This window comes from Streptomyces griseomycini, from assembly GCF_014203535.1.
Lineage (GTDB): Bacteria > Actinomycetota > Actinomycetes > Streptomycetales > Streptomycetaceae > Streptomyces > Streptomyces griseomycini.
Genome location: NZ_JACHJI010000004.1, coordinates 460,297 through 516,064 on the forward strand (window position 1 = coordinate 460,297; position 55,768 = coordinate 516,064).

Below are 55,768 nucleotides of genomic sequence, written 5' to 3' on the forward strand. Positions count from 1 at the left end.
GCCGCGCGTTCCTGCCGCACGCCGAACTCGCCGTCCGCAGCGCCGCACAGGCCCGCCGCGCGGCGCGTGCCGCCGCCGGGGCCGAGGGCGGCGAACTGCACGTCGCGGCCGTGCACTCGATCGCGGTCGGCGTCCTCCCCGACGTCTTCGCCCGCTGGCGCGCCGCGCACCCCGGAGTTCTGCTGCACCTCCACGAGTACGCGACGACCGAGGCCCTGGAGGAGGAGGTCCAGCGCGGCACCGCCGACCTCGCCGTGGGCCCGGCGCCCGCCGACTGGCCCGGCACCGTCGTCGAGGTCGGCCAGGAGGAGATCGTGCTCGTGGTCCCCTTCGACGACCGCTTCGCCGGCCGCCGGACGGTGACGCTGCCCGAGCTCGCGGACCGCCCCTGGGTCCGCTGCGCCATGGAACCCGTCATCGACGGCGAGCGCTTCCTCGACTGGGCCTGCGGACACGCCGGCTTCCGCCCGCGCACCGCCGTGTTCACCGAGCACACCTCCACCGCCGTGCGGATGGCCGCGGCCGGCGTCGGCGTCTGCACGGCGCCCTCGCACATCGTGGGCGGCGCGGTCGGTGAGGACTGCGTGGTCCTCTCGCCCGACCCGCCCTGGGTCCGGGCCCTGACCGTCTTCGCGCGCGTGCCGCCCACCGGCGCCGCCGAGGCCTTCGTCGACCTGCTCAGGGAGACCTGGCCGCTCCCGGGAGCGCCTGCCGCGCCCACCGGTCCGCACGAGGTCTGCGGGGCGCCCGCACCGGTGTCCCGCTGAGAGCGGCCGCGGCCGGCGTGCGCGGGCGGTCAGCCGTCCTGCCCGGCACCGGCCCGCTCCAGCAGCGCCACCGGCCACCGCTCGAACAGCTCCGCCACGCGCGCGTGCCCGGTGAACTCCCGCCCCGGCTCCAGCACGTCGGCCCACCGCCCCGGCGGCAGCGCCAGGCGCGTGTCCCGCCAGCCGCCCGCCTCCGCCAGCCGCAGCGACAGCCGGGTGACGGCGGTGAGCACCTGCCCCGAGCGGACGAACGCCACACAGTGCGCCGCCGCGGGCCCCTCGGCGGTCAGCGGCTCGTACGACGCCGTGTCCCCGAAGGCGTCCGGCCGCCGCGCCCGCAGCCGCAGCGCGGCCCGCGTCACGGCCTCCTTGCCGCCGCCGGAGCCGCCGGAGCCGCCGGAGCCGCCGGAGCCGCCGGAGCCGCCGGACGGCTCGGGCAGTTCGGACGGCTCGGGCGGGAAGGCCACCACCCGCCGGTTGTCCGGGTCCACCAGCGCCCGGTACTCGCCCTCCGTGCCCTGGTAGACGTCGGGCACGCCGGGCATCGTCAGATGGACCAGGGCCGTGCCCAGCACGTTGGCCCGGACGTGCGGCTCCAGCGAGGCGCGCAGCGCCGCCACCTTCCCGCCCGGCGCCCCGCACGGCCCCGCCGCCACGAACCGCGCCACGGCCTCCTCGTACGGCGGTTCCTGCTCGGTCCAGCTCGTGTACAGCCCCGCCTCGCGCACGTGCTTCAGCAGCGCCCCCCGCACCCGCTCCCCGTCGGCCGGCCCCAGCCCGAACACCGTCTGCCAGGCCGCCCACGCCAGCTGGGCGTCCGGCACGCCCTCGCCGGTGCGGGTCACCTCCGCCAGGACGTCCGCCCAGCGCCGCGGGCACTCCGTGAGGACGTGCAGCGCCGCCCGCACGTCGGCGCTGCGCTTGGTGTCGTGCGTCGAGACGACCGTCCCGGTGGCCGGCCAGTCGCGCTGCACGCGCGCGCAGTACGCGTGGAACCGCTCCGGGGACACCGCCGGGGCGCCGGGGTTCCCCCCCACCTCGTTCGCCGACAGCAGCGGGACGTAGCGGTAGTACGCCGTGTCCTCGACGGCCTTGGCCCGCAGCGCCGACGCGGTCTGCGCGAACCGCGTACGGAACTCCACCTGCGCCGGCCCGTCGCCGTACCGCCCGAGCACCAGGTCCCGCACGACGTCCACCGCACCGGCCTCCTCCGGGACGACGAAGGCGAGCCGGGCCTCGGCCGCGGCCTCCTCGGTGACCACGGCGGACGCGTCCACCGAGGCGTACGGGCGGTACACCTCCAGCCGGACCAGCAGCTCCTGCAGCGCCGTCCGCAGCGCCCAGGGGGCGCGGTCGCGCAGCGCGGGCTCCGGGGAGGTCGCGCACAGCCGGCTCACCACCCGGGTCAGCCGGTCGACCTCGGTGGCCAGCTCGTGCGTGAGCACCTTGTACGCGGCCCGCCGCACGGTGGCGTCCCAGTCGCCGCCCCGGTCCGTCTGCGGGGCCGCGAACCGCCGGTACTGGCCGAGCAGCTCCCCGAACCCCGCCGGGTCCGTGAACAGGCCGTCCACGTGCCGCAGGGCGTCGTAGCCGGTGGTGCCCGCGACCGGCCAGGAGGCGGGCAGCGGCTCGCCGTCGGAGAGGATCTTCTCCACCACGGTCCACCGGCCGCCCGTCGCCTCGTGCAGCCGCCGCAGGTAGGCGTCGGGATCGGCGAGCCCGTCGGGGTGGTCGACGCGCAGCCCGTCGATCACGCCCTCCCGGAGCAGCTCCAGGATCGTGGCGTGCGTGGCCTCGAAGACCTCCGGGTCCTCCACCCGTACCCCGATCAGCTCGGAGATGCTGAAGAACCGCCGGTAGTTGAGCTCGGTGCGGGCCAGGCGCCACCACACGGGGCGGTACCACTGCGCGTCCAGCAGCTCCGGCAGCGGCAGACGGGCCGTGCCCTCCCGCAGCGGGAACGCGTGCTCGTGGTAGCGCAGCACGTCGCCGTCGACCTTCAGCCGGTCGATCTCCGCGCCGAGCGGCCCGCCGAGCACCGGCAGCAGCACCTGGCCGCCCTGGGCCTCCCAGTCGATGTCGAACCACCGCGCGTAGCCCGAGGCGGGCCCCTCGCGCAGCACCTCCCACAGGGCGTGGTTGTGGCGCGGGGACATCGCCATGTGGTTCGGGACGATGTCCACGATCAGGCCGAGCCCGTGCTCCCGCGCGGTGCGCGCCAGGGACCGCAGGCCCTCCTCGCCGCCGAGTTCCCCGCGCACGCGCGCGTGGTCCACCACGTCGTAGCCGTGCGTCGAGCCGGGCACGGCCTCGAGGACGGGGGACAGGTGCAGATGGGACACACCGAGCGAGGCCACGTACGGCACGGCCGCCGCCGCGGCCGCGAACGGGAAGCCGGGCTGCAGCTGCAGCCGGTACGTGGCCGTGGGCACCGCCGGGTCAGATTGCTCGAGGGTCATGGGAACCTACGTACCCGCCCCGCCGCCTTTCGTGTCATCGCTCGCCCCACCGAGCCACCCGTCGCCCGGACGGGTGGCCCCCGGGTGCGGTCACACCGGCCGCTGCAGCACCGTCAGGCTCCGGTCGGTCAGCGTCAGCCGGGCACCGGCCTGCACCTTGGGGCCGGTGCCCGGCGGGACGCCGTCCGCGCGGGCCGTGTCCACGACCACCTGCCACTGGTGTCCGTGGTCGACCGGCACCACGAAGTCCAGCGGCCTGGGCGAGGCGTTGAACATCAGCAGGAACGAGTCGTCGGTGATGCGCTCCCCGCGCTGCCCCGGCTCGGAGATCGCGTTGCCGTTGAGGAACACCGTCAGCGCCGACGCCCGCGCCGAGTCCCAGTCCCGCTGGGTCATCTCCGCGCCCTCCGGGGTGAACCAGGCGATGTCGGACAGGTCGTCGTGGGTGCCCTCCACCGGCCGCCCGTGGAAGAAGCGGCGCCGGCGGAAGACCGGGTGGTCCTTGCGCAGCCACACCATCGCACGGGTGAACTCCAGCAGCTGCCGGCGGACGTCCTCCTCGCCGTCCCCTGCCGGTTCCGGCCAGTCGAGCCAGGCCAGCTCGTTGTCCTGGCAGTAGGCGTTGTTGTTGCCGCGCTGGGTGCGGGCCACCTCGTCGCCGTGGCTGAGCATCGGCACGCCCTGGGAGAGCATCAGCGTCGCGATGAAGTTCCGCATCTGCCGGGCCCGCAGCCGCAGCACCTCCGGGTCGTCGGTCTCGCCCTCGACGCCGCAGTTCCAGGACCGGTTGTGGCTCTCGCCGTCCCGGTTGTCCTCGCCGTTGGCCTCGTTGTGCTTGTCGTTGTAGGACACGAGGTCGTGCAGGGTGAAGCCGTCGTGGCAGGTCACGAAGTTGATCGAGGCCAGCGGGCGCCGCCCGTCGTTCTGGTACAGGTCGGAGGAGCCGGTCAGCCGGGAGGCGAACTCCGCGAGCGCGCGCGGCTCGCCCCGCCACAGGTCCCGCACGGTGTCCCGGTACTTCCCGTTCCACTCGGTCCACAGGGGCGGGAAGTTGCCCACCTGGTAGCCGCCCTCGCCCACGTCCCACGGCTCGGCGATCAGCTTCACCTGGGAGACCACCGGGTCCTGCTGCACCAGGTCGAAGAACGACGACAGCCGGTCCACCTCGTGGAACTGCCGGGCCAGGGTCGCGGCGAGGTCGAAGCGGAAGCCGTCGACGTGCATCTCGGTGACCCAGTAGCGCAGCGAATCCATGATCATCTGCAGGACGTGCGGCGACCGCATGAGCAGGGAGTTCCCGGTGCCCGTCGTGTCCATGTAGTAGCGGCGGTCGTCGGTCAGCCGGTAGTACGAGGGGTTGTCGAGGCCCTTGAAGGACAGTGTCGGGCCCAGGTGGTTGCCCTCGGCGGTGTGGTTGTAGACCACGTCGAGGATCACCTCGATCCCGGCCTCGTGCAGCGCCTTCACCGCCGACTTGAACTCCAGCACCTGCTGGCCGCGGTCGCCCCAGGACGCGTAGGCGTTGTGCGGGGCGAAGAAGCCGATGGTGTTGTATCCCCAGTAGTTGTTCAGGCCCATGTCCACCAGGCGGTGGTCGTTCACGAACTGGTGCACCGGCATCAGCTCCAGCGCGGTCACCCCGAGCCCGGTCAGGTGCTCGATCACCGCCGGGTGCGCGAGGCCCGCGTAGGTGCCGCGCAGCTCCTCCGGCAGCCCCGGATGGCGCATGGTGAGGCCCTTGACGTGCGCCTCGTAGATCACCGTGTGGTGGTACTCCGTACGGGGGCGCCGGTCGTCCCCCCAGTCGAAGTACGGGTTGACCACGACCGACGTCATCGTGTGCGGCGCCGAGTCGAGGTCGTTGCGCCTCTCGGGTGCGTCGAAGTGGTAGCCGTACACCTCCTCGCCCCAGCGGATCGACCCGCTGATCGCACGTGCGTACGGGTCGAGCAGCAGCTTCGCCGAGTTGCAGAGCAGCCCGCGCTCGGGTGCGTACGGCCCGTGCACGCGGAAGCCGTAGCGCTGCCCGGGCATGATCCCGGGCACGTACGCGTGCCGCACGAACGCGTCGCTCTCGCGCAGCTCGATCGCCGTCTCGGAGCCGTCGTCGTGCAGCAGACACAGCTCTACTCGGTCGGCGGCCTCCGTGAAGACCGCGAAATTCGTGCCGGCGCCGTCGTACGTGGCACCGAGTGGATACGCCTCGCCAGGCCAGACCTGCATGGATACGACTCTTTCAGGTGTGCGGCGCCGGTGGGGCGCCTTGGCTCCGAGTGTCCCCGAGTGTCCCCGAAAGGGCGGGAACCACCTCGTACCCTGCCCCTCCGTCCGGCATCCTGCGCATCCGGTGCGCGGCGGCCCGCGCCGCGGGGGAGTCAGGGGGGCGCAGGGAAGGCAGGGAAGGAGGAGGAAGAGGGGGAAGCGGGGGAAGCGGGGGAAGCGGGGGAAGCGGGGCAAGCACAGAGAGCCGGGGGAACAGAGAGGGCAGAGGGAACGGGGAAAGCGGAGAGAGCTGGGGAAACAGGAGGGGCAGGGGCGCCCGGGGCGAGAGGCCGAGCGTGGCCCGTCACCGGCGGGTGAGGCGCCGGCGACGGCCGATTCCCCTCCTTCCGTGGGGTGTTGTCCTCGCCCGGCCCGGCGTCATCGCTATGAATCCGCTCACTCCCGGGGAGCACACGGGGGCGAACGGTCGGGTGGAAGAAGGAAGTTGAGAAACGACCCTGTCCATCGGGCTGCACCGCGCGCCGCATGCGGAGTACTCTCCTTGATCGTCGGGACGGGAGTGCTCGGGGGAGCGGAAGGCGGTGCGCGGGTGGGCTCGGGAGGGCTGGAGCTGCCCCCTGGTGACGAGGGTCACGAGGGGAACTCCACGGACGTCCCGCCCGGTGCGGTGTCCCTGGCACGGCCGATGGACGCGGGCTCGATCGGGCCGGAACTGGACTGGGGCGCCGACGCCTGGAGCGAGGTGCGCACCCGGGCCCAGCGGGCCGGCCGGGCGTACATCTGGCTGAACCTCGTCGAGCAGCGGCTGCGCGCGGTCGTCGCCGCCGTGCTGCGTCCCGTGTACGAGCCCGTGCACGGCGACGACTGGGTGATCGCCGCCGCCGGGCCCGCCGGGCAGGAGTGGGTGCAGCGCGCGGTCGCGGTGCGCGAGGTCAGCCGCCGCAAGGGCTATCTGCTCGACCCGGCCGACGACAACGTCCTGTCCTTCCTCACCCTGCCGCAGCTGCGCGAGCTGATGGTGCAGCACTGGCCCTGCTTCGAGCCCTACTTCGACGACCGCCGGGACGTCGAGCTCGCCCTGGACGAGCTGGAGGTCACGCGGAACGTCGTCTCCCGCAACCGTGCGCTGTCCGAGGCGGTCCTGAGCCAGGCCGAGCGGGCCTCCGCGCGGCTGCTGGAGATGCTCGGCGCCGGCGGCGACGTCCCGTCGGCGCGCCGGCTGCCCGTCGACGCGGTCGAGGACCTGGTGGGCGACCGGTACGCCGACGTCGTCGCCGTGCACCCCGACCGGGTGCGGCTGCTGCGCCAGTTCCCGGCGGAGGACATCTTCGGCGGCGCCCGCCGGCTCGACGCCCTCGGCATCGGCCTCAACCTGCTGGTGCAGAACTTCTCCGGCCGCCGCCTGGTGCGGCTGGCCGAGTCGGGCAGCCGGGTGCGGCTGCTGTTCCTGAACCCGGCCTCGAGCGCGGTCAAGCGCCGCGAGCGCGAACTCGGCATGAAACGCGGCGAGCTCGGCCGCGCCGTCGAGATGAACATCCTGCACATGCGCCGCGTCCGCGCCCGGCTGCGCGACCCCGGCGCCTTCGAGATCCAGGTCTACGACGAGACGCCCCGCTGCACGGCCTACCTCGTCGACGGGGACGGGGCGGACGGGATCGCCGTCGTGCAGAACTACCTGCGCCGCGCCCGGGGGATGGAGGCGCCGGTGCTGGTCCTGCGCAACGGGAACAAGGTGGTCAAACCGGGCGAGGTCGAGGAGGGCGGACTGTTCCCCGCCTACCGCGAGGAGTTCGAACAGATGTGGGCGGATTCGCGGCCGGTCTCGTGAGAACCCCGCACCGGCCCCTCTTGTGGGGGACTGTCCGGGCGGTGGGCGGAACGCGATCCTCTGATTGTCAGTGGTGCGTGCGAGGGTGGAGACCACTGGGGGAACGCACCACACAGAAGGGGGGCAGCCCATGGGCTGGCACCGGGAGCTGCTGATCGGCTTCGACCTGGAGACGACGGGGACCGACCCGCGCGAGGCGCGGATCGTCACGGGGGCCGTGATCGAGGTCAGGGACGGGGAGCCGGTGGGGCGCCGGGAGTGGCTGGCCGACCCGGGCGTGCCGATCCCCGCGGACGCGGTGGCGGTGCACGGCATCAGCAACGAGCGGGCGGCCGCCGAGGGCCGGCCCGCCGACCAGGTGGCCGACGCGATCGCCGGCGTCCTCACCGGCCACTGGAGGGCGGGCGTCCCGGTCGTCGCCTACAACGCCGCCTTCGACCTGACCCTGCTCTCCGCCGAGCTGCGTCGGCACGGCCTGCCGTCCCTGCGCGACCGCCTGGGCGGCACCGACCCCGCCCCGGTCGTCGACCCGTACACGATCGACCGCTCCGTCGACCGCTACCGGCGCGGCAAGCGCACCCTCGAAGCGGTCTGCGCGGAGTACGGCATCGTCCTCGACGCCGCGCACGACGCCGCCGCCGACGCCCTCGCCGCGGCCCGCCTGGCCTGCGCGATAGCCGGCCGGTACCCCAAGGTCGCGGCCCTCGGCCCGGGGGAGCTGCACCGCCGCCAGATCGAGTGGCACGCCGCGTGGGCGGCGGACTTCCAGGACTTCCTGCGCCGCAAGGGCGACGCCACCGCGATGGTCGACGGCACCTGGCCGCTGCGGGAGCCGGCGGGCGAACCGGTCTGACCGTCCCCGCCGGACCCGTCTCAGAACGGATACCAGCGGACCGTCTCGTCCCCGTCCCGCAGGGACGCCACCCGGCGTTCGAACTCGGCCAGCGCCTTGGGGTTGCCCGGCGCGTGCTGGGCGACCCAGGCGCAGCTGGCGGTCTCCCGCGCGCCGCGCAGCACCGAGCAGCCCTCCCAGGCGCGCACGTCCCAGCCGTAGGTCCCGGTGAAGGACGCGTACGCCTCCTCGGGCAGCCCGTAGCGGTCGTGGGAGAGGGCCATGACGACCAGGTCGTGCTCGCGCAGGTCGGCCGAGAAGGTCTCCAGGTCCACCAGGACCGGTCCGTCCGCCCCGACGTGCACGTTCCGGAGCAGCGCGTCCCCGTGGATCGGGCCCGGCGGCAGGTGAGGCGTCAGCGCGGCGGCGGCCGACGCGAAACCGTCGCGCCGCTCGCGCAGGTACGCCGCGTCCGCGGGGTCGATCACGTCGCCCGCGAGCCGCAGCCAGCGCTCCACCCCGCCCAGCAGATCGCGGGGCGGAAGCGCGAAGGGGGGAGCGGGCAGCGCGTGGACGAGCCGCAGCAATCCGGCCAGATCCCGGGGTTCGGCGGGCCGCACCGGTTCGGGCAGCCGGTGCCACACGGTCACCGGGTGCCCCTCGACCAGCAGCGCCTCCGGTTCGGCCGGCCGCACCGCCGGCACGCCCGCCTCGGCGAGCCACAGCGCGATGCCCAGCTCCCGGCGGGCCCGGTCCAGGAGTTCGGCGTCGCGGCCCACCTTGACGGCCAGGTCACCGGCGGCGAACACCGCGTTCTCGCCGAGCGCGAGCAGCCGCGCGTCCCGTGCCGCACCGGGCAGCACGCCCGCCGCGGCCAGTACGTCCCGCGCCCGTGCCTCGTCCATCCGTCCGCCTCCGTGTCCGTCCTCGTCGCACCGTTCGTGTCCGTGCGACCGGCCCCGCGGTCCGTGCGCGTGCGCACCACCGGGATCCGGCCATCCGCCGGCCAGTGTCGCATTCGCACAGGTCCGGCGGTGTGCGCGGTGCCTTGACGAGGCAGATCGCCTTCACGACCATGACGTGGCCCACCCGAGCCGCGCAAAGGGGGCTGATCAGGTGACATCGGTGACCGAGGTGAGGAGACCGGCGGGCCGGCCCGGTCCGGGCCGCGGGACACGGCGTGCCGTCGACCACGGACCCTGGTTCCTGGTGCTGCCCGCGCTGATCCCGATCCTCGTCCTCAGCGTCGGACCGCTGCTCCACGGCGTCCTGCTGGCCTTCACCGACGCCCAGTCCGGCCGCACCGAGCCCACCCGGTGGATCGGCACCCTCAACTTCCGGGACCTGCTGCACGACACGCTGTTCTGGGAGTCGTTCCGGATCGGGCTGGTGTGGGCGGTCGGGGTGACGGTGCCGCAGTTCCTGCTCGCGCTCGGCCTCGCCCTGCTGCTCGACCAGGACCTCAGGCTGCGCTGGCTGGCCCGCGCCCTGGCGATCGTCCCGTGGGCGATGCCCGAGGTCGTCGTCGGCATCATGTGGCGACTGGTCTACAACCCGGACGCCGGCGTCCTCAACGAGACCCTGCGCGACCTCGGCCTCGGCGGCGACCGGGACTGGCTCAGCGGCCTGGCGACCGCCCTGCCCGCCGTGATCGTCGTGGGGGTGTGGGCGGGCATGCCCCAGACGACGGTCGCGCTGCTGGCCGGACTGCAGAACACCCCGCGCGAGCTCCACGAGGCGGCGGCCGTGGACGGCGCCGGCGCCTGGCGCCGCTTCCGCACGGTCACCTGGCCCGCGATCCGCCCCGTCGCCCTCGCCATCACCGCGCTCAACCTGATCTGGAACTTCAACTCCTTCGCCCTGGTCTACGTGCTGACCAGCGGCGGCCCCGGCGGACGCACCCGGCTGCCCATGCTCTTCGCCTACGAAGAGGCCTTCCGCTACGGGCAGTTCGGGTACGCGGCGGCGATGGGCTGTGTCATGGTCGCCGCGATCTCCGTCCTGCTGGCCGTCTTCCTCGTCGGCCGCCTGAAAGGAGGTGACCGCGCATGAGGACCGGCAGGGGCGCCCGCGCCGGCCAGTACGCCGCGCTGCTCGCGTATCTCGTCTTCCTCGCCTTCCCGTTCCTCTGGCTGGTCTCGACGGCGTTCAAATCGCCGCGCGAGCTGGGCAGCCTCCACCCCGCCTGGATCCCGGACGACCCCACGCTCGCCAACTTCCGCCAGGCCTTCGACGAACAGCCGCTGCTGCACGCCGCCCTCAACTCGCTGCTCGCCGCGCTCTCGGCGGCGCTGATCGCCGTCGTCGTCGCCACCCCGACGGCGTACGTCATGGCCCGCCGGCGCTCCGCGCTCGCCCGGGCCGCGACCGGCTGGGTGGTGGTCAGCCAGGCGTTCCCGTTCGTGCTGCTGATCATCCCGCTGTTCCTGGTGCTGAAGAACCTGCGGCTGATCGACTCCGTGCCCGGACTGGTGATGGTGTACGTGGTGTGGGCGCTGCCCTTCGCCCTGTGGATGCTCACCGGGTACGTCCGTGCCGTACCGGCCGAGCTGGAGGAGGCGGCGGCGGTCGACGGGGCCGGGCGGCTGCGGACCCTGGTGTCGGTGACCGCGCCGCTGCTCGCGCCGGGCATCGTGGCGACCGCGCTGTTCGCGTTCGTCACCGCCTGGAACGAGTTCTTCTTCGCCCTGGTCCTGCTCAAGACCCCGGAGAAACAGACCCTGCCGGTCGTCCTCACCCACTTCATCGGTGCCGAGGGAGTCGCCGACCTCGGCCCGCTGGCGGCCGCCGCGTTCCTCGCGACGCTGCCCTCCCTGGTCGTCTTCGCGATCATCCAGCGGCGGATCACGGGCGGCATGCTCGCCGGGGCGGTGAAGAGCTGATGCGGACCAGGATCCTCGGGGCGGCCCTCGCCCTCGCCCTGCTCCTGGCGGGCTGCTCCTCCGGCGGCACCCGCGACGACGGCCGGATCGTCCTGCGCTTCCAGTCCCTGGCCTGGCAGCAGGAGTCGGTCGAGGCCAACAGGGAACTGGTGGCGGAGTGGAACGCCACCCACCCGGACGTCCGGGTCGAGTACGTCCAGGGCAGCTGGGACAGCGTCCACGACCAGCTGCTCACCGCCTTCGAGGGCGGCGAGGCACCCGACATCATCCACGACGCCTCCGACGACCTCGCCGACTTCGCCTACGGCGGCCACCTCGCCGATCTCACCGGCCTGCTGCCCGAGCGGCTCACCTCCGGCATCCCGCGGCGCAGCTGGGAGACGACCACCTTCGGCGACGGCGTCTACGGCGTGCCCTTCCTCCAGGAACCGCGGGTGCTGATCGCCAACACCGCCCTCCTGGAGGAGTCCGGCGTCCGCGTCCCCACCCCCGAGCACCCCTGGAGCTGGGACGAGTTCCGGCAGGCGACCGAGCGGCTCAGCGGCGACGGACGGTACGGGGTGGCCTGGCCGCTCAAGGAGCCCGTGTCCGCCACGCTCAACCTCTCCCTGTCCACGGGCGGCCGGCTCTTCCACCGGGGCGCGGACGGCAAGGTGACCGTGCGGTTCGAGGAGGGCGACGAGGTGGTGCCGCGCACCGTCCACGCGCAGGTGAACACCGACCGCAGCGCCTCGCCCACCACGCTCGGCAGCGGCGGCTCCGACACGCTCCCCGGCTTCTTCGCCGGCAAGTACGCGATGGTGCCGCTCGGCTTCTCCTACCGCCAGCAGATCGTCCAGCAGGCGCCCGAGGGCTTCGCCTGGCGGGTGCTGCCCGCCCCGGCCGGTGCCGGCGGACTCGCCCAGGGCGTCAGCCCGCAGACGCTCTCCATCGCCGAGGACTGCCCGCACAAGGAGGAGGCCGCCGCCTTCCTCGACTTCCTGCTCCGGCCGGAGAACATGGTCCGCCTCGCCCTCGGCGACTGGATGCTGCCCACCGGCACCGAGGCCCTCGCCGATCCCGCCCTGCACACCGCCGAGCACGGCTGGGCCACCGGCACCGCGCTCGCCGCCCACCTGCGCCCGGCACCCGCGCAGACGGTGCGGGGCTATCCCGAGTGGAAGGACAAGGTGGCGACGCCGGCCCTCCAGGAGTACTACAGCGGGGCGATCGGACTCGGCGAGCTGCGCGAGCGGCTGGAGGAGGACGGCAACCTCGTGCTGGCCCGCTACCAGCGCTGAGCGCCGGCCCGCCGAAAACCCGTTGCGCGCGGTCACGGGGGACGCCTAGCGTCCCCCTCGTGGCAGCGTTCGACGCGATCTTCGACTCCGGTCCCGGCCGGGGCTGCACGCACTCCGTCCGGATGCGTCGTGGCCCCGGAGCCCTGACCGGCCCGGGGAGCTCCGCCCGCTGATCCGGCGCGGCGGTCGTCGCACGCCTCCCTCCTCCCTCCTCCGTCTTCCGGTCAGGGCCTTCGTCCGCCCTTTTCCGTCCCGGAAGACAAGGACCGCAGGCCATGGCCCGCCCCACCGCCACCTCGCGCGCGCTCTCGCAGAACTTCCTCGCCGACCGCGCGACCGCCGAACGATTCGCCCGCCTCGCCGTCCCGCACGGCGGCCCCGTCCCGCTGCTGCTCGAAGTCGGCGCGGGCAGGGGCGCCCTGACCGGCCCGCTCGCCCGGCGCTGCCGGGAACTGCGGGCCTACGAGATCGACCCCCGCCTCGTCCCCGTTCTGCGCGACCGCTTCTCCGGCGCCCCGCACGTGCGTGTCGTCGGCGCGGACTTCCTCGCCGCGCGCCCGCCGCGCACGCCGTTCTCCGTCGCCGGGAACGTGCCGTTCTCCCGCACCGCGGCCGTCGTCGACTGGTGTCTGCGCGCACCCCGGCTCACCGACGCCACCCTCCTCACCCAGCTCGAGTACGCCCGCAAGCGCACCGGGGACTACGGCAGCTGGACCCTCCTCACGGTGCTGACCTGGCCCCGCTACGAGTGGCGGCTGCTCGCCCGGGTCGGGCGGCGCTCCTTCCGCCCCGTGCCACGGGTCGACGCCGGTGTCGTCCGCATCGAGCGCCGCCGTGCCCCGCTGCTCGACGCCGCCGCGTCCGGCGGCTGGCGGCGCCTGGTCGAGCTGGGCTTCTCCGGGGTCGGCGGCTCGTTGCACGCGTCCCTGTGCCGGGGGTATCCCCGGCGGCGGGTGGACGCCGCGTTCCGGGCGGCACGGCTGGATCCGGGGGTCCTGGTGGGCGAGGTGGCGCCGGAGCGGTGGCTGCGGCTGCACGAGGTGCTGGACCGGTGACCGCAATCCTGTTGCACGAGACGTCTCGTCTCGCCTATGGTCGGGGCATGACCAGTCCCGCTCACATCGCCATGTTCTCCATCGCCGCCCACGGCCACGTGAACCCCAGCCTGGAGGTGATCCGCGAGCTCGTCGCGCGGGGGCACCGGGTGACGTACGCGATCCCGCCGCTCTTCGCGGAGAAGGTCGCCGAGACCGGCGCCGAACCCCGCCTGTGGAACTCCACGCTGCCCGGCCCCGACGCCGATCCGGAGGCCTGGGGCACCACGCTGCTGGACAACGTCGAGCCGTTCCTCGACGACGCGATCCAGGCGCTCCCGCAGCTGATCGAGGCGTACGAGGGGGACACCCCCGACCTCGTCCTGCACGACATCGCCGCCTACCCGGCGCGCGTGCTGGCCCACCGCTGGGGCGTGCCCGCGATCTCCCTCTCGCCGTGCATGGTCGCTTGGGACGGCTACGAGCAGGAGGTCGCCGAGCCGATGTGGGAGGAGCCGAGGAAGACCGAGCGGGGGCGGGCCTACTACGCCCGCTTCCAGGCCTGGCTGGAGGAGAACGGGATCACCCAGCACCCCGACCCGTTCACGGGCCGCCCCGCCCGCTCGATCGTCCTGATCCCCAGGGCGCTGCAGCCGAACGCCGACCGGGTCGACGAGAGCGTGTACTCCTTCGTCGGGGCCTGCCAGGGCGACCGCGGCGCCGAGGGGGAGTGGCAGCGCCCGTCCGGCGCCGAGAAGGTCGTGCTGGTGTCGCTCGGGTCGGCGTTCACCAAGCAGCCCGCCTTCTACCGGGAGTGCGTCGAGGCCTTCGGCGACCTGCCCGGCTGGCACCTGGTGCTCCAGATCGGCAGGCACGTCGACCCCGCCGAGCTGGGCGACGTACCGGCGAACGTCGAGGTGCGCTCCTGGGTGCCGCAGCTCGCGGTCCTGAAGCAGGCCGACCTGTTCGTCACCCACGCCGGGGCGGGCGGCAGCCAGGAGGGGCTGGCCACCGCCACGCCGATGATCGCCGTCCCGCAGGCCGCGGACCAGTTCGGCAACGCCGACGTGCTCCAGGCGCTCGGCGTCGCCCGGCACGTCCCCGCCGACGAGGCGAGTGCCGAGACCCTGCGGAGCGCGGCCCTCGCCCTCGTCGACGACCCGGAGGTCGCCCGCCGGCTGAAGGAGATCCAGGCCGGCATGGCCGAGGAGGGCGGCACCCGCCGGGCGGCCGACCTGATCGAGGCGGAGCTGCCCCGGCAGCGTTGACGCGGCCGCGGGCAGTCGTGCCGCTGGGGCGCCTCCCCGGAGGGGGTCCCCCGCTCGAGCGAAGCCGGGAGCGGGGGAGGGCGGGCGCCGGGGGTGCCCCCTTCGGGGAGGCGCCCCCGAGAGCGCCGGGCAGCGCACCCCGCCCCCGGCCCGCGACGGGTCCCCCGCCCGCGGAGCGGGCCCGGCGGAGAACCGCCGGGCCCGCTCCGCGCCTACCGGATCACACCGGCACCCGCTTGTCCTCGTCGTCCCGCGCCACCGGCGGCGCCACCGCCTCCGGCGACTCGTCGTGGGTCAGGTCGGGCATCCGGTGCAGCCACTTCGGCAGGTACCAGTTGCGCTCGCCGAGCAGCGCCATCACCGCCGGCAGCAGCACGCCCCGGATGATCGTCGCGTCGATGAGCACCGCCGCCGCGAGGCCCACGCCCATCTGCTTCATGGACTGCATGGACAGCGTCCCGAAGATCGCGAACACGGCGACCATGATGACCGCGGCGCTGGTGACCACACCGGCCGTGGTGACCACGCCGTGCCGGATCGCGTCCCGCGTCGTACGGCCCCGCATCCGGGCCTCGCGGATCCGGGAGACCACGAACACGTGGTAGTCCATCGACAGGCCGAACAGGATCACGAACAGGAACAGCGGCAGCCAGGTGATGATCGCGCCGACGCCCTCCGCGCCCACCAGGGACGCGCCCCAGCCGTGCTGGAAGACGGCCACCAGGATGCCGTACGCGGCGCCCACCGACAGCAGGTTCAGCACGATCGAGGTGATCGCGATCGTCAGCGAGCGGAAGGACAGCAGCATCAGCAGGAAGGCGAAGACCACGACGAAGGCGAAGACCGGGACGACGGAGCCGACCAGCTGGTCGTTGAAGTCCTTCGAACCGGCGACCTGACCGGTGATCGGCGCCTCGACGCCGTCCACCTTCCCGAGCGTGGCGGGCCGCACCTCGTCGCGCAGCGTGTCCAGGCTCTCGCCCGCCTCGTCCTGGTCGGAACCGCCGACCAGCGGGACGTAGACGAAGGCGACGTTCTGCCGGTCGTGCAGCTTGATCTCGACCGGGCCGCGCGAGGCGCCCGAACTGATCGCCCGCTCACGGAAGTCGGCCAGCGCGGACTTCACCTCGGGAGCGTTGATGTCGTCGGCCCTGACGACCACCTCGGCCGGCTCGGAGCCGCCCGGGAACGCCTCGTTGACCCGGTTGTACGTCTGCACGATCGGCAGCGAGTCGCCGAACTCCTGGTCCAGGGTCAGGTTCTGGGTCTTCATGCCGACCGCGGGAGCCGCGACCGCGAGCAGCGCACCGGTCGCCACGACGGCGGCGAGGACCGGCCTGGCGAGCACGCGGTCGAGCACGGCCCCCCAGAACCGGCTGTCGTTGCCGCCGCCGGTGCGCCGCTTGCGCAGGAACGGCACGCGGCCCTTCTCGACCCGCTCGCCCAGCAGCGACAGCAGCGCCGGCAGCACGGTCACGGAACCGACCATGGCGACCGCCACGACCATCAGCGAGGCCAGGCCCATCGCCTCGAACTCGGCGAGCCCGGTGAACAGCATGCCCGCCATGGCCACGCACACCGTGACGCCGGAGACCACGATCGCCCGGCCGCTGGTCGCGGCGGCGATCCGCAGCGCCGTCTGCGCGTCCCGGCCGGCCGCCCGCTCCTCACGCTCACGGCGCAGGTAGAACAGGCAGTAGTCGACACCGACGGCCAGGCCGACCAGCAGCATCACCGAGTTCGCGGTCTCGCTCATCGGCTGCAGGTGGCTGACCAGGCCCATCAGACCCATCGTCGCCATGATCGCGGTGATCGCCAGCGCCACCGGCAGCAGCGCCGCCACCAGCGCGCCGAACGCGATCAGCAGGATGCCGAGGGCCACCGGCACCGCCGAGTACTCGGCCTTCTTGAAGTCGTCGCCGAACGCGTCGTCGAACGTCTTCATCATGCTCGCGCCGCCGATCTCCTCGATCCGCAGCGACCCGTGGTCCTCCTGGACCTCCTCCACGGCGTCCAGCACCGGCTCGACCCGCTCGCCCGCGGTGTCGGAGTCGCCGCGCACGTCGAACTGGACCAGCGCGCTGCGCCCGTCCTTCGAGATCGTCCCGCTCTCGTACGGCGACGTCACGTCCGTGACCTCACCGGTCTTCTCCACGGCCGCGACGACCGCGGTGACGGCGGCCCGGAACTCGGCGTCCGTGGCCGTGACGCCCTCGTCCTCGGCCTGGACGAGCACGGTCTCGCTGGCCGGCTCCTCGATCCCGGCATCCTCGATGATGCGGGCGGCGGTGCTGGTCTCCCCCTTGAGCTGGTCGCTGTCGCCGACGTCGACCCGGCCGGCGGCCGACCCGAGCCCCATCGCCAGCACCACGAACAGCACCCAGATGCCGACGGCCGCCCAGCGGTGCCGGGCGCTCCAGCCGCCGGCCCGGGCGGCGAGGCCCCGTACCCGCGAATCTCCGTTCCCCATGACGGATTCGCTCCCTCGTGTACGGCAGCGACCTCCTGCCGCCACCTTCCGACTTCTCGAAGGTATGGGCCGGACAAGGCCATCTCGTCGTACTGCCCGGTGAAGCCCGCGGGACCGGAGTCATCCCCTCGGCGCCGGTCACCTCCCCACTGGGGAGGACATCGGCCCCTTACATCTAAATGGGGCCGTCGGGGACGTTGATCGGGATTTGTCTTTTCACAGGTTTGTTGAATAAGTCACAGGTGCGTGCAGAGACGCGTGTACCGGTTGCCCGCGCCCCGCCGTTCCGCCAGAGTTTCGGCCATCCGCCCGCGCGGACCCGGCCGTCGTGCCCACCCCCACGGGGCACGACGGCCGCCCTATGGTGTGTTCATGGCGACGACATACGCGGCGCTGCTGCGCGGCATCAACGTGGGCGGCAGCAGGAAAGTCCCGATGGCCGGCCTGCGCGCCCTGGTGGAGGGCCTCGGACACGACGGGGTGCGCACCTATCTCCAGAGCGGTCAGGTGGCGTTCACCTCCGGGCACGGGGACGAGGAGTCGCTGGCCGCCGAGCTCGCCGCGGCGATCGAGCGGCACTTCGGCTTCGGCGTCGACGTGATCGTGCGCGACCACGCGTACCTGAAGGCGGTCGCCGACGCCTGCCCGTTCCCGGCGGCCGGACTGGAGGCCAGGCAGCTTCACGTCACCTACTTCTCCGCGCCCGTCGACCCCGAGCGCTTCGCCGGGATCGACCGCGCGGCCTTCCTCCCCGAGGAGTTCCGCCTCGGCGACCGCGCGCTCTACCTGCACGCGCCGAACGGCCTGGGCCGCTCCCCGCTCGCCGAGCAGCTGGGCAGGCCCCGCGTCACCAAAGGCGTGATCGCCACCACCCGCAACTGGAACACCGTGCTGAAACTCGTGGAGATGACCCGTGGCTGAGGAGACGGCCGCTCCGGAGGCCGCCGTCGAGGGCGAACCGCGCCTGCCGGACCCCGAGGTCCGCCGTTCACCCGACCGCGTGGCGGACCTGCTGCGCCCCGCTTCCGCTCCCCTCCGGCGCGGGGTGACCCGCCGCAGGCCGCCGTGGGCGGGGTACGAGAGGGGTCCTGCTCCGGGTGTCCCCGTCGTCGCGCCCTCGTCCGTGCCGCAACGCTGAACCCCGCCCCGGGGACTGGACCAGCGACAGCGCGCCGAAGTGGGCCAGGGCGGCGTACCGCGTCCCGCATACGGTCGACGCCATGACGAACGCCGACGCCGTACCCACCCGTGTCGACTGCTGCTTCGACCCCGCCTGTCCCTTCGCGTGGATCACCTCCCGCTGGCTGCTGGAGGTCGAGCGGGAACGCCCCCTCGACCTCCGCTTCCGCGTGATGAGCCTCTTCCTGCACAACCTCGGCAACGACCTGCCCGACTGGTACCGGGACCTGGTCGACCGGTCGGTCGGACCGGTCCGGGTGGCGGTGGCCGCCGCCGAGCGGCACGGCGAGAAGGTGCTGCGCGACCTGTACACCGCCTTCGGCACCCGCATCCACGAACGCGGCGCCGAGGACTTCGCCACCGTGGTCGCCGAGTCCCTCGCCGCGCTCGGCCTGCCCGGCGACCTGGCCGCCGCCGCGCACGACCCGGCGTACGACGACGCCGTGCGCCGCAGCCACGAGGCGGGCGCCGAACCGGACTCGGGCGCCTACGTGGGGACGCCCACGATCCACGTCGACGGGGCGGTGTGGTTCGGCCCCGTGCTGCGCGCCGTCCCCCGGGGCGAGCGGGCGGCCGAACTCTTCGACGGCTTCCGGGCCCTGGCCGCCCACCCCGACTTCTTCGAGCTGAAGCGGACCCGGACGGGCGGCCTGTCCTTCGACTGAGGACGCCGGCGTCCGGCCGGTCAGGCGCCGATCGCCGCCGGCGCCGGCAGCCCGGCCACCCGGGCCCCGTCGTACCGCTCCAGCAGCACCCGCGCCACCTCCGGTGCCGGGCCCAGGACGTCGGCGAGCACGTCCGCCTGGGCCGCGCCCCGCGCGATGCGGTCCGGCAGGAAGCCGGGGGCCAGGACGTACGGGGCGACGGCGACGCGCGCGCAGCCGAGGTCGCGCAGGTCCTGCACCGCCTGCTCGGTGCGGGGAAGGGATGCGGAGGCGAACGCAGGCCGCACGGCGCACCAACCGGTGTGCCGCCACTCCCGCGCGATTTCTGCGATCACTGCGATCGCCTCCGGGTCGGTGGACCCCGCCGAGGCCAGCACGACCCCGGTCGAGGGCTTGTCGGCGGGCGCCAGGCCCGCCTCGTGCAGGCGCCGTTCCAGCGCCGCGAGGAGCAGCGGGGACGGGCCCAGCACCTCGGCCTGGCGGATCCGCAGCCGCGGCGGGGCCTGGGCCAGCACCGCCGGGATGTCCGCCTTGGCGTGGAAGGCGCGGGTCAGCAGCAGCGGGAGGGCGACCACGTCACGCACTCCCTCCGCCGCCAGGGACTCCAGCACCCGCTCCACCGAGGGGACGTTGAAGTCCAGGAAACCGGTCTCCACCCGCAGCTCCGGCCGCAGCGACCGCACCCGCCGCACCAGGGCGTGCACGGTCGCGGCGTGCCGCGGATCGCGGCTGCCGTGGGCGATGACGAGAAGTACCGGACGGTGCATGGTGCGCCTCAGTCCTTCACCAGCAGACCGCGGCTGCGCAGCACCCACCGCTCCAGCGGACTGAAGATCAGCAGGTCGATGGCGATGCCGACGGTCAGGATCAGCAGGATGGCCTCGAAGACCATGGCCATGTCGCTGGCGTTGCGGCCGTTCTCCAGCAGCTGGCCGAGGCCCACGCCGAGGTCCGGGAAGGACGCGATGATCTCCGCGGCCATCAGCGAACGCCAGGAGAACGCCCAGCCCTGCTTCAGGCCCGCCACGTAGCCGGGCAGCGCGGCCGGCAGCACGATGTGCCAGGTGCCCTTCAGGCCCGTCGCGCCGAGCGTGCGGCCGGCCCGCAGGAACAGCGGGGGCACCTGGTCGACGCCGGAGACCAGGCCGTTGGCGATCGACGGGACCGCGCCGAGCAGGATCACCGCGTACATCATCTGGTTGTTCAGGCCCAGCCAGATCACGGCCGGCGGCACCCACGCCACCGACGGCAGGGACTGCAGACCGGACAGGATCGGGCCGATCGCCGCGCGCACGAACCTCACCCGCGCCACCAGCAGCCCCAGCGGGGTGCCGATCAGCAGCGCGAAGAAGAAGCCGAGCAGGCCGCGCGAGACGCTGGTCCAGATGTAGCCGAGCAGCTCGCCCTGGAGCCACGCCTGGTGGACGACGTCCCACACCGCGCCCGGCGAGGGCAGCTTGGTCGGGTCGTCGACGATCCTGAAGGAGACCAGTGCCTGCCACACCGCCAGCACCAGCGCGACGGCGACGACCGGCGGCAGGATCTTCTCGGTGAACGTCCGCCGGAACGGCTTGCGGCCCCTGTGCACCGTCTCCAGCGCGTCCAGCCCCGCTTCCAGACCGGCGAGATCGCCCGGATCCTTGGCGGAGGTCGTGGTGTCAGTGCTGGCCATGGCGGCGGATCTCCCCACGCAGTTCTTCGGTGATCTCGACGGACAACTCCGCCACGGCGGCGTCCTCGATGCGGCGCGGCTGCGGGATGTCGATCGTCCACTGGCGGGCGACGCGTCCCGGGCGGGACGACAGCAGCACCACCCGCTGGGCGAGCCGGACCGCCTCGCGCACGTTGTGCGTGACGAACAGGACGGACAGCTCCGTCTCGTGCCAGATGCGGGTCAGCTCGTCGTGCAGGACGTCACGGGTGATGGCGTCCAGTGCGGCGAACGGCTCGTCCATCAGCAGCAGCCTGCTCTCCTGGGCGAGCGCGCGGGCCATGGCCACGCGCTGGCGCATGCCGCCGGACAGCTCGTGCACCCGCTTGCCGTGCGCGCCCTTCAGCCGGACGAGTTCGAGCAGCTCCTCGGCCCGCCCGCGGCGCTCGTTCTTGGGAACGCCCCTGAGCTTGAGGGCGAGTTCGATGTTCTTGCCCGCGGTCAGCCACGGGAACAGCGCGTGCTCCTGGAACATCAGCGCCGGGCGGCCGTCCGTGGTGATCGTGCCGCCGCTCGGCTCGTCCAGCCCCGCGACGAGGTTCAGCAGTGTGGACTTGCCGCAGCCCGAGGCACCCAGGAGGGTGACGAACTCGCCGGGTGCGACATCGAGGCTGATGTCGTCCAGTACGAGCTGTTGTCCGGCGGGGCCCGCGAACGACTTCGAGACGTGCTCGATCCGGGCGGCGTGCGTGGCCGCCTCGGTGCCGTCGGCGGCCTTGGCGAGGGTCGTGGCCATGGTCGTCACCTCCTGGGAACGGTCGGTATCCGGGGTTCAGCCGACGCCGAGACCGGCGTCGTCGACCGCGGGCTCGCCCTCGGCCTTGAGGATCTTGTTGAGGAGCGTGAGGTCGTAGATGCCCTCGAGGTCGGGGTCGTCCAGCAGCCCGGCCTCGACGGCGTGGTCCGCCTGGGCGGCGAGGGTGGCGGCCAGCGGGTCGTCGGTGACCTGGAGCGACTCCCACGCGGGGTCCAGCACGTTCGCGGGCAGCGCCTTGCCGGCGTCGACCTCGATCTGCTCGTTGGCGGCGGCCTTGGCCTCGTCCGGGTGGGCCTCGATCCACCGGTTGGTCTCGACGGACGCCTTCAGTACGGCCTCGACGGCCTTCGGGTGCTCCTCCAGGAACTTCTGCGACACGATGATGTTCGTGGTGACGAACTTCCTCCCCGGCCACAGCGACGCCTCGTCGAGCAGCACCCTGCCGCCTTCGGCGACCAGCTGGGACGCGGTCGGCTCCGGCACCCACGCGCCGTCGACGGAGCCGGACCGGAAGGCGTTCGGCGTGACCTTGTTGTCGCTGCGGACGAGTGTGACGTCGCCCTTGCCGCTCAGCGGGTCGATCCGCCAGCCCCGCCCGGCGGCCCAGTCGAGGAAGGCCACGTCCTGCGTGTTGCCCAGCTGGGGGGTGGCGATCCGCCTGCCCTCGACGTCCTCGACGGACTTGATCTTCTCCGGGTTCACCACCAGCTTCACCCCGCCGGACGCCGAACCGCCGACGATCCGCAGGTTCTTGCCGTCCGCCTTGGTGTAGCCGTTGATCGCCGGGGACGGACCGATCCAGCCGATGTCGACGGACCCGGAGTTCAGCGCCTCGATCTCGGACGGACCCGCGTTGAACACCGCGTACCTCGCCTCGGTGGCGCCCAACGCCTTCTGGAAGAAGCCCTTGCGGTTGCCCACCAGTGCCGTGGCGTGCGTGACGTTGCCGAAGTAGCCGATCGTGACGGAGTCCAGACCGTCGGTCTTCTTCGCCCCGGGAGCGATCTTCGCCGCACCCCTGTCCTTCGCCTGGGACCCGTAACCGCAGCCGGCGAGGGCCAGCAGCGGGAGGGCGACCAGGACCGCGAGGGCGCGGCGCAGGGCGGTGGTGGCAGGCACGGGAGGGGTTCCTCTCGTCGGCCCGGCGGTCACGGTCTGCCAGGTGCGTCGGTCAGGCCGTGGCCGGGAGGTCGGCAGGTCTTCGGTGGTACGGGGAGCGGGCGCGGCATCCGCGGGTCACCGCGCACATCGGGCCACTCCGCCCTGCCCGCTCCCCAGGGCGCCGCTGCCGACGCGCCCGCCCTCCTTGGCGAAGGTGCCGTAGTAGTCGGTGGGGCGCATGCTCAGAAGTCCCACCCGTCGTCCTCGGCGGCGTCCTTGACGGGCTCCGGGGCGGCGAAGGACTCGCCGACCATGCCCGCGGTGAGGGTGGTGCCGTCGCCGGGGTCGATGAGGATGAACGAACCGGTGCGCCGCGAGTCCGCGTAGGAGTCGGCCGGCAGCGGCTCGGCGGTGCGGATCTTCACCCGTCCGATGTCGTTGGCGACGAGCTGCCCCGGGTGCGGGTGCAGGGACAGGTCGTCGAGCGTCAGCCGGGCCGGGATGTCCTTCACGATCGCCTTGACCGTGCGCGTGCCGTGCTTGAGCAGCACCCGGTGGCCGACGGCCAGCGGCTGGTCGGCGACGTGGCACACGGTGGCCTCGACGTCCTGCGTGGTGGCCGGGGCGTCCTTGCTCGGGACGATCAGGTCGCCGCGGGAGATGTCGATGTCGTCCGCCAGCAGCAGCGTCACCGACTGCGGGGTCCAGGCGATGTCGACGGGCCGGCCCAGCAGGTCGATCCCGGTGATCGTGGTCGTCCGGCCGGACGGCAGCACGGTCACCGCGTCGCCCACCCGGAAGGTGCCGGCGGCGATCTGGCCGGCGTAGCCCCGGTAGTCCGGGTGCTCGGCGTTCTGCGGGCGGATCACGTACTGCACGGGCAGCCGGGCGTGGCAGTGCGCCAGGTCGTGGCTGACCGGGACCGTCTCCAGGTGCTCCAGCACGGTCGGGCCGCCGTACCAGTCCATGTGCGCGGACGGCTCCACCACGTTGTCGCCGACCAGTGCGGAGATCGGTATCGCGGTGACCTCGGGGACGCCCAGTTCGGTCGCGTACGCCGTGAACTCCTCGGCGATGGCGGCGAACACGGACTCCCGGTAGTCGACCAGGTCCATCTTGTTGACGGCGAGGACCACGTGCGGGACGCGCAGCAGGGCGGCGATGGCGGCGTGCCGCCGGGTCTGCTCGACGACGCCGTTGCGGGCGTCGACCAGGACCACCGTCAGCTCGGCCGTGGAGGCGCCGGTGACCATGTTCCGCGTGTACTGCACGTGGCCCGGGGTGTCGGCGAGGATGAACCGGCGCCGCGGCGTGGCGAAGTAGCGGTAGGCCACGTCGATGGTGATGCCCTGCTCGCGCTCGGCCCGCAGCCCGTCGGTCAGCAGGGCGAGGTCGGGGGCGTCCTGGCCGCGGTTGGCCGAGGCCCGCTCCACGGCCTCCAGCTGGTCGGCGAGGACCGACTTGGAGTCGTGCAGCAGCCGGCCCACCAGCGTGGACTTGCCGTCGTCGACGGAACCGGCGGTGGCGAACCGCAGCAGGGTGGTGGCCGAGAGTTCCTCGGTCGTGGCGGTGCTCATCTCTAGAAGTACCCCTCGCGCTTGCGGTCTTCCATCGCGGCCTCGGAGAGCTTGTCGTCGGCGCGGGTGGCGCCGCGCTCGGTGAGCCGGGAGGCGGCGATCTCGGTGATCACCTTGTCGATGGTGTCGGCGTCGGAGTCGACCGCGCCGGTGCAGGACATGTCGCCCACGGTCCGGTACCGCACCAGCCGCTTCTCGACGACCTCGCCGTCCTTCGGGCCGCCCCACTCGCCCGCGGTCAGCCACATGCCGCCGCGCTTGAACACCTCGCGCTCGTGCGCGTAGTAGATCTCCGGCAGCTCGATGTCCTCCCGGGCGATGTACTGCCACACGTCCAGCTCGGTCCAGTTGGACAGCGGGAAGACGCGGACGTGCTCGCCGGGCGCGTGGCGGCCGTTGTAGAGGTTCCACAGCTCGGGGCGCTGACGGCGCGGGTCCCACTGGGAGAACTCGTCGCGCAGCGAGAACACCCGCTCCTTCGCCCGCGCCTTCTCCTCGTCCCGGCGGCCGCCGCCGAAGACGGCGTCGAACCTCTCGCTCTGGATCTTCTCGGTGAGCGGCAGGGTCTGCAGCGGGTTGCGGGTGCCGTCCGGGCGCTCCTTGAGCACCCCGCGGTCGATGTAGTCCTGCACGGAGGCGACGTGCAGGCGCAGCCCGTGCCGGGCGACCGTGCGGTCACGGTAGTCGAGGACCTCGGGGAAGTTGTGCCCGGTGTCCACGTGCAGCAGCGCGAACGGCACCGGCGCCGGCGTGAACGCCTTCAGCGCCAGGTGCAGCATGACGATGGAGTCCTTGCCGCCGGAGAACAGGATCACCGGGTTCTCGAACTCGCCCGCCACCTCGCGGAAGATGTGCACCGCCTCCGACTCGAGGGCGTCCAGGTGGGAGAGGGCGTACGGGCTGTCCGTACCCTCCCGCAGCGCGGCCACGGTGGTCATGCCAGTCCCCTTTCGCTGAGCAGGGCGTGCACCGACGCCGCGGACTCCTGCACGGTCTGGTTCTGGGACTCGATCCGCAGATCGGGCGCCTCGGGCTCCTCGTACGGGTCGTCCACCCCGGTGAGCCCGGTGAGTTCGCCCGCGGCCTGCTTGGCGTACAGGCCCTTCACGTCCCGCACGGAGCACACCTCGACCGGGGTCGCCACGTGCACCTCGACGTACGGCGTGCCGTTCGCCTCGTGCCGCTTGCGGACCGCGTCCCGGCTGTCGGCGTACGGCGCGATCACCGGGACGAGCGCGGTGACGCCGTTGCGGGCGAGCAGTTCGGCGACGAAACCGATGCGCTGGACGTTGGTGTGCCGGTCCTCGCGGCTGAAGCCGAGGCCCGCGGAGAGGAACTCGCGGATCTCGTCGCCGTCGAGCACCTCGACCCGGCGGCCCTGCTCGCGCAGCCGGCCGGCCAGCTCGTGGGCGATGGTGGTCTTGCCGGCGCTCGGCAGACCCGTGAGCCAGACGGTGGCTCCGGTCGTCACGTAAGTCTCCTGAGGGGTCGTCATGGTCAGCCGTGCAGCCCGCACTCGGTCTTGGCGCGGCCCGCCCAGCGTCCGGCCCGGGCGTCCTCGCCCTCCAGCACGCGGCGGGTGCAGGGGGCGCAGCCGACGGAGGCGTAGCCGTCCATCAGCAGCGGGTTGGTGAGCACGCCGTGCTCGGCGACGTAGGCGTCCACGTCGTCCTGGGTCCAGCGGGCGATGGGGGAGATCTTGACCTTCTGCCGCTTCTCGTCCCAGCCGACGACCGGGGTGTTCGCCCGGGTCGGGGACTCGTCGCGGCGCAGGCCGGTCGCCCACGCCTGGTAGCCCTTCAGACCCTCCTCCAGCGGCTGCACCTTGCGCAGCCTGCAGCACAGGTCGGGGTCGCGGTCGTGCAGCTTCGGTCCGTACCGGGCGTCCTGCTCGGCCACCGTCTGGCGCGGGGTCAGCGTGATGACGTTGACGTCCATCACGGCCTCCACCGCGTCCCGGGTGCCGATGGTCTCCGGGAAGTGGTAGCCGGTGTCGAGGAACACCACGTCGACGCCGGGCAGGGCGCGCGAGGCGAGGTGGGCGACCACCGCGTCCTCCATGGAGGAGGTCACGCAGAAGCGCTTGCCGAACGTCTCGGCCGCCCACCGGAGGATCTCCGGCGCGGAGGCGTCCTCCAGGTCCCGGCCCGCCTGCTCGGCGAGCGCCTTCAACTCCTCGGCACTGCGCTCTTCCTGAACCGCCGTCATGTCCGGTCCCCTCCCGTGTCGGATCGCTCAGGACCCCGGGCCAGCAGCCCGAGGAACTTCAGCCGAAAGGCTCGGTTGCACGCCCCGCACTCCCAGGCGCCATGTCCTTCCTCGCTGGGCCGCAGGTCCTCGTCGCCGCAGTAGGGGCAGTAGAAGGGCGCCGCGCGCTCGCTCACGACAGGGCCTCCTCGGAGGCCCGCGTGACCCACGTGGCGAACCGCTCGCCGTCCTCGCGCTCCGCCTGGAAGCGCTTGAGCACCCGCTCGATGTAGTCCGGCAGCTCGTCCGCGGTGACCTTCAGACCGCGCACCTTGCGGCCGAAGCCCGCCTGGAGGCCGAGGGCGCCGCCGAGGTGCACCTGGTAGCCCTCGACCTGCTCTCCCCGGTCGTCGAGGACCAGCTGGCCCTTGAGACCGATGTCCGCCACCTGGATGCGGGCGCAGGCGTTCGGGCAGCCGTTGAGGTTGATGGTGATCGGCTCGTCGAAGTCCGGGATGCGGCGCTCCAGTTCGTCGATCAGCGAGGCGCCGCGCGCCTTGGTCTCGACGATGGCGAGCTTGCAGAACTCGATGCCGGTGCAGGCCATGGTGCCGCGCCGGAACGGGGAGGGCCTGGCGCTCAGGTCCAGCGCCTCCAGGGCGTCGACGAGCGAGTCGACCTGGTCCTCCGTCACGTCCAGGATGATCATCTTCTGCTCGACGGTGGTGCGCACCCGGCCCGAGCCGTGCGCCTCCGCGAGGTCGGCGATCTTGGTGAGCGTGGTGCCGTCGACGCGGCCGACGCGCGGGGCGAAGCCGACGTAGAAGCGGCCGTCCTTCTGCCGGTGCACACCGATGTGGTCGCGCCAGCGGGACACCGGCTCGGCGGGCGCCGGCCCGTCGATCAGCTTCCGCTTGAGGTACTCGTCCTCCAGCACCTGGCGGAACTTCTCCGCACCCCAGTCGGCGACCAGGAACTTCAGCCGCGCCCGGTTGCGCAGCCGGCGGTAGCCGTAGTCGCGGAAGATCGACAGCACGCCCTCGTAGACGTCCGGGACGTCCTCCAGCGACACCCAGGTGCCCAGCCGCACGCCCAGCTTGGGGTTGGTGGACAGCCCGCCGCCGACCCACAGGTCGAAGCCCGGCCCGTGCTCGGGGTGACGGACGCCGACGAACGCGACGTCGTTGATCTCGTGCACCACGTCCAGCACCGGCGAACCGGAGATCGCGGTCTTGAACTTCCGGGGGAGGTTCGAGTAGGCCTTGTTGCCCAGTACCCGGCGCTTCATCTCCTCCAGCGCCGGCGTGCCGTCGATGATCTCGTCCTCGGCGATGCCCGCCACCGGTGAGCCGATCATCACGCGCGGGGTGTCGCCGCAGGCGGTGACCGTGGACAGGCCGACAGCCTCCAGCCGGTTCCAGATCTCGGGCACGTCCTCGATCCGGATCCAGTGGTACTGGACGTTCTGCCGGTCGGTGATGTCCGCGGTGCCCCGCGCGAACTCCTGCGAGATCTCACCGATCACCCGCAGCTGCCGGGTGGTCAGCGCCCCGCCGTCGATGCGCACCCGCAGCATGAAGTACTCGTCGTCCAGCTCTTCCGGCTCCAGGATCGCGGTCTTGCCGCCGTCGATCCCGGGCTTGCGCTGGGTGTACAGGCCCCACCAGCGCATCCGGCCGCGCAGGTCGTTGGGGTCGATCGAGTCGAACCCCCGCTTGGAGTAGATCGTCTCAATGCGTGTCCGCACATTGAGACCGTCGTCGTCCTTCTTGAACTGCTCGTTGCCGTTGAGCGGGGTGAAGTGCCCCGCGGCCCACTGACCCTCGCCGCGGTGACGGCTCACCTTGCGGCGGGGAGTCGCGGCGGCAGGCTTCTGCGCGGCGGCAGGCTTCTGCGGGGTGGCGGCCATGGTTGATACGTCCTTCGGGACAGCGATGGATAGGGTCGGCGCGGAGCGCCGTCGATGAGGGGTGGGGGTCGGGCGGCGGGCGGGAGGCTCTGACCTGCGCATACGGGCGCACGGTGAAGATGCGCGTCATTGCGCGGGGAGTGAAGCGGGGAAGGGGTGTCGGGCGCTGCTGGGTGCTCTCAGCGCGCCGGACAGATGGCGCTGGACATGCGGCCGAGGTCGACGTGCCGCCGACTCACCAAGGCGGTTCCAGTTCCAGGCATGGCGGAAGCGTGGCACGGCGATCTGGACACAGTCCAGCTTCATCCGAAATATGGACACCCTTGTCTCACCATCGGAGACAAGGGTGTCCTTGGTCACAAGCGGCGCGTGCGGTGTCGTCCGCGCTGATCGGCGGAGGTACGCCCCGGCACGGGTGTCAGGCGGGGTGGGCCCCCGGCCACGGGCCCGGCGTGGCCACCTCGGGCTCCTCCTCTACCTTGGTGTCGAACAGCCTGAAGCCCCGCCGCCGGTAGTTGTCCAGGGCGTACTCGCCGTCCTTGCTGCACGTGTGCAGCCACACCCGCGTGGTCGGCTTCACCCCCGGCCAGCGCTCCGCCAGGTCCCAGGCGCGGGCGGTGCCGTACGACAGCAGGTGCCCGCCGATGCGCCGGCCGCGGAAGGCGGCGACGAGACCGAAGTAGACGATCTCCACGACCCCGTCGTCCTGGGCCTCCAGCTCCACGTACCCCGCGGGCGTCCCGCGGTCGTAGGCCACCCAGGTCTCCACGCCGGGCCGGTCCAGGTGCTCCAGCCACCGGGCGTACGTCCAGCCCAGCCGGTCGGTCCAGCGGATGTCGCCGCCGACCGAGGCGTACAGGAAGCGGCTGAACTCGGGCGAGGGCACCTCGGAACGGACGACCCGCACGTCCCCCTCGGGCACGGCGGCCGGAAGGAGGTCGGTGGGCGCGGTCTGCTCCAGGGACCAGGTGGTCACGGCGATGGTCGTCATGTCCGAAAGGGAACCACCCGGCACGGAGTCCTGTCGAACGCCCGCCCGGTCCGCGGGACGGCCGGCGCGGCACGTCCCGGTCCGCGAAGCGCTTCAGTCCAGGGAACGGTCGACCGAGGCCAGCGGCAGGGCGAACAGCGTCCGGCCGGACTGGGACCAGACCTCGCCCGTCCCCTGCCAGTAGGACAGGGACGCCGCCCGGCCGCTCCAGCAGCGGTGCGTCTCGTCCGCCCCGCACCGGGTGGGCCGGGCCCCGTCCGTGTCCTGCCGCCACAACGAGCCGCGCTCGTCCGGCGTCCCGGTCATCCGGCCCAGGTACCAGCCCGACCGGTGCGACAGCACGCTGCGCACATCGGTCAGCTCCGTCTCGTACGCCTCGACCGCGTCCGCCCGCGACACCGGGTCCGTGGCCAGCAGGCCCGCCCGGTCCGGGGCGTCGCTGAACGCGTACCGCCACAGCCGGGTCGGCCCGTCGTGGTCCTCGGGCACCGCCTCGTGCGCGACCAGGCTGTCCGGTGCGGTGGAGCGGTCCAGGGAGATGCCGCCCGGCCGCGGGGCGTCCGCACCGGCCGTCCGGTAGGAGGCGACGGCCGGCAGCACGTACCGTGCCCCGGCCGCCGACCAGCCGCCGGGCACGCGCCCGACCGGCAGGCCGTCCACGGTGGCCCGCAGCACCTGGTCCACGTCGTACACGTACAGCGCGCCGCTCTCGCCCCGCCCGGCGGTGACCAGCAGTTTGTCCTGGTACCAGACCATGCCGGACACGGGGGAGGCGAGCCCGCGGTAGTCCCGGCCGCCCTCCACCGGAACGGCCAGCAGGACCCAGGTGTAGCGGAGGGCGGCGGGATCGCCGGCGTCGACGAAGGCGACGCGGGCGAGCCCGCGCCCGACGGCGGCGGTGCCGCCCTGCGCCTCCGCGTCCTCCGCGTCCTGCGTGCCCTCGTGGCTCCAGCCGGAGAGGATCACCCGGTGCTCGCCCCAGCGGCCGTCGTCGTCCGCGTCCCCGGAGGTGGTGACCGCGCCGGACCGCCAGCCGTCGGTGTCGGTGCCGGTCCAGCAGTACGCCCGGGTGGCGGCCGGCTCGACCGGCAGGGCCCGCCTGTCGTCGGCCGGACAGTCCTCCGCGTCGCGCAGGGCGCCGTCGGGGTCGGCCAGCACGGCACCGACGCCGACGGGCCCGCCCGTCCCGGAGGAGAGCCGGTCGAGCCAGTCCCGTGGGACCTCGTGCTCGGTCAGCCGCAGCGGCGCGGTCTCGGCGGACGCGGTGAGCGGTTCCAGGGCCCCCGGGTCGTCGGCGTCGGTGGCCTGGGAGGTGCTGATCATGGTGGCCGCCGCGGTGAGCGCGAGAGCGGTTCCGGCCAGCGCGGCCCGCAGCGCCCTGCCCCGTCTGCGCCGACGGTGCCTGCCGCGATGCTTCATGACGTCCTCCCGAGACGTGCCAACTGCGTCCGGTGAGCCGAGGGTTGGCCGTGGAGCAGATGGGGTGGCCCGTACCGGGATGCTACGGCAGGTGAGCGTCGCGAGGGACGAAGACCCCGCAAATGTGCGGAAGCCGCGGCCTTCTGGGGGAGGAGGTGAGCATGTGGGTGGGGTGGCCTACGGCTCCGCCGCCCCCGTCCGCCGCCCGCTCAGCGCCGGGGCCGTCGAGTGGGGGAGCAGGTCACGGGGGTCGTCCGGGAGGAGGACGTCGACCTCGGCGTTCTCCGCGAAACGGTACGGACGGTGGTCCAGGAGGCTGCCCAGATAGCGCCGGACCCGGGACATCTCCGCACGCACCGTCACCGTGCGGGCCGGGTCGCCGAAGACGTCCTGGGCCAGCCCGGCGGCGCTGCGCCCCGCGCGGTGCACGGCCAGCAGGTACAGCAACTCGGCGTGCCGCGGACTCAGTTCCCGCGTCCACGAGCCCGCGTCGCCGGAGACCTCCACCGACCAGCGGCGCGGCCCCCTGAGGTCCAGCACGATCCGGGTCGCGTCGCGCGCCACCGGTTCGTCCGCCGCCCGCACCAGCCAGCCCCCGGCCAGCGGCTCCAGCGAGCACCGCCCCAGCGCCGGCAGCCACCGCATCCCCGGCGACACCGACCCGGGCAGAGCCAGCCGCCGCGTGTACGGCATCCCGGTGACCGCCGCCGTCCACCCGTGCCGGTCCACGACCAGGGCCCGCCCGCTCGTCCGGGCCAGCACCGGCGCCGCCACCGCGCGCAGCCGCTCCAGCGACTCCAGGTGCATCTCCCGCAGCCGGGCCTCGGCCAGCTTGGCCACCGAGTCGACCCAGGCCAGCGTGGCCGGGTGCATCGTCTCCAGCGGACCGCTCACGTCCACCACGCCGATCAGCCGCCCGTCCCGGGGGTCCGTCAGCGGCGCCCCGGCACAGGTCCAGGCGGCGTGCGAGCGCACGAAGTGCTCGGAGGCGAAGACCTGCACCGGCTGCCGGGTCACCGCCGGCGTGCCCACCCCGTTGGTGCCGACGACGTCCTCGCGCCAGTCCGCGCCGATCTCGAAGCCCAGCCCGTCGGCCTTGCGCAGCACCGGCGCGCTGCCCTCCCGCCACAGCACCCGGCCCTCCTCGTCGGCCACCACCATGATGTGGTGGGCGACGTCCGCGACCGACAGCAGCCCCTCCCGCAGCACCGGCAGCACGTGCCGCAGCCTCGAGGACTCCCGCCGCCGCTGCACCTCCGCACGGGACAGCAGCCCGCTGCGGACGTCGCGGTCCGGGTCGACGCCGCGGCGCAGCATCCGCTCCCAGGACTGCCCGATCACCGGGCGGGGCGCCACGGGCGCGCGCTGTCCGGCGAGCGCGGCGGAGCGGACCTCGCTCAGCACCCGGGCCGCGCGCGTCGTGTCGACGGCGGCCAGGCGCGTCACGTCCATCGGCGAGAGCGCCACCGGTCCTCCCGGGGAAGGGCTCGGAGGCCGGCCGTCCGCACGACCCGCCGGCCGCACCCCCGAGATCCGTTCTTGACTGTCGGTCTCATACTGCCGTCTGCCCCCGGCCGAGGAGCTCGGTACGGTCACGGCGGCAGCAAGTTGCAACCCCCTGCAACCCTGGTGGACGGCCCCGCGGTGTTTGAAACTTGAGCGACGCCGTCCCGAGCGGCGTCCACGGCTCGTAAGGGGCCCGTGTGGCGGGGGTGGTGCCGTGTCGGCGCAGCACCACCCCCGCGTCGCACCGCCGCCCCGGGAAACCCGTGCCGCCTCAGGACACCGGCCGGGCCCGCTCCACCACCGACGCCAGGTCCAGCGTGTGCGGCAGCGTCCCGAAGGCCGCGCCGCCGTCCCCGCCCAGCCGCGCCGCACAGAACGCGTCCGCCACCTCCGGCGGCGCGTACCGCACCAGCAGCGCCCCCTGGAGCACCAGCGCCAGCCGCTCCACCAGTCGCCGCGCCCGCCCCTCGACGCCCTCCAGGTCCGCCAGTTCGGTCAGCAGGTCCTTGATCGCGGCGTCCAGCCGGTGATCGGCCCCGCGTGCCTGTCCGACCTCCCGCAGGTACGCGTCCAGCGCCGCCGGCTCCCGGCGCAGCGCCCGCAGCACGTCCAGCGCCTGGACGTTGCCCGCGCCCTCCCAGATCGAGTTCAGCGGCGACTCGCGCACCAGCCGGGGCATCCCCGACTCCTCGACGTACCCGTTGCCGCCCAGGCACTCCGCCGCCTCCACCGCGAGAGGCGCGCACCGCTTGGTCACCCAGTACTTGGCCGCCGGCACCGCGATCCGCAGCAGCGCCCGCTCCTGCTCGCCGTCGTCGTCGTACGCGGCGGCGAGCCGCAGCGCCAGCGTGGTGGCCGCCTCCGACTCCAGCGCGAGATCCGCGAGCACGTTGCGCATCAGCGGCTTGTCGACGAGCCTCCCGCCGAACGCCTCCCGGTACGTGCAGTGGTGGACCGCCTGCGCCACGGCCTGCCGCATCAGCCCCGCCGAACCCAGCACGCAGTCGAGCCGGGTCGCCGCCACCATCCCGATGATGGTGCGCACCCCGCGCCCCTCCTCCCCGACCCGGCGCGCCCACGTCCCGGCGAACTCGACCTCGGCGGAGGCGTTGGACCGGTTGCCCAGCTTGTCCTTGAGCCGCTGGATGAGGAACACGTTGCGCGTGCCGTCCGCCAGCACGCGCGGGACCAGGAAGCACGTGAGGCCCCCGGGCGCCTGTGCCAGCACCAGGAAGGCGTCCGACATGGGCGCCGAACAGAACCACTTGTGCCCGGTCAGCTCGTACGCGCCGTCCTCGGCCAGCGGCCGGGCGGCCGTCGTGTTCGCCCGCACGTCGCTGCCGCCCTGCTTCTCCGTCATCCCCATCCCGAACAGGGCACCGGGCTTCTGCCCGGCGGGCCGCAGCTCACGGTCGTAGACCACCGAGGTCAGCCGGGGTTCCCACTCCGCCGCCAGGGCCGGGTCCGTGCGCAGGGCGGGGACCGCCGCGTGGGTCATCGACAGCGGGCAGCCGTTGCCCGCCTCCACCTGCGTCCACACCAGGAACGCCGCCGCCCGCCGCACGTGCCCGCCCGGCCGCCCCCAGGCCGCCGTCAGCCCCGCCGAGACGCCCTTGCCGAGCAGCCGGTGCCAGGACGGATGGAAGTCGACCTCGTCGATCCGGTGACCGTAGCGGTCGTGGGTGCGCAGCCGCGGCGGATGCTCGTTGGCCAGCACCCCCCACTCCTGCACCTGCGCGGACCCGGCGGTCCGCCCGAGCGCCGACAGCTCGGAGAGGCCCTCGTCCAGCACGTCCGGATCCAGGTGCCGCCCGACCGCCTCCACCAGGGCGCGGTCGGCGCCGAACACGTCGTACTGCACCAGCGGCGGAGCCTGGTTGGTCACGGTGTGCGTGGTGCCTGCCATGCGACGAACGTACCCCGCGGCGGACCTGCCGCACCCGACGATTCCGCCTGGGGTGAGTGCGACCAGGCACGACGGATACCTTTAGGGCGTGCAGCCAGCAAGTGAAACCCCCGACACGCCCTCCGGCCGCCTCCACCGGGCCCGGGCCCTCTACCGGAACGTCTCCAAACGCAGGACCGCCTGGCTGCTGCTCAAGGACACCGTCAACTCGTGCATGGAGTACCGCATCCTGGGCCTGGCGGCCGAGGCGGCGTTCTTCACGCTGCTGTCGGTGCCCCCGCTGCTGCTCAGCATGATCGGCCTGCTCGGCTACGTCGACGCCTGGACCGGCGCCGACACCATCCAGAGCCTGCAGCACAACCTCCTGGAGGCCTCCCGCACGGTGCTGTCCGACCGGGGCGTGAAGCAGATCGCGGAGCCGATCCTGGCGGACGTGATGAAGGGCGGCCGGCCCGACGTCATCTCCCTCGGCTTCCTGATCGCCGTGTGGTCCGGCTCCCGCGCGGTGAACGTCTTCATCGACACCATCACCGTCATGTACGGCCTCGACGGGGTGCGGGGCATCGTCAAGACCCGGCTGCTGGCCTTCCTGCTGTTCATCGTGGCCCTGCTGATCGGCTCGGTCGCGCTGCCGCTGATGGTGGCCGGCCCGGACGCGGTCGTGCGGATCGTGCCCTGGTCGACGACGCTCGTCCAGATCCTGTACTGGCCGGTCGTGATCCTGCTGTCCGTCGCCTTCCTGACCACGCTGTACCACGTCTCCGTGCCCGTGCGCTCCCCGTGGATCGAGGACGTGCCCGGTGCGCTGGTCGCCCTCGCCATGTGGGTGCTGGGCAGCTTCCTGCTGCGGATCTACCTGACCAACACGGTGGAGGGTCCCACCATCTACGGCTCCCTCGCGGCCCCCGTCGCCGTCCTGCTGTGGATCGGCGTGTCCGCGTTCGCCGTCCTCGTCGGCGCCGCGGTCAACGCGGCCATCGACCGGGTCTGGCCGGCCGCGGCGACGGCCGCGGCCCGCGAGGCCAACGAGCGGCTGCGCCAGGCCCAGGTCGCCGAGTACGTCGCCCGCACCGCCGCCGCGGCCGGCGAGGCCGACCCCGACATGCCCTCCGAGTTCCCCGAACGCTGGTCCCGCTTCCTGCCGCCGGAGGACGTCACGGCACGGCTGCGCGCCCACGTGAAGACCACCCACCAGAGGAACGGGGAGGGGCCGTCGGACGAGGAGGGGTGAGGCACCGGCCCCTCCCGGCCGGTGTCATTCCCCCCAGGTGCCGGCCGCCGCCCCCTCCCGCACGAAGCCGGCGAAGTCCCGCGGCTCCCGCCCCAGCACCCGCCGCACCCCGTCCTCCAGGTGCGCGTTGCGGCCGTCGAGCAGGGTCTCGAACACCCCGGTGAGGAAGGCCGCCTCCCGCGGCGGCACCCCGAAGCCGAGCAGCGCCTCGCCGTAGTCGCGCGCCGGCACCGCCCGGTACGCCAGCGGGCGTCCCGTCGCCGCGGCGATCTCCGCGACCGCCTCCCCGAACGTCAGCAGCCGGGGTCCCGTCACGGTGAGCGTCCGCCCCGCGTACCGCTCCCCGTCCGTCAGCGCGGCCACCACCACCTCCGCGACGTCCCGCACGTCCACGAACGGCTCGCGCACCTCACCGGCCGGGAACACCAGCTCCCCGCGCCGCAGCTCCGCCGCCAGCGGGCCCTCGCTGAAGTTCTGCGCGAACCAGGCGGCCCGCACGACCGTCCAGTCCGCCCCCGACGCCCGCAGCGCCTCCTCGGTGGGCAGCGCCTGGTCCTCGCCCCGCGCGGACAGCAGCACCAGCCGCCGCACGCCGAGGGCGAGCGCCTCGCGGGCGAGGCCGCCGACCGCCTCGGCGGTGCCGGGGGCGCCCACGTCCGAGGGGTGGACGAGGTAGGCGGCGTCGGCCCCGCGCAGGGCGCCCGCCCAGGTCGAACGGTCGCCCCAGTCGAACCCGGTCGCCCGCGACGCCGCCCGCACGGTGAACCCCGCCGCCCCGGCCGCCCGCGCCACCCGGCTCCCGGTGCGCCCGGAGGCGCCCGTGACGACCACGGTCAGGTCCTTCGCGTCCTTCACGGCCTTCGCACCCTCGGTGCCGTTCGTCTCCTGTGTCATGCGGACCAGTCAACTGCCGTCCGCCGCGGGGGGACATCGCCGAGCGGCTCATCCCCATGCGCCTGCGTCTACGCTGCCCCCATGGACGCTCTCACCGGCCTGCTGGAAGGCCCCCGTGCGCGGGGCGCGTTCATGATCAGGGCGTGTTTCGACCCGCCGTGGGCGATCCGCGTGGAGGACGAGGCGCCGCTGACGGTGATGCTGGTGGTCCGCGGTGCGGCGTGGATCCTGCCGGACCGGGGCGACCGGCTCCGCCTGGGGCCGGGCGACCTCGCCTTCGCCCGCGGCCCGGACCCGTACACCTGCGCCGACGCCCCCGGCACGGCGCCCCAGGCGCTGATCCTGCCGGGCGGGGAGTGCCACTACCCCGACGGGCGCCCCCTCAACGGCGTCATGGACCTCGGCGTCCGCACCTGGGGCGACCGGCCGGACGGCGGGACGGTGCTGCTGATCGGCACCTACCAGATGCGCGGCGAGATCGGCGGCCGGCTGCTGGACGCCCTGCCTCCCCTGCTCTCCCTCACCGCCGACGTGTGGGACTGCCCCCTCACCCCGCTCCTCACGGAGGAGGTCGTGCGCGACGCACCCGGCCAGGAGGTCGTCCTGGACCGGCTGCTCGACCTGCTGGTCATCACCGCGCTGCGGGCCTGGTTCGCCCGGCCGGAGGCGCAACCGCCCGCCTGGTACCGGGCCCGGGCGGACCCGGTCGTCGGCCCTGTGCTGCGCCTGCTCCAGGACCACCCCGCGCACCCCTGGACGGTCGCCGCGCTCGCCGCGAAGGCCGGGGTCTCCCGCGCCGCCCTGGCCCGCCGCTTCACGGAGCTCGTCGGCGAACCCCCGATGACGTACCTCACCGGCTGGCGCCTCGCCCTCGCCGCGGACCGGCTGCGCGACACCGACGACACGATCGGCGCGATCGCCCGCCAGGTCGGCTACGGCAGCGCGTTCGCCCTGTCCACGGCCTTCAAACGGACGTACGGGGTCAGCCCGCAGGACTGGCGGACGCGGCCGGCCTAGGCCTTCCGGCCGCGCGTCCGCGCGGTCCGACGACTCACCGGCGCAACCGGACGGCCGTCCGGGTCGTCCCCTGTCGGTGACCGTCGGCGATCGACGGGACCTGGGGCGTCGGACGGGAGCGCAGTGGCATCGAGGAGACGAGTGAGGACCGGGATCGCCGCCGGACTGGCCGTGCTGACGGCCGTCGGCGGCGCGGTGGCCGTCGCGGGCGACGACGGCCGCCGGGTGTTCCCCCGCGCCTCGTACGACCCGTTCCGCGGCTCGGCCGCCGCGCAGGAGTGGGTCGCCCACGGCGACCACGCCGCCGTCGTCCGCGTCACCCGGGAGGAGGCGGGCGAGCCGGACCCGGAGGGCGACCACATCCCCCGGACGGTCACCGCGACCGTCACCCGGACCGTCTGGTCGAGGCCCGGGGCGCCCCGGCTGCCCGAGGAGATCACCCTGCGGGCGAAGGGCTGGTACACCACCCTCCGGGGCGGCAGGGAGGAGGCCGCCCGCGAGGGGGCGCCCCGCCTCGAGCCCGGCCACACCTACGTCGTGGGCCTCACCCGCCTGGGGAGCGGGGTGCAGCTGATCGGTGACGACGCGGCCCTGCCCTACGACGCCGGGACCCTCGGGAGGGGAGAGCTCGAGGGCCGCACCGTCACCCCCGGCGCGTATCGCAGGGCCGTCCTGGGCCTGCCCGAGGACGCGGTCGCCAAGTTCGCCGTCGGCGAGACGTACCGGCCCAGGACCCTGCGCGACGTCCAGCGGCTGCTGGAGGGCACCTCTCCGCGGAACGTCTACCGGCAGGAGGCACTGAGCGGCCTGTACACGGACGTGAACCTGGACCGCGCACCGGACGACCACGCCGACGAGGGCGCCGAGGACCTCCCCGGACGGGTCCGCCGCCGCGTCCCCGCGCTCGACCCCGGCACCGACCACTTCCTGTCGGTCGCCTGCTCCGGGCGCGGCGACGAGGTCACGGTGAGGCTCACCGTCGCCGGGGCGACCACCACCCACCGGCTGCCCTGCAACACGGGCAACGAGTTGGTGGCCGTGAAACGGCCGCGTGGCGAAGTGACGTACGAGATCGCCTCCACGGGGCCGGACGCCGGTGCCGTCGCGTGGAACCTGTCGGAAGCCCCCGGGCCCGCCGGCCGGGAGCGCTGAAGCCACGGGCCGAGCGTCCGCGGCGGGCCGGGAGCGGGAGCGGGGCGCGGGCGCGTACGCCGTAGTCTGTCGGGTGTGTACCGGGAGCGGACTTCGCGGCTGGCGGGAGCGGTGGTGTGGACGAGCACGCCGGCCGGGCCCGGGAGCGGCCGGGTGCTGCCCGACGGCTGCATGGACCTGCTGTGGCACGAGGGACGCCTGCTGGTCGCCGGGCCCGACACCCGTGCGTACGTCACCGGGGGCGCGCAGGGCGGTTGGGCCGGCGTCCGCTTCTTCCCCGGCACGGCGCCCGCCCTGCTGGGCGTTCCCGCGCACGAGCTGCGCGACCGGCGGGTCGAGCTGGCGGACCTCTGGCCGGCGGCACGGGTGCGTCGCCTGACGGCTCGCGTGAACGCGGCGGACGCCCCGGCGCGCGGCCTGGAGGAACTGGCCCTGCGCCGGGCCTCGGAGACCGCTCCGCCCGACCCCGTGCTGGGCCGCATCGTGACCGCCCTGGACGCCGGCCGTCCGGTCGCCGCGACCGCCGACGAACTCGGCCTGGGAGCCCGTCAGTTGCACCGCCGCTCCCTGGCCGCGTTCGGTTACGGCCCCAAGACCCTGGCCCGCATCCTCCGCCTGCGCCGCGCCCTGGCCCTGGCCCGCACGGGCGTCCCCTTCGCGGAGACGGCCGCCCGGACCGGCTACGCGGACCAGGCCCACCTGTCCCGCGAGGTACGGGACCTGGCGGGCCTGCCCTTGCGCGAGCTACTGGCCGCCCGCGGCTAGCGGCGCGAACAGATCGACCCCGTTCCCGTCCGGGTCGAGGACGACGGCGTACCGCTGGCCCCACACCGCGTCCCACGGCTCGAGCTCGGAGCGGCACCCGGCGTCGAGGAGCTCCGCGAAGAGCGCGTCGACTTCCGCGGGACCGTCACACCTCAGCGCCAGGGAGGTCCGGCCCCCGCCCGACGGCGGCTCCCAGCCCGGACGGAAGGACCGGACCGTCTCCTCGGTGTCCAGCATCAACCGCAGCCCTCCCGGCAGTTCGGCCTCCGTGTGCCCCTGCTTCTCGGCCCCCTCCGGGAAGGCGAGACCGAGGCGGCGGTAGAAGGCGACGGAGGCGGCCATGTCGGAGACGACCAGCCCGATGGCATCGAATCGTGCACTCATGCGGCAACCGTAGGACGTCCCGCCCACCCGGTCTTGAAGGAATCGGACAGCCGGGCGGTCACCGCGGGGACGACCGCCCGGCGTGCAGCTCCGAGCGGACGAGTTCCAGGAGGCGGCCCGCCCAGTTCCGGCCGCGTCCGCCGTTGTCGCCCCAGAAGCCCGAGGCGATGTCGTCGTAGACGAGCGTCGCGTCGTCCGTGGACAGCAGGACGCGGGCCAGGTGCGGATGCTGGGTGTACTTGGCGCGCAGCAGCGCGGCCATGACGGCCGTCCGGGCCTGCTCCCAGCCCTCGCGCCGGTCGGCACCGGCGGCCAGGCTGCGGGCCTCGAACGTGCCCCCCCCCGCCCGGGCGACGGCTTCCCGGACGGCGGGGTCGGCGGCCGACAGGGACCAGTAGGCGTGGGTGACCGTGGGGTAGGTGACGCCGTCGACCTCGACGGGCGCCGGGTACTCGTTGCGCAGGGCCTCGGTGCCCGGGTCGTCCGGCGCTTCGAGCGGGTGGCTCTGGCAGAGGTGGATCGCGGGGGCGACGGGGGTGGCGGGACCGTCGGCCGGCACGCGTGAGCGCTGCTCGGCCCTCCACTTCGCCCGGTCCTCGAAGTAGGCGAGCGCCCGGTCGTAGACCTCCTGCGTGATCTCCTCGTCCGGCCGGCGGGCGGCGAACCCGCCGGGCCCGGCGACCGGGACCTGCAGCGGCCGGTCCTTGCGGTCCATGTCGCCCAGTGCGTAGGGGCGTTGTGTCCGGGGGATGGCGAAGTAGGCGTCGCGGGCAGCGGCCCGCTTCTCCTCGGTGCGGTCCGCGAGGAACGCGTCGACGGCGGCCAGACAGCGGTCCGTCGAGTCCGGGCGCCCGTTGAGCTGGTCGATCGTGTCGCGTATCTCGGCCACCAGCGTCTCGGGGGTGAGCCAGGTGCGCGGTTCACCGAACTTCCACGTGGCCAGCTCGAAGGCGGACGCCTCCGCGCCCTCGGGGAGTTCGGTCGCGACCCAGCCGCTGCGCAGCTTCCCCCCGAACTCCTCCAGGGTGACCAGGCCCCAGCAGTCGACGAGCCCGTCCGCGTAGATGAACAGGTCGGTCAGGTGGTGGCGCACGTTGCGGATGAAGACGTGCCGCCACGTCCCGGGGACGCGTATGCCGTCCACCGTGCGGTAGGTGATCCGGTTGCCGGTCATCCGGACAGTCTGGAGGAACGGCCCGACCGCGCGACACCGGGTTTCCCCCGGCGCCGGGCGTCTCCCGCGCGGCTGCCCGCATCCGGTTGGATGGGCGCATGATCCGTACCGCGCGCGTCCTGCCGCTGTTGCTGCTCGCCCCTCTGCTGCTCACCGCCTGTGGTGAGGAGGTCAAGGGGGCGGGGGAGGCGGGCGCCGCCGCCCCCGCCCCCGGACTCGCGCCCCGAGCCAGGGCGTTGGGCATCGCACCGGAACTCGTGTACGTCACCGGGGCACCCGGGTTCGCGCTCGCCCCGCAGTCCGCCGGGGTGTACGGCGGGGACGGGTTCTCCGCCACGTACGTCTCGCGGGGGAGCGGCGGGCAGCTGCGGCTGTACGTCGACCGGGGCACGATGTCCGCCGCCGACTGCACCGAGCGGCAGACGGTGTGCGAGGAGGAGGAGGACGGGGTCTGGTACCGGAGCGGAGGCGGGGGGCACGAGTACGCCGTGGTGAAGGAGGGCCACGTCGTACGCCTCGAGGGCGACGCCTCGGTCCCCCGGGACGTGGTGCGGAGGGCGGCGGAGGACGCCCACCGGCCGTCGGGCGAGGAGGCCGCCGGGCTGCTGCCGTCCGCACCCGCCGGTGACGCGGCGCCGACCGGCCCCGCCGACGACGCGAAGCCGACCGGCCCCGTCGAGCGCGGCGACCTGCCGCCGGCCGGTGACGGGGCGCCCCGCAACGACGTGGGCGCGGGCGGGTGAGGCGGCGGACCGGCCCGGCATAGGCTCGGGCCCATGGCCGTCCCCGCGCTCCTCGTGTACACCCGCACCGCCGACTACCGGCACGACTCCATCCCCGCCGGCGTCGCCGCCCTGCGCGCCCTCGGCGGCTTCGACGTCGACGCCACCGAGGACCCCGCCGTCCTCGAGGCGCCGCTGGACCGGTACGCCGCCGTCGTCTTCCTCTCCACCAGCGGCGAGGTGCTCACCCCCGCCGGACGGGAGCGGCTCGCGGCGTACGTCGAGGCGGGCGGCGGTTTCGCCGGGGTGCACGCCGCCGCCTGCACGGAGTACGACTGGCCGTACTACGGCGAGCTGCTCGGCGCCCGCTTCGACCGGCATCCGGCCTTCCAGCCGGGACGCGCCGTGGTCGAGGACCACGACCACCCGGCGACCCGGCACCTGCCGCCCGTGTGGGAGTTCACCGACGAGTGGTACGACTTCCGCACCAACCCGCGTTCCGCCGTGCGGGTCCTCGTCTCCGCCGACGAGTCGTCGTACGACGGCGGCGGCATGGGCGGCGACCACCCGCTGGCCTGGTGCCGCGGACAGGGCGCCGGGCGCGTCTTCTACACCGCGCTCGGGCACGCCGCCGAGGCCTACGCCGACCCGCGTTTCCGCGCCCACCTGCTCGGCGGCGTCACCTGGGCCGCCGCCCGGTGATCACTCCTTGCGGGAGGAGTGCGTGTTCAGGTCCTGCGGGTCGGGACGGAAGCGGTTCTCCCGGTCGCCGGGATAGGCGGCGACCGGCGCGGGCGGCTGGGCCCTGACGTCGCCGGCCCACTCCTCGGCGAGGTAGTCGCCCAGGGCCTCCCGGAGCTCGGCGCAGTCCTCCGGCCGGCCCTCCCGCAGCCCGATGCCGTACCGGTTGATGTTCCCGGACGAGACGTCGCGGACGACCTCGAGGGGCACCTTGCCGCTCCTCTGCTGCTCCACGAACCCGTGGAGCAGCGCCTCGTCGGTGAACACGGCGTCGGCGTCGCCCTGCCGGAGCTTGCGCACGCAGGCCGAGCAGTCGCTCCCGGCGCGCGGTGCCGTGCCGCCGGGCAACGGCGCGACACGGCCCGTGACCGTGGCCCGTGTGCTGAGGGGCGGGAAGCGGGTGGCCGGTCGCCCGGTGCGGTTCTCGTCCGGCCGTGCCCGGTCCGGTGCCCGGTGCGGCGTTCCCGAGGAGGTGGGCCGGGGTGCCGTCGGAGCATCGTCGTGCCGTGGGCAGGGGGCTGGACAGCGTCCCTCCGCCGGGCAGTCGCACGAGGGCGGTGCCCGGGCCGTGCGTGCGGCGGCCGGCCGCGTGGCCGCCTCGGGCCGCCCGGGGAAGCGGCTACCGCCCGGGTCCGGGCCGTGCCGTGCTCGCGCGCTCCACCAGGCGCGTCGACAACTCCGTACGGGTGCTCTCCGGGTGGTGGCCGTCCATCATGCGCAGGAGCAGGCGCAGGGCCGTCGCCGCCATCTCGGACAGGGGCTGGCGGACCGTCGTCAGGGGCGGGGTGGGCCAGCGGGACTCGGGGAGGTCGTCGAAGCCGACCACGCTCATGTCGTCCGGTACGCGCAGGCCCCGCTCGGCCAGGGCCTCGTAGACCCCGAGCGCCGTCCGGTCCGAACAGGCGAAGACGGCCGTCGGCGGCTCGGGCAGGTCGAGGAGTTCGTGCGTGCGGCGACGGGCCGCGGCCGCGTCGGGGCCGGCGCGGCGGACGTACTCGGCGCGGTGCCGCACGCCCGCCGAGGCGAGGGCCGAGCGGTAGCCGGCGACGCGTGCGTCGCCGGACATCGTGGGCCGGCGACCGGTGACGACGGCGATGCGCTCGTGGCCCAGGGACAGCAGGTGCTCCGTCGCCGTCACCCCGCCCTGCCAGTTCGCCGCGCCCACCGAGACGACGCCCGCCGGGGGCTCGAGGACCGGGTCGACCATCACGAAGGGGACGCGGTGCCGCTCGAGCCACGCGTACTGCGGCTCGCTCAGCTCGGCCAGGTGGAACAGCACCCCGGACGAGCCGCGCAGGACGAGTTTGTCCAGCCAGTCCCGCTCCGGGCCGTCGGGGCGGCCGCGGTTCGCGGCCGCCGAGACCACGATCTCCAGGCCCGCGTCGTGCGCCGCCCCCTCCGCGCCGTGCAGCACCGCGCCCGACCCGGTCTCCTCCAGCGACCGCACCACGAGGTCCACCAGCCGCGGCACCCTCCCGGTATCGAACCGGGGCCTCCTGATGTAACCGAGCCGGTCCAGTGCCTCCGTGACCCGGCGGCGGGTCTCCGGGGCCACGTCCTGGCGGCCGTTGACCACCTTCGACGCGGTCGGCACCGACACCCCCGCCGCGCGGGCCACGACCGCGAGCGTCGGCCCGGCCGTCACGTCCGCACGCCCCGGACGGACCATCGGAACCCCCACCTCTTCACCGGATAGAAAGCGCTTCCTACTCTAGATCCGGCCCGCGCGTCCGGGAAGAACCCGTGCACGTACGCAGGAATACCGATGAGCGCCGTGGTGCTCTTGTGTCACCGGCGGGTCCGCCGGTGCGTGGGAGCGGCGCGGCGAAGGGCTGGTGGGCGCATGACGGCAGGCCGGAAGAACCCCGTGATCAGAACCCCGCACGGAGCCGTGCGCGGCCGGTGGGAGCAGGGCGTCGCCGTGTTCCGGGGCATCCCGTACGCGGCGCCGCCGTTCGGGCCCCGCCGGTTCCGGCCGCCCGCCGCGCCGGAACCGTGGGACGGTGTGCGCGACGCCGGGGCCTTCGGGCCGACGGCCCCGAAGCCGCCGTACTCCGAGGCGTTCGCGCAGTACCTGTCCGACCCGGCCGTGCCCGGCGACGACTGCCTCAACCTCAACGTGTGGACCCCGGACCCGTCCCCCGACGCCCGGCTGCCGGTGTTCGTCTGGCTGCACGGCGGCGCCCTGACCAGGGGCTCCTCCGCGGTCCCCGTGTACGACGGGAGGACCTTCGCCCGCGACGGCGTGGTGTTCGTGTCGGTCAACTACCGGCTGGGCGTCGAAGGCTACGGCCTGTTCCCCGACGCCCCCGCCAACCCCGGCCTGCGCGACCAGTTCGCCGCCCTGCGCTGGGTCCACGAGGCGGTCACGGCCTTCGGCGGCGACCCCGGCCGCGTCACCCTGGGCGGCCAGTCCGCCGGGGCCATCAGCACCGGTGCGCTCATCGCCGCGCCGCAGGCCCGGGGGCTGGTCCGGCGGGCCGTCCTGCAGAGCGGGCCGCCCGAGGCGGCCGACCGGGACAAGGTGCGGCGGATGGTCCGCCGCATGGCGAACCGGCTGAAGGTCCCCGCCACCGCCGAGGCCTTCGCCGCCGTCGACCGCGAACAGCTGCTCCGTGTCCAGGCCGACGTGGGCCGGCGCAGCAGCCCGGTGCTCGGCGGCCCCGCCTTCGGCATCGTCGTCGACGGCGACCTCGTCCCGCGCGACCCCCTGGAGGCGCTGACGGACGGTGCCGCCCCCGGAGTCGACCTGCTCGCCGGCTGGACCCGCGACGAGTACCGGCTCTGGCTGGTCCCCGGCGGCCTGCTGGACCGCGTCGACCGGCTCGGCGCGGTCGCCCTCGCCGGCGCGATGGCCCGCTGCCACTGCGGCAGCGAGGTCCCGCGCGGCTACCGCACCCTGCGCCCGGACGCCGGCACCGTCGAGATCGTCGGGCAGATGGTCACCGACCACCTGCTGCGCATCCCGCTGCACCGTCTCGCCGACGGCCGCACGGAGCCGTCGTACGTCTACGAGTTCGCCTGGCCGTCCAACCGGCCCCGCATGGGCGCCTGCCACGCCCTGGAGCTGGGGTTCGTGTTCGACAGCGGGGACGAGCCCGACGCCCGCAAACTCGCCGGCGAGGGCGCCCCGCGGGAGCTGGCCGACGCCATGCACGGCGCGTGGGTGCGGTTCGTCGCCGACGGTTCGCCGGGGTGGGAGCGGTGGGACGCGGGGCATCCGGTGCAGGTCTTCGGCGACGGCGCGCCGCACGTCGCCCACGGCCCACGGGACCGCGAACTCGCCCTGTGGGCCACGGCCGACGCCCCCGCCGAGGAGCCCGCGCCCGCGTCGGCGCCGGAACTGCGCTCGGTGATCCGCCGACTGCGCCGCAGCGGCGCGCTCCGGCGGGGCTGAGGGGACGCGACACCTCCCGGACACCCCGCGACCGGGGAAGGAGAGTCCCTCGTCGGGGCTGCCGAGGCCCCTGAGATGATCATCGCAGGAATGGTCGAAGGGGGCTGCGTGTCCGCGTTCGTTCTGGTCGTCGGTCCGGTGATGGCGCTGGTGCTCGGGGCGGCGGGGGCGGTGGCCCTGGTGACCGGCCGGATCGTGCTGCCCTGGTTCCGCGACAGCGTGGGCCGTCCCGGACTGTGGGGTGCCGGTGCGCTCCTGCTGGCCGGAGGGCTCGCGACCGCGCGCCTCACGCCCTCCGGGGGCAACATGCCGCTCGTCCTGGGCGGTCTCGTCCTGATGGCGGCGTCACAGCTCCTCACACCCCCGAGGACACGGCGGACGGGACGGACGGGGCGGACTGGACGGACGGGGCGGACTGGACGGCAGGACGCGAGGCGCGACGGGGGGCACGGACCCCGCACGGCGTGCGCCACGTACCTCGCGGAGGACGTCCGGACCGGCGCCCGGCGGGCCACACCGCGCCGGTGTTCCCAGAGGGTGCGCACGGGAAGGCCACCCGGGGCTGCGGGTGACGGTGGGGCGGGGCGCCCGGGATCCCGGGGTGCGGATGCCGGGAAGTGAGATCACCGGCGCAACCGGCGCAACCGGCGCAACCGGCGCGACGGCCGAGAACCCCGTCCCGCCACGGGGCCCGGGGAAGGTCGTGCGGTGCGAGTCCGCTAGGGCGCCCGCACCGTCCCCGCGATCGCCGAGATCGTCTCCGGTCCCACCCGGCAGCACCCTCCGATCAGCCGCGCCCCGGACTCCCGCCACCGGGTGACCCGCCCGGCGGTGAAGGTCGGCCGGCCGGTCCAGGCCCGCGCCCGCGCGTCCCAGGTCTCGCCGCTGTTGGGGTAGACCACGACCGGTTTGCCGGTGACGCGGGCGGCGAGGGCCACCGCGCGGTCGGCGTCCTCGGGGGCGCAGCAGTTCACGCCGACCGCGATCACCTCGTCCGCGTCGGCCGCGAGCGCGAAGGCCTCCTCCAGCGGCTGCCCGGCCCGGGTGCGGTCGCCGGCCGCCGAGTACGACAGCCAGGCCGGGACGCCCAGCCCGCGCACCACCCGCAGCAGGGCCTCGGCCTCGTCGGTGTCGGGGACCGTCTCCAGGGCGAGCACGTCGGGGCCGGCGGCCGCCAGGACCTCCGCCCGGGGGCGGTGGAAGCGCTCCAGCTCGGAGACGGTCAGCCCGTAGCGGCCCCGGTACTCGGAGCCGTCGGCGAGCATCGCGCCGTACGGGCCGACGGAGGCCGCCACCCACAGCGGGCGGTGCGGCCCCCGGGCCCGCCGGGCCGCCGTGCGGGCGCACTCCACGCTCAGGGCGAGCAGCTCGGCGGTCCGCTCCCGGCCGGTCCCGCGCCGGGCGAAGCCCTCGAAGGTGGCCTGGTAACTGGCGGTGATCGCCACGTCCGCGCCCGCCTCGAAGTAGGCGAGGTGCGCCCCGGTCACCGCTTCGGGGTCCTCGGCGAGCAGCCGCGCCGACCACAGCTCGTCGCCCAGGTCGTGCCCGGCCGCCGCGAGCTGGTTGGACATGCCGCCGTCGAGGACGACCGCGCCGCCCGCGAGGGCGTCGGCGAGGGCGGGGGTGGTGCTCATGCCGTCCGACGGTAGTCGAAGCCGGACACCGGCCCCCGACCTGCCCCGCCGTCTCTCGCAGCGCGCCCGCGCGGGAGGGCTGGGATCCTGAGGGGAGACGAACCGTGGTCGGGAAGGCGGTGGACATGTGCCGTTGGCTGGCCTACTCGGGCACCCCCATCCTGCTCGACAGCATCCTCTACAGGCCGACCCACTCACTGATCGACCAGAGCCTGCACGCCAAGATGGGTGTCGAGACCACCAACGGCGACGGGTTCGGCGTCGGCTGGTACGTGCCGGACAAGGACAGTCCCGCGGTGGTCCGGGACATCGGCCCGGCGTGGAGCGACCGCAACCTGCGGGAGATCGCCGGCCACGTCGTCTCCCCGCTCTTCTTCGGCCACATCCGGGCCTCGACCGGCACGGCGGTGCAGCAGACGAACTGCCATCCGTTCCGCCACGGCCGCTGGATGTGGATGCACAACGGCGCGATCGCCGAGTACCACCGCCTCCGGCGCGACCTCGCGCTGGCCGTCGACCCGGACCTCTTCTCCGACATCGAGGGGTCCACGGACTCGGAGATGATGTTCTACCTGGCGCTCACCTTCGGCCTGGCGGAGGACCCGCCGGGCGCGGTCGCCCGGATGGCCGGTCTGGTGGAACGCGTCGGCCACGAGCACGGCGTGGAGTTCCCGCTGCAGATGACGGTCGCGGTGACCGACGGCGTGCGGCTGTGGGCGTTCCGCTACTCGAGCCAGCAGGAGTCCCGCTCCCTCTTCTACAGCACCCGCGTGGAGACCCTGCGCTCCCTCCACCCGGACGTGGCCTTCCTGCGCGAGATCTCCGGCGACGCCCGTCTCATCGTCTCCGAACCCCTGGGCGACCTGCCCGGCGCCTGGAACGCGGTCCCCGAGGGCACCTACGGCGTCGTCCAGCCCGAGGGCGACGAGATGCACGCGTTCGCGCCCGCGTAGGGGGCCGGGGAGCGGTGCCCGCCCGTCCCGTCGGAACCGTTGACCCGTCCTCGGCACGCCTTTACCTTGACATCGTTCGTCATTTCAAATGCCGTTCGCGATATCGAACGACGGGATCGCGATCGCCTCCCCGAGACACGAGAGGCAGACCCGTATGAGCCGCGCCGACGACCTGCCGGAGCGGTCCGGCCCGCCCGGACCCCCCGCCCGCAGGCTCCTGCTGAAGGGCACCCTCGCCGCGGGCGCCCTGGCCGCCGCCCCCGCGGTGGCCCACGCGTCCGTTCCCGCCGAGCCCACCGCACGCCCGAAGGCGACCCCCTACGTGAACCCGCTCGTCCGCAACCGCGCCGACCCGCACATCACCCGCCACACCGACGGCTTCTACTACTTCACCGCCACCGTCCCCGAGTACGACCGGATCGTCCTGCGCCGCTCCCGCACGCTGAACGGCCTGGGCGGTGCCGCCGAGGCCGTCATCTGGCGGGCCCACCCCACCGGCGACATGGGCGCCCACATCTGGGCGCCGGAGATGCACCGCATCGGCGGCAAGTGGTACGTCTACTTCGCCGCCGCCCCCGCCGAGGACGTGTGGGCGATCCGCATCTGGGTGCTGGAGAACGCCCACCCGGACCCCTTCGAGGGCACCTGGGTGGAGAAGGGGCGGATCAAGACCGCCTGGGAGACCTTCTCCCTGGACGCCACCACCTTCACCCACCGCGGCACCCGCTACCTCGCCTGGGCCCAGCACGAACCCGGCGTGGACAACAACACCGCCGTCTGGCTCTCCGAGATGGCGAACCCCTGGTCCCTGACCGGCCCTCAGGTGAGGCTGACGACCCCCGAGTACGACTGGGAGTGCGTCGGCTTCAAGGTCAACGAGGGGCCGTACGTCCTGAAGCGCAACGGTCGGCTGTTCATGACCTACTCCGCCAGCGCCACCGACGCCCACTACTGCATGGGCCTGCTCACCGCCGCCGACGACAGCGACCTCATGGACCCCGCGAGCTGGACCAAGTCTCCCGTCCCCGTCTTCACCAGCAACGGCACCACCCGGCAGTACGGTCCCGGCCACAACTGCTTCACCGTCGCCGAGGACGGCCGTACCGACGTCCTCGTCTACCACGCCCGCCCGTACGAGGAGATCGACGGCGATCCGCTGGACGACCCCAACCGCCACACCCGGGTGCAGACGTTCGGCTTCAAGCCGGACGGCACCCCGGACTTCGGCGTCCCCGTGGCCGACACGGCCGGCGCACGGACGTGAGGGGCCGGTCACCGCGGCAGGGCGCCCCAGGCCCTCCGGGGCACCGGGACGCGAACGCTTCGGCCGGGACCAAAGCGTTCCGCCCCTAGCGTTCGCCCCATGACCTCCTTCGCCGACCTGCACCACGCCGACGAACCCCTGCTCCTGCCCAACGCCTGGGACCACGCCTCCGCGCTCGCCCTGGCCGCCCGGGGCTTCCGGGCCGTCGGCACCACGAGCCTCGCCGTCGCGGCGGCGGCCGGGCTGCCCGACGGGGCCGCGGCGACCCGGGAGCAGACGCTGCGGCTCGCGCGCACCCTCGGCTCCGGCCCCTTCCTGCTGTCCGTGGACGCGGAGGACGGTTTCGGCGACGACCCGGACGCGGTGGCCGAGCTGGCCCGGGAGCTGTTCGCCCTGGGCGCCGCCGGCATCAACCTGGAGGACGGGCTCGGGCCCGCCGACCGGCACGCGGCGAAGATCGCCGCGGTCCGGGCGGCGGTCCCCGGCCTCTTCGTGAACGCCCGCACCGACACCCACTGGCTCGGCGACGGCGAGGGCACCGCGGCCCGCGCGGAGGCCTACCGGGACGCGGGTGCGCACGGCGTCTTCGTCCCCGGGCTCGACGACCCCCGCGGGATCGCCGCCCTGGTGCGCCGTCTGGGCGACACCCCCCTCAACGTCCTCTACTCGCCCACCGGGCCGTCCGTCCCCCACCTCGCCGACCTGGGCGTCCGCCGCATCAGCCTCGGCTCGCTGCTGTACCGGCGGGCGCTGGGCGCGGCGGTGGAGGCGGCGGCCGAGATCCGGGCGGGACGGGAGCCGGGGGGCGCGGCGCCCTCGTACGAGGAGGTGCAGGCCCTGGCCGACCGGCCCGTGGGGGAGGGCGACGGCACGGCCCTCCCGGAGTGACCCCGGTACGGTGGGCGCTTTCGCGGGTGCCAGGTCCTGTGGACTCGCCCGCTCACCGAGGAGATCAGGTACTTCGCCGCCTCCCGTCGAGGGAGCCGGGCGGCACCCGCAACAGGAACTGGAACACGCCGTACCCGGCGGCCGCGCACCCGAGTCCGCCGAGCCGGCCCACGAGCCGGGCGGGACGGGAGGCGTCGTCGTCCGGTGAGGAGGGTTCCGGGTCCGGGCCGGTGGGCCGCAAGGGCCCGCGACCGAGCTGCTGGGACAAGGCGCGCTCCCTCCCCGGGCGGCGACGCGTGATCCCCGACCTCCGCGAAGCCCGCGTCCAGGACAACGGCTCCGACTCGACGTCCGTACCGCTGTTTTCGCCCGTTCACGCCCGGTACCGCCGTCGAACGGTCAACTCCCCTGTTCCCGGGGCCAGTTCTCCAGGGCGATGTGCAGGGCCCCGACCACCTTGTCCCAGGACGCCCGGACGTCGCGCGGGGAGGCGAAACCGCCGGCGGCCTCCAGGGCGCAGTAGCCGTGGAGGGTGCTGCGCAACAGGCGTACGGCGTCGGTGAGGTCGGGTTCCTCCAGACCGTAGCCGCGGAGCAGGCCGTAGGTGATCTCGGCGGTGCGGCGCAGCGCGGGGGAGTCGGCGACCAGGGACGGGTCCAGGTGGACCTGGGTGGCCGCGTAGCGGCCCGGCCGGGTGAGCGCGTACTCCCGGTAGGCCCCCGCGAACGCGGCCAGGGCGTCCTCGCCGGTCCGCCCGGCGACCGCCGCCGCGATCCGCTCGATCATCTCCCCGCCCGCGAGCAGGGCCATCCGGGCGCGCAGGTCGCGCAGGCCGCGCACATGCGCGTACAGGCTCGCGTCCTTCACGCCGAAACGCCGGGCCAGCGCGGACAGCGTGACGTTCTCGAACCCGGCCTCGTCGGCCAGGTCGGCGGCGGCCGTGACGAGGCGGTCGGCGGTGAGTCCGGCGCGGGGCATGCGGCCTCCGGGGGAGCCTGGGGGACCGGGGAGCGCTCAGCCTACCCAGCCGGTGCGGGCGAGCCGTCGCGTCCGGGGCATGCACCGCTCATCTCAAATCCGTTCAACGTTCATCCATTTGCTTGATCCTCCACACGCGGCGTGGTCGCGCCGCGGAAGGCAGCCGCACCGAACCGGCGGCATCCAGGAGGCACTTCGCATGGGTCACGGGCACGCACACGGGCCGCACCACCACCCCCACCACCACGGACACGACCACCGGCACGAGGCGACGGCACCCCTGCCCGCCGCCTTCGACACCTCCGTGCCCGACGAGGCGCTCAGCCCCGAACAGAGGTCCCGGCGCACGCTGCTGCGCCGCGCGGGCCTGCTCGGCGCGGGACTCGCGGCCGGCGGCGTGCTGTCCGCCGGCGCCGGTGCCGCGCACGCCGCCCCGGCACGCGCCGCGAGCAACGGCCGCCGAGGCAAGGGCTTCCTGTGGCTCGCCGGCGACCACCACATCCACACCCAGTACAGCAGCGACGGCAAGTACCGCGTCGTCGACCAGGTCCGCCAGGGCGCCAGGCACGGCATGGACTGGCTGGTCATCACCGACCACGGCAGCGCCACCCACGCGAAGATCGGCGTGGAGAAGGTCAACCCGGACATCAGGGAGGCCCGCGCCGCCCACGAGGACACCCTCGTCTTCCAGGGCCTGGAGTGGAACATCCCGGCCGCCGAGCACGGCACCGTCTTCGTCCACCCCGGCAAGAACGAGGTCGCCGTCCTCAAGCAGTTCGAGACCGACTACGACGGCGGCGTCAAGGGCGCCACCGATTCCACCCCGGCCAACGAGGCCCTCGCCGTCGCCGGCCTCTCCTTCCTCGCCGACCAGGTCAGACGGCGCAAGGTCAAGGACGCCCTGATGCTCGCCAACCACCCGGCGCGCAAGGGCATCGACTCCCCGCACGAGATCCGCGCCTGGCGCGACGCGACCGGCACCGGCGACCGGCAGATCGCCGTCGGCTTCGAGGGCGCCCCCGGCCACCAGGCCGCCGGCCTGCCGAAGCCGCTCGGCATGGGCCGTGCCCGCGGCATCTACGACGGCAGCCCCGGCGCCAACTCCTTCCCCGGCTACCCGCTGGAGAGCTACCGCACCTGGGGCGGCTTCGACTGGATGACCGCCACCGTCGGCGGCCTGTGGGACAGCCTCCTCGCCGAGGGCCGCCCCTGGTGGATCACCGCCAACTCCGACTCCCACCAGGTCTACGCCGACACCGCCGCACGCGGCACGGGCGGCGACTTCAACACCGACGGCCGGTACCCCGACCCCGTCTACGGCGGGCAGATCGACGTCACCCAGGGCGACTACTGGCCCGGCCAGTACAGCCGCACCCACGTCGGCGCCGACGGGTTCTCCTACGCCGCCGTCATGGACGGCATCCGGGCCGGCCGCATCTGGGTCGACCACGGACAGCTCATCAGCGGCCTCGACGTCCGCGTGTCCGGCGGCGGCCGCTGGGCCACGCTCGGCGGCGCGCTGCACGTGAAGAAGGGCACCAGGGTCACGCTGACCGCCGACGTGGCGCTCGCCGGGGGACCCAACTGGGCCGGTTTCACGCCCGAACTGGCCCGCGTGGACGTCATCCGGGGCGACGTCACCGGCCCGGTCGCCGACAAGGACACGTTCACCGCGCCCACCGCGAAGGTCGCCCGGTCGTACGACATCGGCAGGTCGGCCGGCACCGTCCGCGTCACCTTCGACCTCGGCCGCGTCGACCGCCCGCTGTACGTCCGGCTGCGCGGCACCGACGGCAACCGGTCGGCCGTGGGTGCGATGGGCGCCGAGGTGGACCCGGCGGGCCCCGCCCTCGACGTCGTCGGCGACGCCGACCCGTGGCGCGACCTGTGGTTCTACTCCAACCCCGTGTGGGTGCTGCCCTCGTGACGCCGTACGCCCTCACCGTGGACGCGGGCGTCAGGGACCTGCGCGCGGCCGACCACCTGCTGCACCGGATGGCAGCCGGACTCGCCCTCCCGGAGGGCACGTTCGGCTGCACCCACCTCGTGCGCGGCGACCGCCCGCGGGTGGCGGTGTCCCTGTCCCTGCCCTCGCGGCCGCTCCTGGACGCCACGCGGGAGCGGCTCGCGGGGGCGGGGTACGGCGCCGTCTCCCCGGGACTGCCCGACGCCGTGGGACGCGCGGTGCTCTACCCGGGGGCACCGGCCCTCACCGGCACGATGACGGTCGCGGAGCTGGTCGCACGCTCCGCGATCGACCGCGTGACGGTCCTGGGCACGCCGGACCCCCCCGATCCGGAGACCCGGATGGTGACGCGCGACCACGTGCGTCCGCAGTGGCAGCGGGACGAACTCGTCCTCGCCGCCACTCCGGCCCTGGGCGGCACCCTCGTCCCCTTCGAGGACCCGGACCCCACCCCCTGCTGCGCGGACCACTGAGCGGCGAGGAGGCCGGCCAGGTGCACGCGCGCGTGCTGACCGAGGGCAATGCCGTGGACGACGCCACATGGGACGCCGCCGGCGCGATGAACACCACCGACATCATCGTCCGCGGCAACACGATCAACAACAGCGCCGATGGGGTGCACGTCAGTCCCATGTCGGCGAGGACGGTCAGCCGGCCGCCGGTCCAGGTGGGGCCGAACCCCGTCTCCGGGGCCGGCATCACCGACAACCAGGTGACGGTGGCGGCAGGCGCTTCGGGGGCCTCGCGCAGCGCGGTCCGGGTAAGCGCGGACACGGTCGGTTCCGTCTCGCCGGTGAGCGACGTCGTGGTCACCGGAAACCGGGTCAGCGGCGGAGGTTTCCATTGCACCCCGCACGTGACGTTCCGGCCCGGCACCGCACCACAGCGCTGAAAGGTCGCCTTCTCCGGTTGTTCCCTTCCGGAACACCCGGGTGGTGGGGCTCTGCGGGGATGTGCCACGAGAGGGTGCTCCCGCCGATGAGCCGCCAGGCAGTCAGGCCGGTCATGGCCGAGTGACTCATGGATTCGGGTCAGGCCGGGAGCGCCCAGCGGTCGAGCAGGTCCAGGAGGCGAGGCCAGTCGTCGGCCTTCGCCCGGACGCCGTCGACCTGTGTGCCGCCCGGGCCTGCCCGTCCCCGCCGGGCCTGCCCGTCCCCGCCGGGCCGGCGCCGGCGCGCACCGGGGCCGCGGGGGAGGCGGACCCTTCGGCAAGAGCTTCGGGAAGGGGCCTGACGACGTCCGGGCGGGGCCCGGGATCAGTGGCCCAGGACGTCCCGCACGAAGGCGTTGGTGAACTTGCCCTCCGGGTCCACGCTGCGGGCGCAGGTCCGGAAGTCGCCCAGGCGCGGGTAGCGGGCGCGCAGCTCGGCCGCCGGCGTGGTGAACACCTTGCCCCAGTGGGGCCGCGCGTCGAACGGCGCCAGCGCCTCCTCCACCCGCCGCACCACGGGCAGCACCGCCCGCGTGTCCTCGACCCAGGTGAAGTGGACGGCCACCGTGTCCCGGCCGTGGGAGGGGCTGAGCCACTGGTCGTCCGCGGCGACGGTCCGCACCTCGCAGGTCTGCAGCACGGGGGCGACCGTCTCCCGGATCCCGTCCAGCGCGTGCAGCACGGCGACGGCCGACTCCCGCGGCAGCAGGTACTCCGACTGCAGTTCCGCCCCGCTGCTCGGGGTGAACTCCGCCCGGAAGTGCGGCAACCGCTCGTGCCAGGGTCCCGGCACCCCGAACTGCTCGGTGCAGTTCACCGCCGGCATGCCCGGCACCGGGTGCATCTTCTCGGTCGCCGGGGCGGCCCAGGGGAAGTCCGGCAGCGGCTGGTCGGTGCGCCGCTTCACCCACACCTGCCGGAAGCCCGGCGCCCGCCAGTCGGTGAACAGGCTCACGCTGTACGCCGCCGACATGATCGTCTCGAACGCGGCCCGGTCCAGTCCCTCCAGGGGCATCTCGGTGAACACGTGCTGCTCGACCTCGAAGGCCGGCTCCAGGTCCAGGGTGAGCGAGGTGACCACGCCGAGCGCGCCCAGCGAGGTGACCGCGCCGCCGAACCAGTCGGACACCCCCCGGGCGAAACGTCCGGTGGAGCCGTCCGCCGTCACGATCTCCACCGCGCGCACCGACGAGCTGAGCGGCCCGTTGCCGACCCCGGAGCCGTGCGTGCCGGTGGCGACCGAGCCGGCCACCGAGATGTGCGGCAGCGAGGCCATGTTCGGCAGCGCCAGCCCGTGCCGGTGCACCTCCCGTGCCAGCTCGGCGTAGCGCACGCCGCCCCCGACCCGGACCGTCCGGGCCGTGGTGTCCACGTCGATCTCCGGGGGCAGCGCGTCGAGGGAGAGCAGGACGCCGTCCTCGCCGGCCTCGGCTATCTCGTTGAAGGAGTGCCCGCTGCCCAGGGCCCGCACCCGCGAGCTCCCGGCGACCAGCCCGCGCAGCGCGTGCAGGCTGTGCGGGCGGTGCAGTTCCTTGGCGGCGTACGTGATGTTGCCCGCCCAGTTGGTCACGGTCTCGGTCATCGGTCGTCCTCCCGGGATCGGGGCCGAAAAGGCCCCCCGCCGGAACCTACCTCGGGAGTGGTCCACGCCACGTGGGGGGACCCGGCACACCGGCCGCCCGAGCGGGGGCATACCGTGAGGAGTCGTACGTCCGACCCGGGAGGA

The 55,768-nt window shown here is 74.0% G+C and carries 51 protein-coding genes (1 of these 51 cut by a window edge); 24 read left to right on the plus strand and 27 right to left on the minus strand.

Translation table 11 applies throughout. The features are described 5' to 3' along the window. A protein-coding gene (locus FHS37_RS13805; RefSeq protein ID WP_184821133.1) for a LysR family transcriptional regulator crosses the window boundary here: on the plus strand, window positions 1-767 show its 3' portion. It extends 181 nt beyond the left edge of the window; 767 of the gene's 948 nt are visible here — the last part of the coding sequence; its start codon lies off the left edge, out of view; it ends in the stop codon at window positions 765-767. 29 nt (window positions 768-796) lie between these two features. Here the strand turns inward: FHS37_RS13805 and treY are convergent, their stop codons facing one another. Then, on the minus strand, window positions 797-3,226 hold the full coding sequence (gene treY, locus FHS37_RS13810; RefSeq protein ID WP_184820777.1) for a malto-oligosyltrehalose synthase: 2,430 nt from the start codon (window positions 3,224-3,226) through the stop codon (window positions 797-799). Between the two features lie 90 nt (window positions 3,227-3,316). Further along, window positions 3,317-5,449 (minus strand): glycogen debranching protein GlgX, encoded by a 2,133-nt coding sequence (gene glgX, locus FHS37_RS13815; protein ID WP_184820779.1) that lies wholly within the window; start codon window positions 5,447-5,449, stop codon window positions 3,317-3,319. A gap of 559 nt (window positions 5,450-6,008) precedes the next feature. Here glgX and FHS37_RS13820 point away from each other — a divergent pair. Together FHS37_RS13820 and FHS37_RS13825 are read left to right on the plus strand one after the other, a co-directional pair. Further along, window positions 6,009-7,277 (plus strand): DUF5919 domain-containing protein, encoded by a 1,269-nt coding sequence (locus tag FHS37_RS13820; RefSeq protein WP_184821135.1) that lies wholly within the window; start codon window positions 6,009-6,011, stop codon window positions 7,275-7,277. Window positions 7,278-7,407: 130 nt separating this feature from the next. Continuing rightward, on the plus strand, window positions 7,408-8,130 hold the full coding sequence (locus tag FHS37_RS13825) for a 3'-5' exonuclease (RefSeq protein ID WP_184820781.1): 723 nt from the start codon (window positions 7,408-7,410) through the stop codon (window positions 8,128-8,130). A 20-nt stretch (window positions 8,131-8,150) separates the two neighbouring features. On the opposite strand, the gene FHS37_RS13830 is transcribed toward FHS37_RS13825, so the two are convergent. After that, entirely contained in the window at window positions 8,151-9,014 is an 864-nt protein-coding gene (locus FHS37_RS13830) for a phosphotransferase enzyme family protein (RefSeq protein WP_184820783.1), read from the minus strand. A gap of 211 nt (window positions 9,015-9,225) precedes the next feature. Between FHS37_RS13830 and FHS37_RS13835 the strand changes: the two genes are divergently transcribed. The 5 genes from FHS37_RS13835 to FHS37_RS13855 all read left to right on the plus strand — a co-directional run bounded on the left by FHS37_RS13835 (window position 9,226) and on the right by FHS37_RS13855 (window position 14,573). Next, entirely contained in the window at window positions 9,226-10,161 is a 936-nt protein-coding gene (locus tag FHS37_RS13835) for a carbohydrate ABC transporter permease (RefSeq protein ID WP_184820785.1), read from the plus strand. After that, complete coding sequence (locus FHS37_RS13840) at window positions 10,158-10,991, plus strand: carbohydrate ABC transporter permease (protein ID WP_184820786.1); 834 nt, start codon at window positions 10,158-10,160, stop codon at window positions 10,989-10,991. The genes FHS37_RS13835 and FHS37_RS13840 overlap by 4 nt, the downstream gene beginning before the upstream one ends. Next, window positions 10,991-12,271 (plus strand): ABC transporter substrate-binding protein, encoded by a 1,281-nt coding sequence (locus tag FHS37_RS13845; RefSeq protein ID WP_184820787.1) that lies wholly within the window; start codon window positions 10,991-10,993, stop codon window positions 12,269-12,271. Before FHS37_RS13840 ends, FHS37_RS13845 begins: the two co-directional genes overlap by 1 nt. Window positions 12,272-12,546: 275 nt before the next feature. After that, on the plus strand, window positions 12,547-13,326 hold the full coding sequence (gene erm, locus FHS37_RS13850) for an ErmE/ErmH/ErmO/ErmR family 23S rRNA (adenine(2058)-N(6))-methyltransferase (RefSeq protein WP_184820788.1): 780 nt from the start codon (window positions 12,547-12,549) through the stop codon (window positions 13,324-13,326). Between the two features lie 47 nt (window positions 13,327-13,373). Further along, window positions 13,374-14,573: a glycosyltransferase gene (locus FHS37_RS13855; protein WP_184820789.1), complete on the plus strand. Its 1,200-nt coding sequence runs from the start codon at window positions 13,374-13,376 to the stop codon at window positions 14,571-14,573. Window positions 14,574-14,793: 220 nt separating this feature from the next. Here FHS37_RS13855 and FHS37_RS13860 read toward each other — a convergent pair whose 3' ends face one another. Continuing rightward, window positions 14,794-17,043 carry an MMPL family transporter gene (locus FHS37_RS13860; RefSeq protein ID WP_184820790.1) on the minus strand — a complete coding sequence of 750 codons (2,250 nt, stop codon included), beginning with the start codon at window positions 17,041-17,043 and terminating at the stop codon, window positions 14,794-14,796. 372 nt (window positions 17,044-17,415) lie between these two features. Between FHS37_RS13860 and FHS37_RS13865 the strand changes: the two genes are divergently transcribed. The 3 genes from FHS37_RS13865 to FHS37_RS13875 all read left to right on the plus strand — a co-directional run bounded on the left by FHS37_RS13865 (window position 17,416) and on the right by FHS37_RS13875 (window position 18,887). Next, entirely contained in the window at window positions 17,416-17,964 is a 549-nt protein-coding gene (locus FHS37_RS13865; RefSeq protein ID WP_184820791.1) for a DUF1697 domain-containing protein, read from the plus strand. Next, window positions 17,957-18,181, plus strand: a complete 225-nt coding sequence (locus FHS37_RS13870; protein WP_184820792.1) for a hypothetical protein — start codon at window positions 17,957-17,959, stop codon at window positions 18,179-18,181. Before FHS37_RS13865 ends, FHS37_RS13870 begins: the two co-directional genes overlap by 8 nt. Before the next feature lie 82 nt (window positions 18,182-18,263). Continuing rightward, window positions 18,264-18,887: a mycothiol-dependent nitroreductase Rv2466c family protein gene (locus FHS37_RS13875; protein WP_184820801.1), complete on the plus strand. Its 624-nt coding sequence runs from the start codon at window positions 18,264-18,266 to the stop codon at window positions 18,885-18,887. Between the two features lie 20 nt (window positions 18,888-18,907). On the opposite strand, the gene FHS37_RS13880 is transcribed toward FHS37_RS13875, so the two are convergent. From FHS37_RS13880 to FHS37_RS13950, 15 genes are all read right to left on the minus strand, one after another. Next, window positions 18,908-19,654, minus strand: a complete 747-nt coding sequence (locus tag FHS37_RS13880; RefSeq protein ID WP_184820803.1) for a sirohydrochlorin chelatase — start codon at window positions 19,652-19,654, stop codon at window positions 18,908-18,910. Between the two features lie 8 nt (window positions 19,655-19,662). Beyond that, entirely contained in the window at window positions 19,663-20,559 is an 897-nt protein-coding gene (locus FHS37_RS13885) for an ABC transporter permease (protein ID WP_184820805.1), read from the minus strand. Next, a complete protein-coding gene (locus FHS37_RS13890) occupies window positions 20,546-21,334 on the minus strand; it encodes an ABC transporter ATP-binding protein (protein ID WP_184820807.1) in 789 nt (262 codons plus the stop codon). The genes FHS37_RS13885 and FHS37_RS13890 overlap by 14 nt, the downstream gene beginning before the upstream one ends. 36 nt (window positions 21,335-21,370) lie before the next feature. Then, on the minus strand, window positions 21,371-22,474 hold the full coding sequence (locus FHS37_RS13895; RefSeq protein WP_184820809.1) for an aliphatic sulfonate ABC transporter substrate-binding protein: 1,104 nt from the start codon (window positions 22,472-22,474) through the stop codon (window positions 21,371-21,373). A 224-nt stretch (window positions 22,475-22,698) separates the two neighbouring features. Then, complete coding sequence (locus FHS37_RS13905; RefSeq protein ID WP_184820813.1) at window positions 22,699-24,033, minus strand: sulfate adenylyltransferase subunit 1; 1,335 nt, start codon at window positions 24,031-24,033, stop codon at window positions 22,699-22,701. Between the two features lie 2 nt (window positions 24,034-24,035). Beyond that, on the minus strand, window positions 24,036-24,971 hold the full coding sequence (gene cysD, locus FHS37_RS13910; RefSeq protein ID WP_184820815.1) for a sulfate adenylyltransferase subunit CysD: 936 nt from the start codon (window positions 24,969-24,971) through the stop codon (window positions 24,036-24,038). Beyond that, complete coding sequence (gene cysC, locus FHS37_RS13915; protein WP_229889839.1) at window positions 24,968-25,504, minus strand: adenylyl-sulfate kinase; 537 nt, start codon at window positions 25,502-25,504, stop codon at window positions 24,968-24,970. The genes cysD and cysC overlap by 4 nt, the downstream gene beginning before the upstream one ends. A 26-nt stretch (window positions 25,505-25,530) precedes the next feature. Continuing rightward, window positions 25,531-26,241, minus strand: a complete 711-nt coding sequence (locus tag FHS37_RS13920) for a phosphoadenylyl-sulfate reductase (RefSeq protein WP_184820819.1) — start codon at window positions 26,239-26,241, stop codon at window positions 25,531-25,533. After that, window positions 26,238-26,417, minus strand: a complete 180-nt coding sequence (locus tag FHS37_RS13925; protein ID WP_184820821.1) for a hypothetical protein — start codon at window positions 26,415-26,417, stop codon at window positions 26,238-26,240. The genes FHS37_RS13920 and FHS37_RS13925 overlap by 4 nt, the downstream gene beginning before the upstream one ends. Next, on the minus strand, window positions 26,414-28,129 hold the full coding sequence (locus FHS37_RS13930) for a nitrite/sulfite reductase (protein WP_184820823.1): 1,716 nt from the start codon (window positions 28,127-28,129) through the stop codon (window positions 26,414-26,416). Before FHS37_RS13930 ends, FHS37_RS13925 begins: the two co-directional genes overlap by 4 nt. A gap of 179 nt (window positions 28,130-28,308) precedes the next feature. Beyond that, window positions 28,309-28,392, minus strand: a complete 84-nt coding sequence (locus tag FHS37_RS40750) for a putative leader peptide (RefSeq protein ID WP_311136957.1) — start codon at window positions 28,390-28,392, stop codon at window positions 28,309-28,311. A 155-nt stretch (window positions 28,393-28,547) separates the two neighbouring features. Next, window positions 28,548-29,120, minus strand: coding sequence for a GNAT family N-acetyltransferase (locus tag FHS37_RS13935; RefSeq protein WP_184820825.1), 573 nt, complete (start codon window positions 29,118-29,120; stop codon window positions 28,548-28,550). Window positions 29,121-29,213: 93 nt separating this feature from the next. Then, window positions 29,214-30,539, minus strand: coding sequence for a hypothetical protein (locus FHS37_RS13940; RefSeq protein ID WP_184820827.1), 1,326 nt, complete (start codon window positions 30,537-30,539; stop codon window positions 29,214-29,216). 177 nt (window positions 30,540-30,716) lie between these two features. After that, entirely contained in the window at window positions 30,717-31,991 is a 1,275-nt protein-coding gene (locus FHS37_RS13945) for a GAF domain-containing protein (RefSeq protein WP_184820835.1), read from the minus strand. A 325-nt stretch (window positions 31,992-32,316) separates the two neighbouring features. Next, entirely contained in the window at window positions 32,317-33,951 is a 1,635-nt protein-coding gene (locus FHS37_RS13950; protein WP_184820837.1) for an acyl-CoA dehydrogenase family protein, read from the minus strand. An 88-nt stretch (window positions 33,952-34,039) separates the two neighbouring features. Here FHS37_RS13950 and FHS37_RS13955 point away from each other — a divergent pair, with 88 nt between their 5' ends. Next, a complete protein-coding gene (locus tag FHS37_RS13955; RefSeq protein WP_184820839.1) occupies window positions 34,040-35,182 on the plus strand; it encodes a YihY/virulence factor BrkB family protein in 1,143 nt (380 codons plus the stop codon). 24 nt (window positions 35,183-35,206) lie between these two features. Here FHS37_RS13955 and FHS37_RS13960 read toward each other — a convergent pair whose 3' ends face one another. After that, window positions 35,207-36,076 (minus strand): NmrA family NAD(P)-binding protein, encoded by an 870-nt coding sequence (locus FHS37_RS13960; protein ID WP_184820841.1) that lies wholly within the window; start codon window positions 36,074-36,076, stop codon window positions 35,207-35,209. Between the two features lie 81 nt (window positions 36,077-36,157). Here FHS37_RS13960 and FHS37_RS13965 point away from each other — a divergent pair, with 81 nt between their 5' ends. The 3 genes from FHS37_RS13965 to FHS37_RS13975 all read left to right on the plus strand — a co-directional run bounded on the left by FHS37_RS13965 (window position 36,158) and on the right by FHS37_RS13975 (window position 39,010). Further along, window positions 36,158-37,093 (plus strand): AraC family transcriptional regulator, encoded by a 936-nt coding sequence (locus FHS37_RS13965; RefSeq protein WP_184820843.1) that lies wholly within the window; start codon window positions 36,158-36,160, stop codon window positions 37,091-37,093. A 141-nt stretch (window positions 37,094-37,234) separates the two neighbouring features. Continuing rightward, window positions 37,235-38,245 carry a hypothetical protein gene (locus FHS37_RS13970; RefSeq protein WP_184820845.1) on the plus strand — a complete coding sequence of 337 codons (1,011 nt, stop codon included), beginning with the start codon at window positions 37,235-37,237 and terminating at the stop codon, window positions 38,243-38,245. 75 nt (window positions 38,246-38,320) lie between these two features. Then, window positions 38,321-39,010, plus strand: coding sequence for a helix-turn-helix domain-containing protein (locus tag FHS37_RS13975; protein WP_184820847.1), 690 nt, complete (start codon window positions 38,321-38,323; stop codon window positions 39,008-39,010). Here the strand turns inward: FHS37_RS13975 and FHS37_RS13980 are convergent. Continuing rightward, window positions 38,990-39,394 (minus strand): VOC family protein, encoded by a 405-nt coding sequence (locus tag FHS37_RS13980; RefSeq protein WP_184820849.1) that lies wholly within the window; start codon window positions 39,392-39,394, stop codon window positions 38,990-38,992. The two genes, FHS37_RS13975 and FHS37_RS13980, sit on opposite strands and share 21 nt — an antisense overlap. 58 nt (window positions 39,395-39,452) lie before the next feature. Beyond that, window positions 39,453-40,568 (minus strand): NADAR family protein, encoded by a 1,116-nt coding sequence (locus FHS37_RS13985; protein WP_184820852.1) that lies wholly within the window; start codon window positions 40,566-40,568, stop codon window positions 39,453-39,455. 98 nt (window positions 40,569-40,666) lie between these two features. Here FHS37_RS13985 and FHS37_RS13990 point away from each other — a divergent pair, with 98 nt between their 5' ends. Beyond that, window positions 40,667-41,311 carry a hypothetical protein gene (locus FHS37_RS13990; RefSeq protein WP_184820854.1) on the plus strand — a complete coding sequence of 215 codons (645 nt, stop codon included), beginning with the start codon at window positions 40,667-40,669 and terminating at the stop codon, window positions 41,309-41,311. Between the two features lie 33 nt (window positions 41,312-41,344). Beyond that, the gene (locus FHS37_RS13995) at window positions 41,345-41,992 is read left to right on the plus strand and encodes a ThuA domain-containing protein (protein ID WP_184820856.1); all 648 of its coding nucleotides are present in this window, start codon (window positions 41,345-41,347) and stop codon (window positions 41,990-41,992) included. Here the strand turns inward: FHS37_RS13995 and FHS37_RS14000 are convergent, their stop codons facing one another. Together FHS37_RS14000 and FHS37_RS14005 are read right to left on the minus strand one after the other, a co-directional pair. Next, the gene (locus FHS37_RS14000) at window positions 41,993-42,331 is read right to left on the minus strand and encodes a type 2 periplasmic-binding domain-containing protein (RefSeq protein ID WP_184820858.1); all 339 of its coding nucleotides are present in this window, start codon (window positions 42,329-42,331) and stop codon (window positions 41,993-41,995) included. It lies immediately after the preceding gene. Between the two features lie 319 nt (window positions 42,332-42,650). Then, complete coding sequence (locus tag FHS37_RS14005; RefSeq protein WP_184820860.1) at window positions 42,651-43,700, minus strand: LacI family DNA-binding transcriptional regulator; 1,050 nt, start codon at window positions 43,698-43,700, stop codon at window positions 42,651-42,653. Window positions 43,701-43,874: 174 nt separating this feature from the next. On the opposite strand from FHS37_RS14005, the gene FHS37_RS14010 reads away from it, so the two are divergent. Beyond that, on the plus strand, window positions 43,875-45,428 hold the full coding sequence (locus FHS37_RS14010) for a carboxylesterase/lipase family protein (protein WP_184820862.1): 1,554 nt from the start codon (window positions 43,875-43,877) through the stop codon (window positions 45,426-45,428). Window positions 45,429-46,147: 719 nt separating this feature from the next. Here the strand turns inward: FHS37_RS14010 and mmuM are convergent. Next, window positions 46,148-47,062 (minus strand): homocysteine S-methyltransferase, encoded by a 915-nt coding sequence (gene mmuM / locus FHS37_RS14015; RefSeq protein WP_184820864.1) that lies wholly within the window; start codon window positions 47,060-47,062, stop codon window positions 46,148-46,150. 125 nt (window positions 47,063-47,187) lie between these two features. On the opposite strand from mmuM, the gene FHS37_RS14020 reads away from it, so the two are divergent. The 3 genes from FHS37_RS14020 (at window position 47,188) to FHS37_RS14030 (ending at window position 50,167) form a co-directional block, all read left to right on the plus strand. Next, a complete protein-coding gene (locus FHS37_RS14020) occupies window positions 47,188-48,015 on the plus strand; it encodes a class II glutamine amidotransferase (RefSeq protein WP_184821137.1) in 828 nt (275 codons plus the stop codon). 154 nt (window positions 48,016-48,169) lie between these two features. Further along, window positions 48,170-49,279 carry a glycoside hydrolase family 43 protein gene (locus FHS37_RS14025; protein ID WP_184820866.1) on the plus strand — a complete coding sequence of 370 codons (1,110 nt, stop codon included), beginning with the start codon at window positions 48,170-48,172 and terminating at the stop codon, window positions 49,277-49,279. Window positions 49,280-49,378: 99 nt separating this feature from the next. Then, window positions 49,379-50,167, plus strand: a complete 789-nt coding sequence (locus tag FHS37_RS14030) for an isocitrate lyase/PEP mutase family protein (protein ID WP_184820868.1) — start codon at window positions 49,379-49,381, stop codon at window positions 50,165-50,167. A 399-nt stretch (window positions 50,168-50,566) separates the two neighbouring features. Here the strand turns inward: FHS37_RS14030 and FHS37_RS14035 are convergent, their stop codons facing one another. After that, window positions 50,567-51,145: a TetR/AcrR family transcriptional regulator gene (locus FHS37_RS14035; protein WP_184820870.1), complete on the minus strand. Its 579-nt coding sequence runs from the start codon at window positions 51,143-51,145 to the stop codon at window positions 50,567-50,569. A 199-nt stretch (window positions 51,146-51,344) separates the two neighbouring features. Here FHS37_RS14035 and FHS37_RS14040 point away from each other — a divergent pair, with 199 nt between their 5' ends. From FHS37_RS14040 to FHS37_RS14050, 3 genes are read left to right on the plus strand one after another with little or no spacing between them, the layout of a single operon-like run. Continuing rightward, on the plus strand, window positions 51,345-53,072 hold the full coding sequence (locus FHS37_RS14040; RefSeq protein WP_184820872.1) for a PHP domain-containing protein: 1,728 nt from the start codon (window positions 51,345-51,347) through the stop codon (window positions 53,070-53,072). After that, on the plus strand, window positions 53,054-53,584 hold the full coding sequence (locus tag FHS37_RS14045) for a hypothetical protein (protein WP_229889838.1): 531 nt from the start codon (window positions 53,054-53,056) through the stop codon (window positions 53,582-53,584). Before FHS37_RS14040 ends, FHS37_RS14045 begins: the two co-directional genes overlap by 19 nt. Before the next feature lie 32 nt (window positions 53,585-53,616). Beyond that, window positions 53,617-54,003 carry a hypothetical protein gene (locus FHS37_RS14050; protein WP_184820874.1) on the plus strand — a complete coding sequence of 129 codons (387 nt, stop codon included), beginning with the start codon at window positions 53,617-53,619 and terminating at the stop codon, window positions 54,001-54,003. A gap of 364 nt (window positions 54,004-54,367) precedes the next feature. Here FHS37_RS14050 and FHS37_RS14055 read toward each other — a convergent pair whose 3' ends face one another. Then, window positions 54,368-55,624: a D-arabinono-1,4-lactone oxidase gene (locus tag FHS37_RS14055; RefSeq protein ID WP_184820876.1), complete on the minus strand. Its 1,257-nt coding sequence runs from the start codon at window positions 55,622-55,624 to the stop codon at window positions 54,368-54,370. Between the last annotated feature and the right edge of the window lie 144 nt (window positions 55,625-55,768).

Excerpts from the sequence above, each read along its gene's own strand:
- FHS37_RS13985 (WP_184820852.1), bottom strand. The coding sequence starts at position 40,568 with ATGACCGGCAACCGGATCACCTACCGCACGGTGGACGGCATACGCGTC.
- FHS37_RS13875 (WP_184820801.1), top strand. The coding sequence starts at position 18,264 with ATGACGAACGCCGACGCCGTACCCACCCGTGTCGACTGCTGCTTCGAC.
- FHS37_RS13990 (WP_184820854.1), top strand. The coding sequence starts at position 40,667 with ATGATCCGTACCGCGCGCGTCCTGCCGCTGTTGCTGCTCGCCCCTCTG.
- FHS37_RS13965 (WP_184820843.1), top strand. The coding sequence starts at position 36,158 with ATGGACGCTCTCACCGGCCTGCTGGAAGGCCCCCGTGCGCGGGGCGCG.
- glgX (WP_184820779.1), bottom strand. The coding sequence starts at position 5,449 with ATGCAGGTCTGGCCTGGCGAGGCGTATCCACTCGGTGCCACGTACGAC.
- FHS37_RS13860 (WP_184820790.1), bottom strand. The coding sequence starts at position 17,043 with ATGGGGAACGGAGATTCGCGGGTACGGGGCCTCGCCGCCCGGGCCGGC.
- mmuM (WP_184820864.1), bottom strand. The coding sequence starts at position 47,062 with ATGAGCACCACCCCCGCCCTCGCCGACGCCCTCGCGGGCGGCGCGGTC.
- FHS37_RS13880 (WP_184820803.1), bottom strand. The coding sequence starts at position 19,654 with ATGCACCGTCCGGTACTTCTCGTCATCGCCCACGGCAGCCGCGATCCG.
- FHS37_RS13830 (WP_184820783.1), bottom strand. The coding sequence starts at position 9,014 with ATGGACGAGGCACGGGCGCGGGACGTACTGGCCGCGGCGGGCGTGCTG.
- FHS37_RS13945 (WP_184820835.1), bottom strand. The coding sequence starts at position 31,991 with ATGGACGTGACGCGCCTGGCCGCCGTCGACACGACGCGCGCGGCCCGG.
- FHS37_RS13930 (WP_184820823.1), bottom strand. The coding sequence starts at position 28,129 with ATGGCCGCCACCCCGCAGAAGCCTGCCGCCGCGCAGAAGCCTGCCGCC.
- FHS37_RS13855 (WP_184820789.1), top strand. The coding sequence starts at position 13,374 with ATGACCAGTCCCGCTCACATCGCCATGTTCTCCATCGCCGCCCACGGC.
- FHS37_RS14025 (WP_184820866.1), top strand. The coding sequence starts at position 48,170 with ATGAGCCGCGCCGACGACCTGCCGGAGCGGTCCGGCCCGCCCGGACCC.
- FHS37_RS13940 (WP_184820827.1), bottom strand. The coding sequence starts at position 30,539 with ATGAAGCATCGCGGCAGGCACCGTCGGCGCAGACGGGGCAGGGCGCTG.
- FHS37_RS14055 (WP_184820876.1), bottom strand. The coding sequence starts at position 55,624 with ATGACCGAGACCGTGACCAACTGGGCGGGCAACATCACGTACGCCGCC.
- FHS37_RS13980 (WP_184820849.1), bottom strand. The coding sequence starts at position 39,394 with ATGAGTGCACGATTCGATGCCATCGGGCTGGTCGTCTCCGACATGGCC.
- erm (WP_184820788.1), top strand. The coding sequence starts at position 12,547 with ATGGCCCGCCCCACCGCCACCTCGCGCGCGCTCTCGCAGAACTTCCTC.
- FHS37_RS13890 (WP_184820807.1), bottom strand. The coding sequence starts at position 21,334 with ATGGCCACGACCCTCGCCAAGGCCGCCGACGGCACCGAGGCGGCCACG.
- FHS37_RS14020 (WP_184821137.1), top strand. The coding sequence starts at position 47,188 with ATGTGCCGTTGGCTGGCCTACTCGGGCACCCCCATCCTGCTCGACAGC.
- FHS37_RS40750 (WP_311136957.1), bottom strand. The coding sequence starts at position 28,392 with ATGCCTGGAACTGGAACCGCCTTGGTGAGTCGGCGGCACGTCGACCTC.
- FHS37_RS13935 (WP_184820825.1), bottom strand. The coding sequence starts at position 29,120 with ATGACGACCATCGCCGTGACCACCTGGTCCCTGGAGCAGACCGCGCCC.
- treY (WP_184820777.1), bottom strand. The coding sequence starts at position 3,226 with ATGACCCTCGAGCAATCTGACCCGGCGGTGCCCACGGCCACGTACCGG.
- cysD (WP_184820815.1), bottom strand. The coding sequence starts at position 24,971 with ATGACCACCGTGGCCGCGCTGCGGGAGGGTACGGACAGCCCGTACGCC.
- FHS37_RS13905 (WP_184820813.1), bottom strand. The coding sequence starts at position 24,033 with ATGAGCACCGCCACGACCGAGGAACTCTCGGCCACCACCCTGCTGCGG.
- FHS37_RS14005 (WP_184820860.1), bottom strand. The coding sequence starts at position 43,700 with ATGGTCCGTCCGGGGCGTGCGGACGTGACGGCCGGGCCGACGCTCGCG.
- FHS37_RS13885 (WP_184820805.1), bottom strand. The coding sequence starts at position 20,559 with ATGGCCAGCACTGACACCACGACCTCCGCCAAGGATCCGGGCGATCTC.
- FHS37_RS13920 (WP_184820819.1), bottom strand. The coding sequence starts at position 26,241 with ATGACGGCGGTTCAGGAAGAGCGCAGTGCCGAGGAGTTGAAGGCGCTC.
- FHS37_RS13845 (WP_184820787.1), top strand. The coding sequence starts at position 10,991 with ATGCGGACCAGGATCCTCGGGGCGGCCCTCGCCCTCGCCCTGCTCCTG.
- FHS37_RS13865 (WP_184820791.1), top strand. The coding sequence starts at position 17,416 with ATGGCGACGACATACGCGGCGCTGCTGCGCGGCATCAACGTGGGCGGC.
- FHS37_RS14030 (WP_184820868.1), top strand. The coding sequence starts at position 49,379 with ATGACCTCCTTCGCCGACCTGCACCACGCCGACGAACCCCTGCTCCTG.
- FHS37_RS13950 (WP_184820837.1), bottom strand. The coding sequence starts at position 33,951 with ATGGCAGGCACCACGCACACCGTGACCAACCAGGCTCCGCCGCTGGTG.
- FHS37_RS14040 (WP_184820872.1), top strand. The coding sequence starts at position 51,345 with ATGGGTCACGGGCACGCACACGGGCCGCACCACCACCCCCACCACCAC.
- FHS37_RS13840 (WP_184820786.1), top strand. The coding sequence starts at position 10,158 with ATGAGGACCGGCAGGGGCGCCCGCGCCGGCCAGTACGCCGCGCTGCTC.
- FHS37_RS14035 (WP_184820870.1), bottom strand. The coding sequence starts at position 51,145 with ATGCCCCGCGCCGGACTCACCGCCGACCGCCTCGTCACGGCCGCCGCC.
- FHS37_RS13960 (WP_184820841.1), bottom strand. The coding sequence starts at position 36,076 with ATGACACAGGAGACGAACGGCACCGAGGGTGCGAAGGCCGTGAAGGAC.
- FHS37_RS13995 (WP_184820856.1), top strand. The coding sequence starts at position 41,345 with ATGGCCGTCCCCGCGCTCCTCGTGTACACCCGCACCGCCGACTACCGG.
- FHS37_RS14010 (WP_184820862.1), top strand. The coding sequence starts at position 43,875 with ATGACGGCAGGCCGGAAGAACCCCGTGATCAGAACCCCGCACGGAGCC.
- FHS37_RS13825 (WP_184820781.1), top strand. The coding sequence starts at position 7,408 with ATGGGCTGGCACCGGGAGCTGCTGATCGGCTTCGACCTGGAGACGACG.